Raw genomic sequence first — 52,755 nt, forward strand, 5'->3', positions numbered from 1 at the left:
AGCGGGCGCCCACCGATATCTACACCCCTAGGTGCGTCGGCTGCGTACGATGTGTATCAGAGCCAGGGTCCAGCATGGTGTTAGGGGCCTTCGGTGAGATAGTGCAGGCCCATCCAAGGGGCCGTTGCCAGTTCGCCGACCAGCCCGCCGTCGACCTCGGACGGTACGTCTGCGGACTGCGCTGCTCCACGCTGTATCTCGTGACCGGTGTGTTGCGACATGATCTTGTCCTTCCGGGCAGTGGGCTTGGCGGGCGCCGGCTTAGCGGTGCTGCAGGGCAGGCTGCTGCGTTTCGGCCTGCCGCCGGCGTGCCGTGCCTACCAAATACGGCGCGCCGAGTTCCCCGATGGGAGTGGCGGCGGTCTCCCGGGACCAGAACGCGGAACCTGCGGCCACGAGCATGCAGGCCGTACCGAAGACGGCCACGGGCACCCAGCCCCAGGTTCCGGGGGTCAGCAGCATGCCGGCGATCATCGGGCCAAAGCCCGCGAGCACCAGCCCGAACTGGTTGCCCAGGGCCATGCCGGAGTACCGGACGGGTGCCGCGAACTGCTCGGCGAAGAACGCCGGCCAGACGCCGTTGAAGCCCGAGTACAGCACCGTCATGTTCAGGAACGCGGCACCGAAGACCAGCACGATGTTGCCGGAGGCGAGCGCCAGGAAGTACAGGAAGATCGTGACGGAGCAACCGATCGCGGCGGTCAGCAGGAGGGGGCGCCGGCCGATCCGGTCGGACAGTCTGGCCGCGAGCGGCATGGCGAACATGGACAGGCCGATGGCCACGGCGTTGACCGTCAGTATGGCACCGCGGTCGAACCCGGCGTCGGCCGTGGCGTAGGCCAGTCCGAAGACGGTGAAGATGGTCTGCATCACGGACATGATGGACATTCCGGCCACCCGCAGCACATCCGGGGCCTGGAAGCGGAGCACTTCCTTGATGGGCATCGGGGCCACCTGGCGGCGTTCCTGGGCCTCCTCGAACACCGGGGTTTCATCCAGGTGCGTGCGCACCCAGTAGGCGATGGCCAGCACCACGATGGACAGCCAGAACGGAATGCGCCAGCCCCAGGCCAGCATGGCGTCCCGGGGCAGTGCCGTGACGGGGATGAAGACCAGGGTGGCCAGCACCATGCCCGAGGCGTAGCCCGTCATGACGAAACTGGTGAAGAATCCGCGCCTGCCCTCGGGTGAATGCTCCAGCGTCAGGGTGGAAGCACCGGCCGATTCCGCGCCGGCGGAGAAGCCCTGCGCCAGCCGGGCCGCCACCAGCAGGATGGGTGCCCAGACGCCGAGCTGGCTGTACGTGGGCAGGAACCCGATGCCCAGGGACGCCAGGCCCATGATGCCGAGCGTCAGCAGCAGGATCTTCTTGCGTCCCAGCTTGTCCCCGAAGTGGCCCATCACCAGCCCGCCAACGGGCCTCGCCACATACGCGACGCCGAAGGTGGCGAACGCGCCGATCAGGCCGATGGCGGGATCCGCGGACGGGAAGAACAGGTGCGGGAACACGAGGGCGGCGGCGGTGCCGTAGATGAAGAAGTCGTAGTACTCGAGCGTGCTGCCGAGGAAGGACGCCAGTGCGGCCTTACGCGGAGTCTTGCGTTGGGCCGGGGCGTTGCGGGGATGCTGCAGCGGAACCTGCGGTGATGGGGAGGTGGTCACGGGAATCTCCTTAAGACTGCGTTGTCTCAATGGGGGCCGGCGTGGCATCCGGGAGGTGGAAGTCCACCGCAAGGATCTGCCGGCTGTTGGGGAACGAGTACGCCTTCAGCGGCTCGTGCAGGGGGTGCGTGTTGTACACGGCGATGTCCCCGACGCTCGCAAAGTCGGCCACGATGGCGTAGTCGAAGGAGCGTTCCGTCCTGAGGACGTCCGGTCCGTGGCTGAGGCTGAGCATGCCGGGAATCTTTCCAACCATGTTGTTGAGGCCGTCAATCCATGCCTGCCTGTCGGCCGGCGGGAAGTCGGGCTTGAACTGGAAAAGCACGGTGTGGCGGATCATTTCAGGCACCGGCCTCCACAAGCTCGGCCGCCGGGGCTGGAACGTACTCCGGGGACAGGCCGGCCAGCGTGCGTCCGGCGAGGTAGCCCATGGTCATGATCGGGCCGAGGGTGGCGCCGGCGCCGGGATACCCCGCAGCGTAGGCGTTCTCCGTGGTGTTGCCTGCCGCGAACAGGCCCGGGATGGGGCGGTTGTCGACGTCGAGCACGCGGGCTGAACCGTCGGTGGCCACGCCGCCGTTGGTGCCGAAGGCCCCGTTTACCACCTCCAGTGCGTAGAACGGCCCGGACTCGAGCGGGCCCAGCGAGGGGTTCGGCCACGGGCAGTCGGCGTCGCCCCAGTATTTGTCGTAGGCGCTTTCGCCGCGGCCGAAGTCAGGGTCCTCACCCTTGGCCGCGAATTCGTTGAAGCGGGCCACAGTGGCTTCCAGGTTCTCCGCCGGGACATTGATCTTCGCCGCGAGTTCCTCCAGCGTGGGCGCCTCGATCAGGTAGTCCGGCGTCGGCTGGCCGGCGCGGTGGGCCAGGATGCCGTACCTCTCCAGGTAGCCGTGGTCCACGATGACGTGCGCCGGGGTGTTCAGCGTGCGGTTGGCGGGGGAGTCCCAGGACTGCAGGCTGCGGGCGAGGTCGTTGTAGTTCTGGGACTCGTTGGCGAAGCGGCGGCCATGGCGGTTCACCATGATCGATCCCGGGCCCTGCCGCTCGAACCGCAGCAGGGTGCCCACCGGCTGGCCGTCGCGGGTGTCGCCGGTGACGGACATCGGCGCCCACCACGCTTCCCGCGTGCCGCGGGTCTGGCCGCCGATCCGTTGGGACATCCGGAGGCCGTCGCCGGTGTTCGACGGCGTTGAGCACATCGTGTACAGCCGGGATGCGAGCATCGAGTCGGCCAGGGCCCTGTCCCACTCGAAGCCGCCGGTCGCCAGCACCACGCCGTCACGGGCATGAAAAGCTTCGCCGCTTTCCAGTTCGACCCCGGTCACCCGGCCGCCGCCGGTCAGCAGGCGGTGGCCGCGTGCCCCGGTGACAAGTGCGGCACCGTCGCGGACCAGACTGGCGAGCAGCATGGAAACGAGCGCCTGGCCCTTGGCGACGAGACCCTGGTCCTGGCGGCCGGCAAGTTCATCCCACGGGAACTTGGTGAAGGCGCCCCACTCCTCGTACTCCTGCATGGTGAACGGGGCACGGCCGTCACTGCGCACGTGCTCCTTGAGTTCGCCCAGCGCCGCGGTGCTATTAAACAGCTCGGGCTCCACGGTCCGGCCGCCTGTCACGGCCCCGGGCAGGTCCTGCCGGTAATCGGGGAAGTTGTTGAGGAAGATGAAGCGGACACCGCACTCCTCCTCGACGAAGCGCAGCATCTGGTCGCCGTAGTCCAGCGCCGCGTCCAGGAGTTCCTCGCGGCCCCTTCCGCGGGCAACGGCACGCACGTACCGGGCGGCTGCGGCCTTGGAATCGGCGATCCCGGCCTTCTGTGCGTGGTGGTTGTCGGCCACCCAGAGCATGCCGCCGGAAACGGCCGAGGTTCCGCCGAGCAGTTCACTTTTTTCAAGCACGACGACGGACTTGCCGGCCCGGGCGGCGGTGGCCGCCGCAGTCAGTGCCCCCGCGCCGGAACCGACGATAACGACGTCGTAAGTGTCCGCAGGGGTGCCGTTGATGAATTTCATGGGGTGTTGCCTTTCAGAAGGAAGATGAAGGGTGCTGCGGCCGGTGCCGCAATGGGCGCCAGGGCTGCGTCAGACAGCCGTGTAGCCGCCGTCGATGACCAGCTCGGCGCCGGTGGTGAAGCGCGATTCGTCCGAGGCCAGGTAGAGCACGCCGTAGGCGATCTCGTCCGGTTCACCTTGGCGGGGGAGCGGGTTGGAGCCCACCAGCTGGCGGTAGTAGGCCTCGGGGCCGATGTCCGACTGCTCGGCGGAACGGCGGCTCATCCTGGTGTTCATGGACCCGGGATGGATGGAATTGACCCGGATGCCGTAGCCGCCGTAGGCCGCCGCGTCCGACTTGCTCAGGAGCCGCACGGCGCCCTTGGTGGCATGGTAGAGCGGCACGTTCCGGCCGCCGGTAAGGCCGTGGATGGAGGAGAAGTTGACGATGCTGCCGCCGCTCTTCTCGATCATGCCGGGGACCACGTGCTTGGTCATCAGCCAGACGCCTTTGACGTTGACGTTGAAAATCGTGTCGAAGTCCGCCGTCGAGGCGGTATGGGACGCTCCTGCCGGGCCGATGATGCCTGCGGCGTTGACCAGGATGTCCGGGGTGCCCAGTTCGTCGCGGACCCTGCGGACCGCAGCGGCCACGCTGTCTTCATTCGTGACATCGACGTCGTACTCACTGATGTTTTCGTGGGAAGTGGCGGCGGGAATGCCGGCAACGTCCAGGCTGGCAACGTTCGCGCCGTGTGCAGCAAGGAGGGCGGCAGTGGCGCTGCCCAGGTCGCCGCGGCCTCCGGTGACAATGGCGGTTTTGCCGGCCACGCGGTTCTGGATGGGATTCATGTGTGGTGCTCCTCGTGATCCTGCAGCCTCGTCGCTGCTTCCCAGCCAGCGTGGCAGGGGACCTGTGAGTGGAACCACACGATTACCGATGAACGGTAAAACCGGCTTCAGTGCCTGGCTAATGACTCTGGCGAAGAGTTCCCTTCAATTCGCCGCGCCAGCCCAGGGCCCTCGAAATTCCGCGGGCCGCTGCCATCAGCACGGGCACCCGGGCGGGGGCGTTCTCCTCGTTACGCGGCACTACGACACTGAGTGCGGCGCGGACGGTGTTGTCGGCACCGAACACAGGCACGGCGATGCCGCTGGACTCCGGCACGATGACCCCGGGCATGGCGGCGAAGCCGCGCTGCCGGATCTCCGCCAAGTGGCGCCTGAGGGCAGCCGGTTCGGTCAGCGTCGTCTCGGTGAACTTGGTGAGGGGCCGGGCCAGGAACACGTCCTGGTAGGCAGCGGGGGAGTGAGCCAGCAGCACCAGGCCCGAGGAGGTGGCGTGGACCGGCAGCCTCCCGGCGATCTTGGTGATGTCCACGATGGTCCTGTCCGAGCCGAGCCGCTCGATGTACAGGACCTCGTCCGAATCGAGGATCCCCAGGGTTGTGGAGTGCTGCACCACTGCCTGGACGTCCTCCATGAACGGCAGGGCCGCTTCGCGCAGGCCCAGCATTTTGGAACCGCGGGAAGCCAGTTCCCACAGCCGGGTTCCGATGTGGATGTCGCCGCCGGGCTCGCGTTCCAGCAGCCGCTCGAGGAGCAGGTCGTTGACCAGCCGGTAAGTGGTTGTCACCGGCAGGCCGGTGCGGCGCCCCAGTTCGGCGACGCTCATGGCGGAGTGCCGGTCGTCGAAGGCGCTCACGATCTTCACGAAGCGGCCGATGATCGACTCGCCGGACGCGGAGTTGGCCACTGTTCCTCCTGTCGATTCCCGCTCAATGGTAATCCCGCTCCCGGGCGGCCGTGTTCCCGGCTCTACTGGGGGTTTGTCAGTCAACGCCTGCCGCCGCCACGAAAGCGGCCTGCAGGCAGAACGGAGCAGGAACCGTGGCCAACTCGCCATCGGGGGAATCGGTTATCAGCCGCGTCGTGCGGCTCATGGGCGCCTTCGACCGGAACCTGCCGGCCATGACGCTTTCCGGCCTCGCCCGCCGCGCCGGCCTCCCGCTAACCACCGTGCACCGGCTGGTGGACGACCTGGTGGTCCACGGGCTGATTGAGCGCTTGCCGGACGGGAACCTGTGCTCCGGGATGCGGATGTGGGAACTCGCGGCCCGGGGCTCGCGCGCGTTGAACCTTCGTGAGGTGGCGCTGCCGTTCATGGAGGATGTCCAGGCAGCGGTCCACCAGCACACCACCCTTGCCGTGCTGGACCACGGGACCGTGCTGTACGTGGAGCGGCTCTCCTCGCCGCACTCCAGCCTGGACGCGGCCCACATCGCGCAGCGGATGCCCATCCACGCAGCCTCGTCCGGCCTGGTACTGATCGCCTTCTCGCCGCCCGCAGTCCAGGCCGAGGTGCTTTCACAGCCGCTCACGGCCGTGACCCCGGAGACCATCACCGACCCGGCCCTCATCCGGAAGCACCTCGCGGAGATCAGGCAGCGGGGCTACGTGGCCCTGCCGGGCATCGGCGTCTCTGAGTGGACAGGCATTGCCGTGCCCGTTTACGGGCCCGGCAGGACGGTAGTCGCGGCGCTCAATGCCATTGTGCCGCGGCAGGACGCTGCGGTTCCGGTGATCGTCCCCGCCCTGCTGACCGCTGCGCACGGGATTTCCCGCGCGCTGAAATCCGCCCAGTTGCGCTGAGCCCGGATGCATTGAGCCCGGCCGAATCCGCTGGCCGGGAACTCCGGGCAGGCTTTCACAACCGATGAACGGAAGACCCGTGGGAGCGGAAGCGGGGATCCCGCACTGTTGAGTGAGAGGCGGATCACATCGGATCACGCCGAACCCAACGGAAAGAAGGACGATGATGTCTGCCCCACTGACAGCAACTCTTCCCCCGTATTCGCACGAACTGGACTGGCCCGAGGGCATGGCGCCGTTCAAGGTGGTCGACGACGGGACGCAGGGGGATCCGTACGGCCACTATGCGTGGATGCGGGAAAACGCCCCGGTTCTCCGTGCCCACTCGCCTGTTTCGGATGTCTGGTTCATCTCCCGGTACGACGACGTCCGCCGGGCCATGCGGGCACCCAAAGTTTTCTCCTCCCAGGTTGTGGACCCAGTGCCGCTGACCTTCCTGACCCTGTTCGACGCCCCCAACCACACGAGGCTGCGCCAGGTGGTGGCGCAGGCCTTCATCCCGAAGGCCATCGCCCGCTTCGAGGACCGGGTGCGCGAGAACGCGGAGAAGTACCTGGCCCCGATGCTCGCCGCCGGCGGCGGCGACGCCGTGGATGACTACGCCATCCCGCTGAGCATGTCCACGATCAGCGCCCTGCTCGACGTGCCGGCTGAGGACTTCGACAAGATGAAGTTCTGGTCCGACGAAACCTTCAGCTACTTCGGCCGGCTGGCCCGCAACGCCCAGGGCACCGGCACAGACGAGCAGAGCACCCTCGAGTTCTTCGCCTACCTGAAGGACACCATGGAGCGCCTGCACCGCGAGGACAGCGACTCCGTCGGGGGGCACATCGCCAGGATGTGGAAGGAGGGGCTGCTCAGCGAGCAGGAAGCCAAGGAACTGTGCGCCTTCGTGTTCGTCGCCGGCCATGACACCACCACCATCCTGCTGGCGAACGCATTCCGGATCTTCAGCGAGCATCCCGGCCTGCTCGGCAGGATCCGCCGAAATCCGGACGACGCGAACCGCTTTGTCGAGGAACTCGCCCGCTACCGCGGCACCGTGCAGCGGGCCAGCCGGATCACCACGGAGGAGGTGGAGGTTGCGGGTGTGACGATTCCCGCCGGCGCCATCGTCCGCCTGCTGACTGCCGCAGCGAACCGGGACAGCAGCAAGTACCCCGACGGCGAGCGCTTCGACATCGACCGCAACACCGACGGGCACCTCGGCTTCGGGCACGGGGTCCACAGCTGTCTCGGCGCACCCCTGGCCAAACTCGAGGTCCTGGTGACGGTGAAGCTCCTCGCCGAAAAGCTCGGATCGGTCACCCTGGATAAGGACAGGCCCATCGAGTACGTGCGCGGCAACAACCTCACTAACTCGGGGCCCGAGCACCTGCACGTGATGCTGCAGCAAGTCAATGCAGAGCACACCAACGCAGCGCAGCGCAATGCAGGGCAGTCCAATGCGTAGCGGGACGGGAACCGGGAATGCAGCTCCGGTCGTGATCGTCGGTGCGGGACACTCCGGCGTGGCCGTCGCAGCGGGGCTCCGGGCGAAGGGGTGGGAAGGCTGCATTCTGCTCATAGACGCGGAAAACGGGCTTCCCTACGAGCGGCCGCCGCTCTCCAAGGAACTCCTGAAGGACGGCGCGACCGATGAATCAGCCGTGCTCCGCAAGGAAAGGTTCTACGCGGACAAGGGCATCGACCGGCTGGCCGGCGTCACCGCGGCGTCCATCGACAGGAACGGCCGGACGGTGCTGCTGTCCGACGGGACTCGGCAGGCCTACCACCGGCTGGTGATCGCCACCGGTTCCCGCGCCCGGCCGCTCACCGTGCCGGGCGCCGGCCTCCAGGGAGTTCGATCACTGCGGACCCGGGACGATGCCCTGGAACTCAAACGGCTGCTGGTCCCGGGTGCGCGCGTCGCCATCATTGGCGCCGGATACATCGGGCTGGAAGTGGCCGCAGCGTCGGCCGCGAGGGGCTGTGAGGTCACGGTGCTCGAATTCCAGGACCGTGTGATGAGCCGGGTAACGTCGGCCCCCGTCTCGTGCTACTTCGAGAAGCTTCACATGCGGCACGGGGTGCGGTTCGTCTTCGGCGCCGCGGTCACGTCAATTGACGGCGAACAGTCATTCCAAGGCGAACAACGCGCCCAAAGCGTGACCGTCGCGGACGGCACCGTCTTTCCTGCCGACGTCGTTCTCGCCGGCATCGGTGTCCTGCCCAACCAGGAGCTGGCCGCGGACGCCGGCCTGGACTGCCGGGACGGCATCCTCGTGGACGGCGACGGCCGGACGTCCGATCCCGCCATCTACGCCAGCGGGGACGTCACACGGTTCACCAGCCCCATCGACGGCGCCAGCCAGCGGCTTGAGTGCATCCAGAACGCGCTGGCGCAGGCGGACCGGGTGGCCGCCCATATCACCGGCCAGCCGGCCGCGGAACCGGAAGTTCCCTGGTTCTGGACCGTTCAGCACGGTGTCCGGCTGCAGACCGCCGGGGTCCGCCATCGCGAGGACCAGGTCATCGTCCGGGGAGAACCTGCGGGCGGCAAATTCTCGGTGGTCTACCTCCGCGGTGGGCGCCTCGCCGCCGTCGACACCATCGCCAACCTGGCCGACTTCCGTACCGCCAAGCGGCTGGTCGCCCAGGGAGCGCTGATCGACCCGGCACTGGCCGCCGACCCCGGCATTCCCCTCGCCGACGCCATCGCCGGCATTCCCCACCATGCAGCCGCTGACCTTGCAGCAGCCCGATCCTAAGGAAACCGATATGAGCAACAACCAGCTGACCGTCGTCGACCGCGAAGGCGCCACCCACGACGTTGAGTGGGAGCCGGACCAGACCATGATGGAGGCCCTCCGGGACAACGACCTGCCCGTCCTGGCGTCCTGCGGCGGCACGGCCTCCTGCGCCACCTGCCACGTGTTCCTCGACGAGAAGGTCTTCGGCACCCTCGGTGAACGCAGCGAGGACGAACTTGAGCTGCTCGTCGAGGCCGAGGGCTACCGGGAATGCGGCTCGCGGCTCTCCTGCCAGGTGGGCTTCAACCCTGATCTGGACGGAGTCACGGTGACGCTGGCGCCGGAGGAGTAGGGTCGGCGCTGCGCTAAGCCGGCGGGTCCGTCACCGTCACCCGCACCGCGCAGGCGTCGGCCGCGGCTTTCTTCACGACGGCGGCGCGGGGGTCGGGGACATCGAGGTAGGCCAGGCGGGGCAGGCCTGCCCAGGGCTTGAGGGCGGGCAGCGCCAGGACGTCGTCGGCCAGAGCACGGTCACCTCCCGGCACGATGTACTCGAAGGTCTGGCCGGCAAAAACCAGCCGCGCCTGCTCCGCCACCGCCTCCGCCATCGCGTCCGCCTGGTTGGCGCGGCGCCGGGCAAACCGCTGCTGGGACTGGCCGCCGGCCGCGGAGCGGGACTGCACGTATTTGGAACCGGTCTTGGCGGCAAGGATGGTCCCCTCGCTGGCAACGGCCACCCCGTAGCCTCCCCGGCGGACCAGGAGCAGGCCCACCGTGCGCGGCTGACATGCCAGCGATGCCAGACGCTCCACCAGGCCGGACCCGCGCCCGGGCCGGCCGTCGTCAGGCCACGGCGCCTGGAGCAGCGCCGTGGCGCCATCCGCGGCGGTAAGCCGGACGCCGTCGTCGTGGTCCTCGGTCCCCAAGTCCCCGTGACTGGCAGCGAACCGGCCAACCCAGCCGGCCAGCCGGGGGCCGGAGACGAACGTGGTCCTGGTGGACGCCGCACGCCCGTGCGCTTGCTGTGCCCGTTCCGGGCAGTTGCCTGCCATTGCCGGATCCCCCGCTTTCATGGCCGGATTTTTCCCGCTGATTCTGGAAGTAGCCTATCTATGTGGATGATCTCTTTGGTTCGGCGGCGCAGGACGGCGACGACGACAACGACGACGTCAGCACCGGCGGCTCGACCGGTTCTGTTCAACCCAGGCCGGGCCAGTCACGCGCCACCCAGCCGCGCAGCCCGCTGGCGGTCCGGATGCGCCCCCGGACGCTGGACGAGGTGGTGGGCCAGCAGCACCTGCTGGGCCAGGGGTCGCCGTTGCGTCAGCTGGCAGCCGGCGCAGGAGCAGATGCCGCCGGCCCCGCCGGGCCGAGCTCGCTGATTCTCTGGGGCCCGCCGGGCACCGGGAAAACCACGCTGGCGCACGTGATCGCGCGCGGACCCGGCCGCAAGTTCGTGGAACTCTCCGCCATCACCGCAGGCGTCAAGGATGTCCGCCGGGTCATGGACGACGCCCTGACCGCCCGCGACCTGTACAAGACCACCACCGTCCTGTTCCTCGACGAGATCCACCGCTTCAACAAGGCGCAGCAGGACGCGCTGCTGCCCGGCGTGGAAAACCGCTGGGTGGTACTGGTGGCGGCAACCACAGAGAATCCCTCGTTCTCGGTCGTGTCGCCGCTGCTGTCCCGCTCCCTGCTCCTGACCCTCAAGCCGCTCACCGACGCGGACATCGAGGGCCTGCTGGTCCGGGCCGTCGAGGACCCCCGCGGGCTGAACGGCAACGTCCGGCTCAGCGACGAGGCCCTGGAACACCTCGTCCGGCTTTCCGGCGGGGACGCCCGCCGGGCGCTGACGGCGCTGGAAGCCGCGGCGGGCGTCGCGTTCGGTGACGCGGACGACGTCGAACGTCCAGTCAGCGGGGAAGGTGACACAGTGCAAGCGGTCACCCCGGAACCGGTCACTGTTGAACTGCGGCACACCGAACGGGCGCTCGATGCGGCGGCCGTCCGCTACGACCGCGCCGGGGACCAGCACTACGATGTGGCCAGCGCGTTCATCAAGTCCATCCGCGGGTCCGACGTGGACGCGGCCCTGCACTACCTGGCCCGGATGCTGGAGGCGGGGGAGGACCCCCGCTTCGTGGCCCGGCGGATCGTGATATCGGCCGCGGAGGATGTGGGGATGGCGGATCCGACGGCGCTGCAGACGGCGGTGGCCGCAGCGCAGGCGGTGCAGCTGATCGGAATGCCCGAGGGGCGCATCATCCTGGCCGAGGCGGTGGTCCACCTGGCCACGGCGCCGAAGTCCAACGCGGCCTACATGGGCATCAACAAGGCCATCGCGGACGTGCGGGCGGGACTTGGCGTCGGGATCCCGGCGCACCTGCGCGATTCGCACTATCCCGGGTCCAAGCAGCTTGGCCACGGCGTGGGCTACAAATACGCCCACGATGCCCCGCACTCGGTGGCCACCCAGCAGTACCCGCCGGACGACCTTGTGGGCCGGGACTACTACGAGCCCACCGCGAACGGCGCGGAGCGGGACATTGCCGTCCGGCTCGAACGGCTCCGGAAGATCGTCCGGGGCAAGTGACCCGCATGGTAAGCTTGATCTTCGTCTGGCAAGGCACGGACGCACACTCCACCGAATTTCCGTTCGACGGAGCTGTGCCGTGTGCCCAGTAGCAAAAGGCAGCGGTTGGCCGATGCTCTCCCTTCTGGAGGCCAGTAACACTGACACACCGCAGATATTGGAAGGACACAAGTGGCTAACAACACTCGTGCTCGCCGTCAGGCCCGCCTCTCGCGGTCCCTCGGCATCGCTCTGACCCCCAAGGCAGCCAAGTACATGGAGCGCCGTCCGTACGGCCCCGGTGAGCATGGCCGCGCCCGCAAGAAGCAGGACTCCGACTACGCCGTACGTCTGCGCGAAAAGCAGCGTCTGCGCGCCCAGTACGGCATCCGCGAAGCCCAGATGACCCGTGCCTTCGAAGAAGCACGCCGCACCAAGGGCCTGACCGGTGAGAACCTCATCGAACTGCTCGAAATGCGCCTCGACGCCCTCGTGCTGCGTGCCGGCTTCGCCCGCACCATCGCGCAGGCCCGCCAGCTGGTTGTGCACCGCCACATCCTGGTTGACGGCATCCGCGTTGACCGCCCGTCCTTCCGCGTTGGCGAGGGCCAGCTGGTCCACGTTCACAGCCGCAGCGAAACGATGGCTCCGTTCCAGGTTGCAGCAGCCGGCGCCCACCGCGACGTCCTGCCCGCCGTTCCGGCTTACCTGGACGTCAAGCTGGACGCCCTCCAGGCCCGCCTGGTCCGCCGCCCGAAGCGCTCCGAGGTCCCCGTGACCTGCGAAGAGCAGCTCGTCGTCGAATTCTACGCACGCTAAATTCCGGCAGCGTATACAAAGAAGCCCGTGGCAAGCGCCGCGGGCTTCTTTGTATGTAGGGTACTGGGCTTTTGTATGTAAGGTACTGGGGGGACATTTGCGGCTGGGGCACCTGCGCAGCGCATGTCCGGTACCGTTCCACGGAGTTTCAAGGAGATGAACGTCTATGTCTGGTGGCGATATTGCCGGCCTGATCGCGGCCGGGGTATTTGCGCTCCTGGTCCTGTTGCTTGCTGTCCCCATCCTCAAGCTCGGGCGGGTGTTCGATGAGGTCAGGACCTCCATCCGCTCGATCAGCGACGGTGCCACCCCGCTCATGGACGAGGTCACCGCCACGGTTTCCACCACGAACCAGCAGCTGAAAAAAGTGGACGGCATCGCCTCCAACGTTTCCGATGCCTCGGCCAACATCTCGGCGCTGTCCTCCCTCATGGCCGCGACCGTCGGTTCGCCGCTGATCAAGGTCGCCGCGTTCAGCTATGGTGTCCGTTCCGCGTTCGCCACCCGCAAGAAGCCCGCCACCGGCCGCCGCAGCCGCTAAACCCGCCCGGAGAACTGAAATGAAACGACTTGTCTGGATGGGAATCGGCGTGGCCATCGGGGTCATCGCCTTCCGCAAAGTCACCGAGGCGCAGTCAGCGCTCGGTCCTGAGGGCCTGAACCGGGCCGTTGGCCGGCTGGCCGACGGGGTCTACGACTTTGCCGACGCCGTGCGCGCCGGCATGCGCGAACGGGAAACGGACCTGCGCACTGCGCTGGGTGTTGAATCCCAGGACCTCGCCCGCCGCTAAACGCGCGAGAATTAAAACCTGCAGTGCCGTCCAACACCGGGGCTGCCTCTGAATCAAACTGTCACGCGCCCGCATGCGTGAACCAAGAAGGGTATGTAATCAGCTCATGAAGTCGCAGGAGATCACAAAGCGCTGGGTGGACTTTTTCGTCAGCAAAGGCCACACCGCGGTTCCCTCCGCATCGCTGGTCTCCAGCGACCCGTCCCTGCTGTTCACGGTTGCCGGCATGGTTCCGTTCATCCCGTACCTGACCGCGCGTGAGGAACCGCCCTACACCCGCGCCACCAGCGTCCAGAAGTGCATCCGCACCGGTGACATCGAGGAAGTGGGCAAGACAGCCCGCCACGGCACCTTCTTCCAGATGTGCGGCAACTTCTCCTTCGGCGACTACTTCAAGGAAGACGCCATCAAGTTCGCGTGGGAGCTGCTCACCACCAGCGTCGCCGACGGCGGGTACGGACTTCCGCCGGAGCTGCTGTGGGTGACGGTCTACGAAGAGGACGACGAAGCCGAGGAACTGTGGCTTAAGAACACCGGAGTCCCCGCCGAGCGCATCCAGCGCATGGGCAAGTCCGACAACTACTGGTCCACCGGCCAGCCCGGCCCGGCAGGCCCCTGCTCCGAGATCTACTACGACCGCGGCCCCGCCTACGGCGCCGAGGGCGGCCCCATCGCCGACGAGAACCGCTACGTGGAGATCTGGAACCTCGTGTTCATGCAGTACCAGATCGACAACGTCCGGTCGAAGGTCGAGTTCGACATCATGGGTGAGCTGCCCAAGAAGAACATCGACACCGGCCTTGGCATGGAGCGTCTGGCCATGATCCTGCAGGACGTCGAGAACATGTACGAGACCGACCAGGTCCGCCCGGTCATCGACATGGCCGCCAAGCTCTCGGGCAAGGAATACACCTCCGCCGAAACCGAGGACGACCCGCACCACGCCGACGACGTCCGCATGCGCGTCGTCGCCGACCACATCCGCTCGGCCCTGATGCTCATCGCCGACGGCGTCACGCCCTCCAACGAAGGCCGCGGCTACGTGCTGCGCCGCCTCATCCGCCGCGCGGTCCGCTCCATGCGCCTGCTCGGCGTTGAGCAGGCCTGCCTGCCGGACCTGCTGCCCGCTTCGCGGGACGCCATGAAGGGCGTGTACCCCGTGGTGGACACTGACTTCGACCGCATCAGCCGGATCGCCTACGCCGAAGAAAAGGCGTTCCTGCGCACCATCGCGTCCGGCACCGCCCGGCTCGAGGACGCCGTCAAGGAATCCAAGGCAGCCGGACGCCCGCTTTCCGGCTCCGATGCGTTCACTCTGCACGACACCTACGGCTTCCCGATTGACCTGACCCTGGAAATGGCCGAGGAAGCCGGCCTGAAGGTGGACGAGCCCGAGTTCCGCAAGCTCATGCTCGAACAGCGCCAGCGCGCCCAGGCGGACGCCAAGGGCAAGAAGGGCGGCCACGCCGACCTCTCCGCGTTCCAGGAACTGCTCGCCGAAGGCGAAACCGTCTTCACCGGCTACACCGACCTCGAGGGCGAGTCCCGGGTCCGCGGCATCCTCAGCGGCGGCAGCAAGGTGGCCCAGGCGGCCACCGGCGACGAAATCGAACTCGTGCTCGCCGAAACCCCGTTCTACGCCGAGGCCGGCGGCCAGGCAGCCGACACCGGGCTCATCACCGGTGACGGCTTCGTCGTCGAGGTCCTGGACGTCCAGCGTCCGCTCAAGGGCCTGAGCGTGCACAAGGCAATCGTCCGCGAAGGCGAAATCGCCTCCGACGCGCTGGTCCGCGCCGCGGTGGACCGCGAACGGCGCCACGCCGCCGAGCAGGCCCACACCGGGACGCACATCGTGCACGCAGCGCTGCACCAGATCCTGGGCCCGCAGGCCACCCAGCGCGGCTCATTCAACAAGGCCGGGTACCTGCGCTTCGACTTTGCCTGGGGCGAGGGCCTCAGCGCTGCCACGAAGTCCGAGATCGAGGAAGTCTCCAACCTCGCCATCCGGAACAACTTCCACGTGGACACGAAGGTCATGAGCCTCACCGAGGCCAAGGCCCTCGGCGCCATGGCGCTGTTCGGTGAGAACTACGGCAGTGAAGTCCGGGTTGTGGAGATCGACGGCGCATGGTCCCGCGAGCTCTGCGGTGGCACCCATGTGTCCAACACCTCCCTGATCGGCAGCCTCTCCCTGCTGGGCGAACAGTCCGTCGGCTCCGGAAACCGCCGTGTTGAGGCGTTCGTCGGCATGGACGCGTTCCGCCACCTGGCCGCCGAGCGCGCCCTGGTGACCGAACTCACCGAAATGCTCAAGGTGCCCTCCGGCCAGCTGGCGGACCGCATCTCCGCGACCCTCACCAAGCTCAAGGCCACGGAAAAGGAACTTGAGCGGCTCCGGAAGGAACAGCTCGCGGCCGCCGCTGCCCAGCTCGCCGGAACGGCCGTGGACGCTGCCGGTGTCCGGGTCATCGCCCACGATGCCGGCCAGGTCAGCGGCGCCGACGACATCCGCGGCCTCGCCCTGGACCTGCGCAACCGGCTTGGGTCCGAGGCCGCCACGGTTGCCGTGGCCGGCGTCAGCAACGACCGCCCGGTCATCCTGGTGGCCACCAACGAGGCCGCCCGTGAAGCCGGCGTGAAGGCCGGAGCCCTGGTCCGGCTCGCCGCCGGAATCCTCGGCGGCGGTGGTGGCGGCAAGGACGACGTCGCCCAGGGCGGCGGCACGGACGCCTCCAAGGTCGGCGCCGCACTGGCCGCCGTCGTCGATGCCGTCACGAGGCGCTAGCAGGCTGTGACTTCCTCCGCTGAGCCGCACGTCCACCCCCGGGGCATCAAACTGGGGGTGGACGTGGGGACCGTCCGCGTCGGCGTCGCCATCTGTGACCGCGATGAGATCCTCGCCACACCGCTGAAGACGCTCGACCGCAATCCCAGGAAAAATTCGGATGTCCGCGTGATCGCCGCCCTCGCAGCGGACCGCGGAGCCGTGCAGATATTCGTGGGCCTGCCGCGGACCATGAAAGGCGAGGAACACGCCTCCGCCCGCATGGCTACCGAGTACGCACAGCTGCTGGCCGACGAGCTGGACCGGGCAGGTTCGGACGTCCCCGTACACCTGATTGACGAGCGGCTCAGCACCGTCACCGCCCACCGCAGCCTCCACGAAGCTGGCATGAGCAGCAAAAATCACCGTAAAGTGGTGGATCAGGTTGCGGCTGCCGGAATATTGCAGCACGCCATCGATATGCAAAAAGCCAGGGGAACGGATGTGGGGAGCCGCGTGCGCGCGCTTCCCCGTGCGGGGCTGTCCGGACACGCTGCAGCGGATACTGCTGAACGGCCTGGCCCGGAAACGGAAACACGATCTTCAGAGGATGGAAAGCTACAGTGAGCCCGGTCAATAGTGACGACTCCTCCGGCGAACCCTTCGCGGACACCGGACGGCCCCTGACACGCAAGGAGATCCGCGCCCGCGAGAAGGCCAGTACCGGAGATGCCGTGCCCGAGCAGGCCTACGAATCCGGTGAAGAGGTGCACGCGTCCGCGGGTGCCGCACGGCAGCCGGGGTCTTCCGCCGCGGTTTCCGGCCCGGTCCCGGTTTCTGCTCCGGCACCGGTTTCCGGAGCGAACGCTGCCCGGACGGCGGCAATACCGGCTGCTCCGGTGGCGCAGCCTGTTCCTGCCCCCGAACCTCTGGCTCCGGATGAGGTTCCCGATGTTCCGCCGGTCCCGCCGACCATCCACGACCCCGTCGAGGACGCGGACGCTGCAGCGCACGCAGATGCCGCTGCGAAGGCGGACGCCGGGCCTGAGGTCCACGGTCCCCAGTCCGAAGATGCGCCGCACTTCGCCGAATTCGCCCAGGGCCACCATGCCGAGTTTGAGCCCGGCCACCACTACGAGGACGTCCACCACTACGACGCGCAGCACGAAGCGTACGAGGACCACGCGCCCTATGAGCACCAGGCCGTGGGGCACCAGCTCCTGGCCGGAGCCGAAACCGGGGCGACCGTGACCCGGCCCTCCAAGAAGGTCCGGCGGCGTCGCCGTCTTGTGGCGCTGCTGCTGACCCTCGCGCTCTTTGTCACAGCCACCGTCGTCGGTGCGCAGTTCCTGAAGCCGCTGCTGGGGAACGACAAGCCGGCCGATTATCCCGGCCCTGGAAGCGGGCAGGTGAAGGTGTCCGTTGTTCCGGGCGAAGGCCCGGTATCCGTCGCGGCCAAACTGGAAGAGGCCAAGGTGGTGGCCAACGCCGACACCTTCATCGCCGCCCTCAGCGCATCCGGCGGCACCCTCTCGCCGGGGGAGTACGACTTCAAGCAGGAAATGAAGAACTCCGACGCCGTCTCCGTGCTCCTCAACGAGGGACAGGCGAAGGTCATGTACTTCGCCCTGAACGCGGGCCTTCGGATCGATGAATCGCTGCAGGCAATCTCCGAGGGATCGGGCCTGTCCCTGGCCCAGCTCAAGTCACTCAGCGACGCGCCCGAGCAGTTCGGGGTGTCGTCCAAGGCGAAGAACCTGGAAGGCTTCCTGGCTCCGGGGGAGTACCGCTTCCCGCTGGGATCCACCGCCAAGGAGATCCTGACCAAGCTTGTGAAGGCCACCCAGGACGAGCTGAAGGCGCAGGGCGTGACGGATTCGGCCAGGCAGTACGATGTCGTCACCGTTGCCAGCATCGTGCAGGCAGAGGGTGGCCAGGCGGAGTACAAGGACGTGGCGGGCGCCATCTACAACCGCCTGAAGCCCACCAACACCGAAACCAACGGCCTGATCCAGTCGGACGCCACGGTCACTTACGGCCTGGGCAAGAAGACCTTCCACATCGACGAGGCCGAAAAAGCCGACAAGTCCAACCCGTACAACACCTACGCCATCAAGGGCCTGCCCGCCGGGCCCATCGGTTCGCCGGGCAAGACCGCCATCGATGCGGCGGCCAAGCCGAACAAGAACGATTACCTGTACTGGGTAACCATCAACCTCGACACCAAGGAAACGAAGTTCTCCAAGACGCTGGCCGAGCACAACGGCTACGTCGAGCAGTACAACGCGTGGTGCGAGGCCAACCCGGGCCGTTGCGTATGAGCCTGCGGGCAGCCGTCCTGGGTCACCCCATCGGCCATTCGAAATCACCGGCGCTCCACCTGGCCGCCTATGCGCGGCTCGGTGTGGAGATCGGCTATACCGCCATCGACGTGACAGAAGAGTCGCTGCCGGCGTTCATGGATTCGGTTCGTGCAGAAAGCGGCTGGCGTGGACTGTCCGTCACCATGCCGCTGAAGAAGGCCATGGCTGCGGAGGTGGACGAGGTCCGTGGCGTGGCCAGGGTCCTGGGCGTCATCAACACTGTGGCGTTCGAAGGCGAGGGGGAGTCCACCCGGCGGATTGGTTACAACACCGACGTCGCCGGGATCGTCAACGCCCTCCGCAACGCCGGCGCCGCGGACGGTCCTTCCGGCGTCATCCTTGGCGGCGGCGGAACGGCGGCCGCGGCAGTGGCAGCCCTGCAGGAGCTGGGTGCAGTGTCCGTTGACGTGTATGTCCGGAACACCGCGCGGGCGGCGGAAGCCAGGGCGGCAGCAGACGGGCTGGGCATGGACATCTCCGTCCACACCCTCGATGGTGCGGTCGAAGCGATGGCCAGTGCCGGCGTCGTAATATCCACGCTGCCGCCGCGGGCGGCAGACGGCATGGCGGCGGAACTCGAAGCCCTCGGACGGCGCACCGACGGTGTCCTCCTCGACGTGGCCTACGATCCGTGGCCCAGCCAAATCGCCGCCGCCTGGCACGCCGGCGGCGGAACAGTGGTCCCCGGCCTTGAAATGCTGCTGTACCAGGCAGTGGAGCAGGTCCGCTACTTCACGGGCCTGCCGGATGCCGGAAGTGCTGAAGTCATAGATGTGATGTGCGACGCAGTCGGGGCACCCCGGCGGGTGTCCTGACCGCCAGACATGGCAGGATGGTTTTTATGTTGCGTTGGTTGACCGCCGGTGAGTCCCATGGCCCGGCACTGGTCGGAATTATCGAAGGCGTCCCCGCCGGTGTTGAACTCACCAGCGGGCAGATCGCCGATGCCCTTGCCCGCCGGCGGCTCGGCTACGGCCGCGGGGCACGGATGAAGTTTGAGCAGGACGTCGTCACGATCCTTGGCGGTGTCCGCCACGGCATCACCCAGGGCGGCCCCGTCGCCATCCAGGTGGGCAACACCGAATGGCCCAAGTGGGAACAGATCATGTCGGCCGATCCGGTGGACCCCGGGGAACTCGAGGGACAGGCCCGCAACGCCCCGCTGACCCGGCCCCGCCCGGGGCACGCCGATTTTACGGGCATGCAGAAATACGGCTTCGACGAAGCCCGTCCCGTGCTGGAACGCGCCAGCGCCCGCGAAACCGCCACGCGCGTGGCGATGGGCACGGTTGCCGCCCAGTTCCTGAAGCACCTCGGCATTGAGCTGGTCAGCCACACGGTGTCCATCGCCAGCGTCACCGTTCCCGAAGGCCGGCCGCTGCCCGTGCCGGACAACGTGATCGCCCTCGACGCCGATCCGCTCCGCTGCTTCGACCGCGAAACCTCCGATGCCATGGTTGCCGAGGTGGACGCCGCACACAAGGAAGGCGAAACCCTCGGCGGCGTGGTGGAGGTACTGGCCTACGGCCTGCCCCCGGGACTCGGCAGCTACGTCCACTGGGACCGCCGCCTCGATTCCCGCCTGGCCGCCGCCCTGATGGGTATCCAGGCCATCAAGGGTGTCGAAGTGGGCGACGGTTTCCTCACCGCCGCACGCCGCGGCTCCGCCGCCCACGACGAAATCGTCAAGGACGCGGACGGCCGGATCATCCGCACCAGCAACCGCGCCGGCGGCATCGAAGGCGGCATGAGCATCGGGGACGTCCTGCGTGTCCGGGCCGCCATGAAGCCCATCGCCACCGTCCCGCGGGCCCTGAAGACCATCGATATCAGCACCGGCGAGGCAGCCAAGGCCCACCACCAGCGCTCCGACGTCTGTGCCGTTCCGGCTGCCGGCGTTGTAGCCGAGGCCATGGTCGCGCTGGTCCTGGCCGAGGCCGTGACCGAAAAGTTCGGCGGCGACTCCGTGGCAGAGACCGCCCGCAACATCCGCGGCTACCTCGAGAGCATTCCGGCGTCGCTGGATACGATCGGACTGTAGTGCCCCGGAGCAATACACCCTGCAGCGCGGGTGAGCGGCCCATTGTGCTAATTGGGCCCATGGCGGTCGGCAAATCGGCGATCGGGCAGCAGCTGGCGCAACAGCTGGATGCCCCGTTCGTGGACACTGACGCCGTCATCGTCGAAGGCCACGGTTCGATCGCGGACATCTTCGCCAACCGCGGCGAACGTTCCTTCCGCGAGATCGAAGCCCGGACGGTGGCACGCATCATCGAGGCCGCGGCCGGCACCGCCACCGTGGTTTCGCTGGGCGGCGGCTCGGTCCTGGACTCCGGCACGCAGCAGCTGCTGGAACAGTGCACTGTGGTTTACCTGGAGTGCGACGCCGACACCGTCGCCGCCAGGATCGCCAAGAATTCCGGGCGGCCGCTGCTGGCCGGTGACGGCATCCGTCGCTGGAAGGCGCTGTTCGCCACCCGGAAACCGGTCTATGAGCGCCTTGCGGACATTGTGCTGGACGTCCGGCAGGGCACCGTGCCACAGCTGGGGCTGAAGCTCGAAGCCGCGTTGTGCGACTTTGCCGCCGGCAACGCCCCAGACCCCACCACACGCGAGATCAACACAACCGCGACGACGGCAGCCACCGAATGCGCTGCCGCGAAACAGGAAGTTGAAAAGTGAGCGAATCAACCGTCATTAAGGTCACCGGACAGTCTGCCGGGGACAACTACGACGTCGTAGTTGGCCGCGGCTTGCTCGGCACCTTGCCGGGACTGCTGGGGGAGCGCGTCCGGCGCGTCCTGGTCATCCACCCGCGCGCCCTCCGCCTCACCGGCGACACCGTCCGGGATGAACTTGCCGCTGCCGGCTTCACCGCCGTCACCGCGGAAATCCCTGACGCCGAGGAAGGCAAGCACATCCAGGTTGCCGCATTCTGCTGGCAGGTGCTGGGCCAGAACGACTTCACCCGTTCCGACGCCGTGGTCTCTGTTGGCGGCGGCGCCGTCACCGACCTTGCCGGCTTTGTGGCCGCCACCTGGCTGCGCGGCGTCAAAGTCATCCACATGCCCACGAGCCTGCTCGGCATGGTGGATGCGGCCGTCGGCGGCAAGACCGGCATCAATACGGCCGAAGGCAAAAACCTCGTGGGCTCCTTCCACCCGCCCGCAGCAGTGCTCACCGACCTGGACACACTGAAGACCCTGCCCCGGAACGAGATCATCTCCGGCATGGCCGAGGTCATCAAGTGCGGTTTTATCGCGGATCCCGCCATCCTGGACCTCATTGAGAAGGATCCTGACGCGGTAACGGATCCGGGTTCCGATGCGTTGCGCGAGCTGATCGAGCGTGCCATCGCGGTCAAGGCCCGCGTCGTCTCCGAGGACCTCAAGGAATCCGGCCTCCGGGAAATCCTGAACTACGGCCACACCCTGGGCCACGCCATTGAGCTCGTGGAACGCTACTCGTGGCGGCACGGCGCCGCCGTATCGGTGGGCATGATGTTCGCCGCTGAACTGTCCCGCAGCGTCGGCCGGCTCAGCGACGCCGACGCCGACCGGCACCGCAGCATCCTCGAATCCCTTGGGCTGCCCGTCACATACCGGCGCGACCGCTGGCAGGGGCTCCTGGACGGCATGCGCCGCGACAAGAAGTCCCGCGGCGATCTCCTGCGCTTCGTGGTCCTCGACGGCATCGCCAAGCCGGGAATCCTGGATGTGCCCGATACCTCCCTGCTCTTTGCCGCCTACCAGGAGATTGCCTCCTGATGCGCGGGGACCAGAGCGGAACCATCGAATGGCCCGACGGCGGTTTCCCGGGGATCCGGATCAACCCGGACACACTGCTTTCTGAGATTGTCAGCGAAGAAACCTGCGCCGCCGCATTGGAAGCGTCGACCGATCCGGCCGACCAGGTCTTGGTGCTCCTCGTCGAGGGACGCGCAGCCGACGCCGCCGAGCTGGTGGCGGAAGCCCGCTACAAGGACCCCGAGTCGTTCACGCTGCGGGCCTACGAAGCGGACGTCCTGCGCGTTTCCCACCGCTACGACCGCGCCGTCGAACTCTTCCGGCAGCTGCTCACCGAGGCGCAGGGAACGGCCAACGAGGCCCTGGCCTACCAGTACCTCGGCCGGATGCAGTTCGTGGCAGGGAACATTGCTGCCGCGGTGGAATCCTTCACCCGGGCGCTGGACCTGCGGGTGGCGCAGTCCGCCGATGCAGCCCTCATCTACTCCTCGACCGTGGCCCTGCAGCGGGCGCGGGACGTGTTCGAACTGGCCTCCTAAGAGGTTCTCCCGCCTTATCAGCTAGAATGGTTTCTGGATTTTTGATAAACACACGCTGGCACCCCGTTCTGGCTGCCCGCTTGGCATAACCAGCTGGCAGCCAGAACCAGTCAGACACAACCAGAGGAAACCAGTGGCAACCACAAACGACATCAAGAATGGAACCGTACTGAAGCTGGACGGCCAGCTTTGGAACGTCCTTGAGTTCCAGCATGTGAAGCCGGGCAAGGGCGGTGCCTTCGTGCGTACGAAGATCCGCAACGTGCTCTCGGGCAAGGTCGTCGACAAGACCTTCAACGCCGGCCTGAAGATCGAAACCGCCACGGTTGACCGCCGCGACTACCAGTACCTGTACCAGGACGGCGCCGACTTCGTCTTCATGGATACCCAGGACTACGACCAGGTCCACGTTTCGGGCGAGGTTGTGGGCGACGCCACCAACTTCATGCTGGAAAACCAGCAGGTCAACATCGCCATGCACGAAGGCACGCCGCTGTACATCGAGCTGCCGCCGAGCGTTGTCCTCGAAATCACCTACACTGAGCCGGGCCTCCAGGGCGACCGCTCCTCCGCCGGCACCAAGCCCGCCACCCTGGAGACCGGCTACGAGATCCAGGTGCCGCTGTTCGTCGAGAACAACACCAGGGTCAAGGTCGACACCCGCGACGGCAGCTACCTCGGCCGGGTCAACGACTAGTGAGCGCCCGCGGTAAAGCCCGCAACAGGGCTCTTGAAGTCCTCTTCGAAGCCGAGCAGCGTTCTGTCTCAGCTTTCGACGTGCTGCGTGCGCGCCGCGAGAGGACTGACCAGATTGTCAATCCCTACACCCTCGAGATCGTCGAAGGCGTGGTGTCGATGCAGGCCACCATCGACGAATTCCTCGAAACCTACTCCCAGGGCTGGACGCTTGAGCGCATGCCGTCCGTGGACCGCATCATCCTCCGGATCGGCACCTGGGAACTGCTCTACAACGACGACGTTCCCGACGGTGTTGCCGTCAGCGAAGCCGTCGCCCTGGCCAAGACGCTCTCCACGGATGAGTCGCCGTCGTTCATCAACGGCCTTCTGGGACGCCTGCAGCAGCTGAAGCCGTCCCTGCTCGCCTGAGCTGAGTCACGACGGAAAGCCCCCGCAGGCCCGGCCTGCGGGGGCTTTCTGCATGCCGGGCTACTGTTGCAGGGCACTCCGCACTGCCGTCAGGTGGCGCAGCTGCTGCACTTCGTCCCGCTGGTGCGCCGGCACATCCCTGCCGCTGAGGATCCGCTGCCGGGTGAAGGCCAGCCGCGTGGCCGCCCTGACGAACTCCTTCATCTCCCCGCCGCGGTTGTAGGAGGCGGCCCAGCGCACTGCCTGGCGCCGGCCGCCCGGGGTGGCCAGCAGCTCCACCTCGGCCGGAGCGAACCAGCCTGCGGCGGCGTACTCCTGGAGCCGTTGCCTGGTCAGCCGCCTTTCGGCGACCCGCAGCACCACGATGCTGACCACGGCGAGCACGAAGATGGGGACCTGCACCAGCACGTACTGGGCCAGGAAGTCCTGGCCCATGCTGTTCCACCGGTTGTGCAGGATCATGGCCGGGACCAGGCCGACAAAGAACGCAAGCACCGCCGCGCCCGAGTGCCCGCGGCGGGCGGCCAGCCCCATGATCAGGCCCGTGGTGCCGGTGAATATGGCATGCGCGAACGGCGACATGACCCCGCGGAGGAAGAAAATCTGCACCAGGTCGCTGCCGGTGCCGGACTCCGCGATCGCCCGGCCGAAGTAAAGGATGTTCTCGGTGAACGCAAAGCCGCCGGCGATGGTGAAGGCAAACACGACGCCGTCAACGGGACCGTCGAAATTGCGGCGGGCGAACAGGAGAAGCAGCAGCAGGCCCAGCGACTTCGCGAACTCCTCCACCACGGGCGCCTGCACGGTGGTCATGAAGTCGCGGAAGGATGCCTCGTCCGTGGCCGGGGCCGCGAGGGCGAAGACCGGCTGGATGAGCAGTGTCACGGCAATGGACACGGCCGCACCCCAGGTGAAGGCAAACAGCAGCAGGCGCTTGGGTTCGGGTTCCCAGCGGTCAATGACGGCGACGGCGGACAGCACCGCCGCCAGCGGAACCAGGGACGCCACAAAGCCGATGACGAACCCGGTCACGCCGGTGCTGGCCAGGAGGAATGGCACCACAATGAACAGGCTGACGAAGGCAAGGATCCCCCCGCCGACCACCAGCCCCAGGGTCCCGGCTCCGGGGCGGGCAGCTACGGTTGAGGCAGCCTCCGGGATGACCTGGTGCACGGCGCCGCCGCTGTGGCCCGGTGCGGGGCGGTAGTTCTGCGGCTGGACGTGGCCCATCCAGCTTGGATTGGCGGGCTGTTGGCCGAACTCAGGGCCGGGGAACTGCCTCTGCTGCGGATTCATTGACATAGACATGAGCCTATGTGCCGCGGGTTGGGCAACAAAGTACCGGGCTGGCCTGTGTGCACCGGAGAGGGGATCAGCACAGCCCTTCACGGTGTGACGGACGACGCCCTCTGCCGGGGCCGGGCCCAGGCGCCCGTGTGGTAATTTTGGAAGGCAAATGTTCCTTTTTTAATTCCGTCCCGTGAGGCGGGGAAAGGGGAGACGAGCGATGACTCCTGTCACGCAGGCACCGGTTCCGGCCAGGGTTGTACTCAACCAGGCGGATATCGACCGTGCCCTCACTCGTATCGCCCATGAGATCCTCGAGGCCAACAAGGGCTCCCAGGACCTGGTGCTGCTGGGCATTCCCCGCCGCGGCTACCCGCTTGCAGTCCGGCTCGCCCAGAAAATCGCCGCCGCCGATCCCGCCGTGGACGCTGCCGCCATCGTTGGCCAGCTGGACGTCACCATGTTCCGGGACGACCTCTCCCACCAGCCCACCAGGCCCCCGCACCGCACCCAGCTGCCGCTGACCGGCATAGACAACAAGGTCGTGGTGCTGATCGACGACGTCCTCTACTCCGGCCGCACCATCCGCGCCGCCCTGGACGCCCTCGTCGACCTGGGCCGGCCGCGCATCGTGCGCCTGGCAGTCCTCATCGACCGGGGCCACCGCGAACTCCCCATCCGCGCAGACCATGTGGGCAAGAACCTGCCCACCTCCTCCGCCGAAAAGGTCCGGGTCCGGCTCGAGGAGACCGACGCCGTCGACGGCCAGGCGGTTAACGAAGTTGTCATCGAGGGCGGCGCATGAAACACCTTCTTTCCACCGAAGACCTCAGCCTGGCCAACGCCGTCCGCATCCTCGACACCGCCGAAGAGATGTCGACCGTGGGGGAGCGCGAAGTCAAGAAGCTTCCTGCCCTGCGTGGACGCACCGTGGTGAACCTCTTTTTCGAGGATTCCACCCGCACCCGCATCTCCTTCGAGGCGGCCGCCAAGCGGCTCTCCGCGGACGTCATCAATTTCGCCGCCAAGGGCTCATCGGTTTCCAAAGGCGAGTCACTCAAGGACACCGCACAGACGCTGTCCGCCATGGGCGCCGACGCCGTCGTGATCCGCCACTGGGCCTCCGGCGCGCCGCACCGCCTTGCAGCAACCGACTGGATCGACGCCGCAGTGGTCAACGCGGGCGACGGCACCCACGAACACCCCACCCAGGCGCTCCTGGACGCGTTCACCATGCGCCGGCACTGGACCAAACTTTCCGGCCTGCCCTCCACCGGGGCGGACCTGCGCGGCATGCGCGTCGCCATCGCCGGCGACGTCCTGCACTCCCGCGTGGCGCGGTCCAACGTATGGCTCCTACGCACCCTCGGCGCCGACGTCACCCTGGTGGCGCCGCCCACCCTGCTGCCCATCGGCGTCGAAAAATGGCCCTGCAGCATCAGCTACGACATGGACGAGACCCTCGAAAAGGGCGTCGACGCGGTCATGATGCTCCGCGTCCAGGGCGAGCGGATGAACGCCTCGTTCTTCCCGTCCACCCGCGAGTACTCCCGCCGCTGGGGTTTTGACGACACGCGGCTCCGCGCCCTGGACAGCCTGGGCTTGAAGGACACCATCATCATGCACCCCGGACCGATGAACCGGGGCCTTGAAATTTCCGCGGCCGCCGCCGACTCGCCCCGCTCCACCGTGCTCGCGCAGGTGAAGAACGGCGTCTCGATCCGCATGGCCGCCCTGTACCTGCTGCTCTCCGGAGACACCCGTGAACCAGCCGCCACCCTGAAGGAGAGCAACTGATGGCTGAAGCAACCACTTACCTGATCCGGGGCGCCGGGATCCTGGGCGGCGACGCCGAGGACCTGCTGATCCGCGACGGCGTCATCGCAGCCCGCGGCAGCGGCCTCTCCGGGAGCGACGCAGCAAACGGCGCCACGGTCATCGACGCCGACGGTCTCATCGCACTGCCGGGCATGGTGGACGTCCATACCCACCTGCGCGAACCCGGCCGCGAAGACGCCGAAACGGTGGAAACCGGCACCCGCGCCGCTGCCCTGGGTGGATTCACCGCCGTGCACGCCATGGCCAACAGCACCCCGGTGGCGGACACCGCCGGCGTGGTGGAGCAGGTCTACAGCCTTGGCCGTGACGCCGGCTGGGTGGACGTCCGCCCCGTGGGCGCCGTCACCGTGGGCCTCGCCGGCGAACAGCTCGCCGAGCTCGGCGCCATGGCGGACTCCCGCGCCCAGGTCCGCATGTTCTCCGACGACGGCATCTGCGTCCACGATCCCGTGCTGATGCGCCGCGCCCTCGAGTATGTCAAGGCGTTCGACGGCGTTGTGGCCCAGCACGCGCAGGAACCGCGCCTCACCGCAGGCGCCCAGATGAACGAGGGCGAGGTCTCCGCGGTCCTCGGCCTGACCGGCTGGCCGGCAGTTGCCGAGGAAAGCATCATTGCCCGCGACGTGCTCCTGGCCCAGCACGTCGGTTCCCGGCTCCACGTCTGCCACGTCTCCACCGCCGGCTCCGTCGAGATCATCCGCTGGGCCAAGGCGCGCGGCATCAACGTCACGGCCGAGGTGACCCCGCACCACCTGCTGCTCACCGATGAACTGGTCCGCAGCTACGACCCCGTCTACAAGGTCAACCCGCCGCTGCGCACCAACGACGACGTCCAGGCCCTGCGAGCGGCCCTCGCCGACGGCACCATCGACGTCGTCGGCACCGACCACGCACCGCACCCGAGCGAGCACAAGGAATGCGAGTGGGCGCAGGCGGCCATGGGCATGACCGGACTGGAAACCGCCCTGTCCGTGGTCCAGCACGCCATGATCGAGACCGGCCTGATGACCTGGGCCGACTTCGCCCGGGCCACGTCCACCGCGCCCGCAGGCATCGGACGCCTCGCGGACCAGGGCCGGCCGCTCGAAAAGGGCGAACCCGCCAACATCGTCCTCGTGGATCCGGCCGCGCGCTGGACCGTAGACCCCTCCGCCATGGCAACCATGGGGCGCAACTCGCCGTTCCGCGGCATGGAACTCCCGGGCAAAGTCGTGGCCACGTTCTTCAAGGGCCACCCCACGGTCCTGGACGGCAAGCTCAACACCCCCTACCGCTACCCCTCGGAAGCGCCGGTTGCCGGCGTCTCGGGTGCAAACTGATGGAAAAAATCCTTCCCGGACTTGCGATGCTGGCCGTGGCCGCCGTCGTTTTTGTCCTGATCTGGATCGGCTGGCGCAACCGGCTGCGCCGGCAGTCCGACATCGGGCAGCTGCCGGCCGTTCCTGCGGGCCTCGGCGAGCCGCTGGTTTCGGCGGACGGGCAGTACGTCGCCTCGACCACCTCGGGCGACTGGCTGGACAGGATTGCCGTGCACGGCCTCGGCATCCGCACCAACGCTGAACTCTCGGTCCATCCGGAAGGCGTGCTCCTGGACCGTGCCGGTTCCGGCCCGCTCTTCATCCCGGCGGCTTCGCTGGCCGGTGTCCGGCAGGACAGCGGCATGGCCGGGAAATTCGTGGAAAAGGACGGCCTGCTGATCCTCAGCTGGATGCTCGGAACCCACGCCCTGGACACCGGCTTCCGCACGCGCCGCGCCGCGGACAAGCCGGCCATCCTCCAACAACTTCAGGAAATGATCTCCCCAGGCCCCCAGGCAGGTGCCCAATAGTGGAAAGTAATAAAGTGACGGAAACCGAAGTGACAGTAAACGCAGGAACTGCGCAGGCCGCAGCCTCCGCCCCCGCCGTCCTGGTGCTCGAAGACGGCCGCATCTTCCGCGGCCGCAGCTACGGCGCGCAGGGCACCGCCCTGGGGGAAGCGGTCTTCGCCACCGGCATGACCGGCTACCAGGAGACCATTACCGACCCGTCCTACGCCCGCCAGCTCGTGGTGCAGACGGCCCCGCACATCGGCAACACCGGTGTGAACAGCGAGGACGCCGAATCCCGCCGCATCTGGGTGGCCGGCTACATCGTCCGCGACGCGGCGCGCCGTCCCTCCAACTGGCGGTCCGAGCGCAGTCTGGACGACGAGCTCGTCGAGCAGGGCATCGTGGGCATCCAGGGCGTGGACACGCGGGCCATCACCCGGCACCTGCGCGAACACAAAACCATGCGCGCCGGCATCTTCTCCGGCGACGCCGCCAAGGCCACCGACAAGGAACTCCTCGACGCCGTGCTCGCCAGCGAGCCGATGGAAGGCGCCCGCCTTGCCGAGGAAGTCAGCATCGACGAAGCCTATGTGGTGGAGCCGAAGGACCACGGCTGGGAGGGGGACCCGCGGTTCAGCATCGCCGCGATCGACCTCGGCATCAAGGCCATGACCCCGGTGCGTTTCGCCGAACGCGGCGTCCGCGTCCACGTGCTGCCCGCCACGGCAACCATCGACGACGTCAAGGCCGTCAGCCCCGACGGTTTCTTCATGTCCAATGGCCCCGGCGACCCCGCCACCGCCGACAACCAGGTCAAGCTGCTCCGCACCGTCCTGGACGAGAAGCTGCCCTACTTCGGCATCTGCTTCGGCAACCAGATCCTGGGCCGGGCCCTCGGCTTCGGCACCTACAAGCTCCGCTACGGCCACCGCGGCATCAACCAGCCCGTCATGGACCGCCGCACCGGCAAGGTGGAGATCACGTCGCAGAACCACGGCTTCGCCGTCGACGCCCCGCTGGACGGCCCCACCAACGCGCCGGAAGAGCGCTACGGACGCGTGGAGGTCAGCCACGTCAGCCTGAACGACGAGGTTGTCGAAGGCCTGGCCTGCCTGGACATTCCCGCCTTCTCCGTGCAGTACCACCCCGAGGCTGCCGCGGGCCCGCACGACGCCGCGTACCTGTTCGACCGCTTCATCGAGCTCATGGAGGGCAGCCGCGACGGGCGTACCGCCAACCTGTCCAAGGAACCGGTGGACGCCCGGCACCCCGCCGATGCACAGCAGAACACGACTGACAACAAGACTGAGGACAAGAAGTAATGCCCAAGAGAACTGACCTTAAGAGCGTCCTGGTCATCGGTTCCGGCCCGATCGTCATCGGCCAGGCCGCTGAATTCGACTACTCCGGCACCCAGGCGCTTCGCGTCCTCAAGGAGGAAGGCCTGCGCGTCATCCTCGTCAACTCCAACCCGGCCACCATCATGACCGACCCGGAGTTCGCCGACGCCACCTACATCGAGCCCATCACCCCCGAGGTGGTGGAGAAGATCATCGCCAAGGAGCGTCCCGACGCCGTGCTGCCCACCCTGGGCGGCCAGACGGCGCTGAACACCGCGATCGCGCTGGACAAGAACGGTGTGCTGGAGAAGTACAACGTGGAACTGATCGGTGCGAACATCGCCGCGATCGAGCTCGGCGAGGACCGCGAGAAGTTCAAGGGCGTCGTGGAGCGCTGCGGCGCCGAATCCGCCCGCAGCCACATCATCCACTCCATGGACGAGGCACTCAAGGCCGCCGGCGACCTCGGCTACCCGATGGTGGTCCGCCCCTCCTTCACCATGGGCGGCCTCGGTTCCGGCCTGGCGTACAACGAAGAGGACCTGCGCCGGATCGTCGGCCAGGGCCTGCAGTACAGCCCCACCAGCGAGGTGCTGCTCGAAGAGAGCATCCTCGGCTGGAAGGAATACGAGCTCGAAATGATGCGGGACAAGAACGACAACGTGGTTGTCGTCTGCTCCATCGAAAACTTCGACCCCGTGGGCGTGCACACCGGCGACTCCATCACCGTGGCACCGGCACTGACGCTCACCGACCGCGAATACCAGAAGCTGCGCGACGTCGCCATCGCCGTGATCCGTGAAGTGGGCGTGGACACCGGCGGCTGCAACATCCAGTTCGCCATCGATCCCAAGACCGGCCGCGTCGTCGTCATCGAAATGAACCCGCGCGTGTCCCGCTCCTCGGCCCTGGCGTCCAAGGCCACCGGCTTCGCCATCGCCAAGATCGCCACCAAGCTTTCGCTCGGCTACACCCTGGACGAGATCCCGAACGACATCACGCAGAAGACCCCCGCCTCCTTCGAGCCGACGCTCGACTACGTGGTGGTCAAGGTCCCGCGGTTCGCGTTCGAGAAGTTCCCCGCCGCGGACAACACCCTCACCACCACCATGAAGTCGGTGGGCGAGGCCATGGCCATGGGCCGCAACTTCACCGAAGCCCTCCAGAAGGCCCTGCGGTCCCTCGAGCAGAAGGGTTCGCAGCTGGACTTCACCTCCGTGCCCGAATGGGAAGTGCCGGAGCTGATCGAGAAGGCCAAGCGCCCGACGACGGACCGCCTGCACCAGGTGCAGCGCGCCCTGCTCGGCGGCGCCAGCGTGGAGGAGCTCCACGAGGCCACGAAGATCGACCCCTGGTTCCTGGACCAGCTCCAGCTGCTCAACGAGATTTCCCAGGAGATCCGCCGCTCCGGCGCGCTGACGGAGGACATGCTCCGCAACGCCAAGCGCCACGGCTTCTCCGATGAGCAGATCGGCGCCCTGACGCACAACTCCGAGGCCGTCGTCCGCGGCGTCCGCCAGGCGCTGGGCATCCGCCCGGTCTACAAGACCGTGGACACCTGCGCCGCGGAGTTCGCCGCCTACACGCCGTACCACTACTCGGCCTATGACGAGGAGGACGAGGTTGCGCTGCACTCCAAGCCCTCCATCCTCATCCTCGGCTCCGGGCCCAACCGCATCGGCCAGGGCATCGAGTTCGACTACTCCTGCGTCCACGCATCCATGGCGCTGCGCAAGGCCGGGTACGAGACCGTCATGGTCAACTGCAACCCGGAAACCGTCTCCACCGACTACGACATCTCCACCCGCCTGTACTTCGAGCCGCTGACCCTTGAGGACGTCCTCGAAGTCATCGCGGCCGAGGAACGCACCGGCGGCGTGATGGGTGTCTTCGTCCAGCTCGGCGGCCAGACCCCGCTGAAGCTGGCCCAGCAGCTGGCCGACGCCGGCGTGCCCATCCTCGGCACCTCGCCCGAGGCGATCGACCTCGCCGAGCACCGCGGCGCCTTCGCCCGCGTGCTGGACGAAGCCGGCCTGGTCTCCCCGAAGAACGGCACCGCCGTCTCCTTCGAGGACGCCAAGAAGATCGCGGACGAAATTGGCTACCCCGTCCTGGTCCGCCCGTCCTACGTCCTGGGCGGCCGCGGCATGGAGATCGTCTACGACGAGCCGAACCTGTCCCGCTACATCGCCAACGCCACCGAAATCACCGCCGAGCACCCGGTGCTGATTGACCGCTTCCTCGAGGACGCCGTGGAGATCGACGTCGACGCCCTGTTCGACGGCACGGACATGTACCTGGGCGGCATCATGGAGCACATCGAGGAGGCCGGCGTCCACTCCGGCGACTCCGCCTGTGTCCTGCCGCCCATCACCCTGGGCAACAACGTCCTGGACCGCGTCCGCACCGCCACCAGGGCCATCGCCGAAGGCGTGGGCGTCCGCGGCCTGATCAACATCCAGTTCGCGCTGGCCTCCGACGTGCTGTACGTCCTGGAAGCCAACCCGCGTGCCTCCCGGACCGTGCCCTTCGTGTCCAAGGCCACGGGCGTGCAGATGGCCAAGGCCGCGGCGCTGATCGGCACCGGCGTCACCATCGGCCAGCTCCGCAGCGCGTACAAGATGCTGCCGGAAACCGGCGACGGTTCCACCCTGCCGCTGGACGCCCCGGTCGCCGTCAAGGAAGCGGTCCTGCCGTTCAGCCGGTTCCGCACCCTGGAAGGCAAGGTCGTGGATTCGCTGCTCGGGCCGGAAATGCGCTCCACCGGCGAGGTCATGGGCATCGACAAGCACTTCGACACCGCGTTCGCCAAGAGCCAGTCGGGTGCCAACAACGCCCTGCCCACCGAAGGCAAGGTCTTCGTGTCCGTGGCCAACCGCGACAAGCGCTCGGTGATCATGGGCGTCAAGCGCCTCTCCGACCTCGGCTTCGAGATCGTGTCCACCGGCGGCACCGCCGACGTGCTGCGTCGCAACGGCATCCAGGCCACTCCGGTGCGTAAGGTGGCCGAAGGCAGCAGCGCCGAAGGTGAAGGCACCATCGCCGACCTCGTGGTCGCCGGCGAAATCGACATGGTGTTCAACACCCCGTCAGGCGGGGAGGCCCGCAGCGACGGCTACGAGCTCCGCGCCGCCGCCACCTCGATCGGCATCCCCTGCATCACCACCGTGGCCGAGTTCAACGCGGCGGTGCAGGCCATCGAGGCGCTGCGCACCTACGCCTGGTCCGTGACCAGCCTGCAGGAGCACGCAGCTGCGCTCATCGCGTCGCAGGAGGCCGCCCTGCAGAAGGCAGCAGCACAGACCCCGGCAGAGCAGAATGCCTGAGGCCGCTTCAGGCGCGAACACTGCCGCAGGCGCCGGCCGGGAGTCCTTTGGCTCCCGGCTGGGCCGGGCCATGGCGGACCGCGGTCCGCTGTGCGCCGGCATTGATCCGCACCCCGCCCTCCTCGCCGGCTGGGGCCTGAACGACGACGCCGCCGGGCTGAGGCGCTTTTCGCTCACCGCCCTGGAGGCTGTGGCTCCGCTCGCTGCCGCGGTCAAGCCGCAGGTGGCGCTGTACGAACGGCACGGGTCGGCCGGCATGGCGGTCCTCGAAGAGGTTCTGGCCACTGCCCGGGACGAGGGTGTGCTCACCATCGCCGACGCCAAGCGCGGCGACATCGGTTCCACCATGGCCGCCTACGCCGACGCCTGGCTCAGCGACGGCTCTGCCCTTGCGGCGGATTCGGTGACGCTGAGCCCGTACCTGGGGTTCGAGTCGCTGCGGCCTGCCCTGGACCTTGCGGCCGAGCACGGCCGCGGCGTGTTCGTCCTGGCGCTGACCTCCAACCCGGAGGGTGCCTCGGTGCAGCACGTGGGCGGACACGACTCGGTGGCGCGCCGGATCGTCCAGGCCGCCGCGGAGGAGAACGGGCGGTATTCCGGCCCCCTTGGCTCGGTGGGCCTCGTTGTGGGCGCCACCGTGGGCACGGCCCTGTCGGACCTGCAGCTGGACCTGGGGGCTGTCCGCGGTCCGATCCTTGCGCCCGGCCTGGGCGCCCAGGGGGCCACCCCGGCAGACCTGCGGAAGACTTTCGGCGCCGCCTACCCGCAGGTCCTGGGCACCTCCAGCCGGGACATCCTCAAGGCAGGTCCCGGCGTTCGGGAGCTCAGGGAGGCCGCGGAGCGCACCCTCGCCGGGCTCCGCGACGAATAGTCCATTGATTTCTCCGGCCGGCAGGGAGTAGGTTCAGGACAAATCCGCGGCTGCTTCAACGCCGCCGGCCGCGGATCCGTTGGCTGACCCCAGGGGAAATGACCGTGAGCTTGCGACCCTTGTCACAGCAGGAACGTTCCGACGCACTCAGGAAGGCCGCTGCGGCAAGGGCTGCCAGGGCCTCGGCCAAGGAACGGCTCAAATCCGGCGAACTGACCGTGGCCCAGATCCTGGACTCCGGCGGCACCGAGGAGGCCATCGCGCGCATGCGCGTTTCGGAGCTCCTCGAGGCCCTGCCGGGGATCGGGAAGGTCCGGGCCGCGGCCATCATGGACAACCTGGGCATCGCCGCGTCCCGCAGGGTCCGGGGGCTCGGCATCCACCAGCGCCGGGCGCTGGTAGATTTTATGAACGAGAAATAGCTTTATCCGAACAGAGTCATCTGTAGACCGTCCAAAGGAATACGTGAATCACAAACCCGGACTGACAGTCCTCGCTGGTCCTACGGCTGTTGGCAAAGGCACCGTGTCCACCTATATCCGCGACAACTACCCTGAGGTCTGGCTGTCCGTCTCGGCAACCACCCGCGCACCGCGGCCCGGCGAGATTGACGGCGTGCACTACTACTTCAAGTCCAAGGAAGAGTTTGAGTCCCTCGTGGCTGCCGGCGAATTCCTTGAGTGGGCCGTGGTGCACGGACAGAACACCTACGGAACCCTGAAGAGCACCGTCAACCAGGCCATCGCCGAGGGCCGCTCCGTGCTGCTGGAGATCGACCTGCAGGGTGCGCGCCAGGTGAAGCAGGCCGTTCCTGACGCCCGGTTCGTGTTCCTGGCTCCGCCCAGCTGGGAAGAACTGGTCCGCCGGCTGGTGGGCCGCGGCACGGAATCCGCCGAGGAACAGCAGCGGCGGCTGGAAACCGGTAAAGTAGAGCTTGCTGCTGAACCGGAGTTCGACTACACCGTCATCAACGACGACGTTCGCCGGGCAGCTGACGAGCTTGTTTCACTCATGGGGCTGACTCCGCACCCGCGCCAGCCGCAGACGCCATCAGCCCGCTAGAAATTTGGAGAATTCGTGTCCACGAACCTTGAAGGCATCATCAACCCGCCGATCGATTCGCTGCTCGAGGCAGCCGACTCCAAGTACGGCCTGGTGATCTTCGGTGCCAAGCGTGCACGCCAGATCAACGCGTACTACGCCCAGCTGCACGAGGGCCTGTTCGAGTACGTCGGCCCGCTGGTCGACACCAAGCTGAACGAGAAGTCGCTGTCCATCGCCCTGCGCGAGATCAACGAGGGCAAGCTGGTTTCCACGCCGATCGAAGCTGCAGAGTAACCTCCGCAGAGTAAACAGACTGCCTGCTGACGGAGTTCACGTGCGCATAGTCCTCGGAGTCGGGGGAGGGATCGCCGCCTACAAGGTGGCATCGCTCCTCCGGCTTTTTACTGAAGCCGGCCATGACGTCACCGTCATCCCCACGGAAGCTGCCACGCGCTTCGTTGGCGTGGCCACCTGGGAGGCGCTGTCCGGAAACCCGGTGACCAACAGCGTGTTCGACGACGTCGAGCTGGTCAACCATGTCCGGCTGGGCCACGAGGCGGACCTGATCGTGGTGGCCCCGGCCACCGCGGACCTCCTCGCCCGCGCCGCCACCGGGCAGGCCAACGACCTGCTCACCAACACGCTCCTGATGGCCAGCGGGCCCGTCCTGTTCGCGCCTGCCATGCACACCGAGATGTGGCAGCACGCAGCCACCCAGGCGAACGTCGAAACTCTCCGCAGCCGCGGCGTGACCGTGCTGGAACCTGCGAGCGGACGGCTGACCGGCAGCGACTCCGGCCCCGGCCGCCTGCCCGAACCCGAAGCCATCTTCGCGGCGGCCACCGCGCTGGCCCAAGGCCTCCAGTCGGACGCTGGCCTCCGGTCCGATGCCGGGTTCCCGCTTTCCGGCCGTACGGTGACCATCAGCGCCGGCGGCACCCGCGAGCCCCTGGATCCCGTCCGGTTCCTGGGCAACCGCTCCTCCGGGAAGCAGGGCGTGGCACTGGCCGCCGCCGCCCGCGACGCCGGAGCCACCGTTCGGCTAGTGGCCGCACACATGGAAGTGCCGGCACCCGCGGGCGTTGAACTCGTCGCCGTCGAAACGGCGCTGGAGCTCCGGGAAGCCATGCTGGCAGCGGCAGCCGATTCCGACGTCGTCATCATGGCGGCGGCCGTGGCCGACTTCCGGCCGGCCGCGGTGTCCGGCACCAAAATCAAGAAACGGGACGACACCGCCGACCCCGTCATCACCCTGGTCCGGAACCCGGACATCCTGCACGAGCTGGTCGCCGTCCGCGACGCCGGAGGCAGCAACCAGCTCGTGGTGGGCTTCGCCGCCGAGACGGGGGACGAGCAGGGCGACGTCCTCTCGTACGCCGAAGCCAAACTGCGGCGCAAGGGCTGCGACCTGCTGGTGGTGAACCACGTGGGGTCCGACAAGGTGTTCGGCCAGGACCACAACTCCGTGGTCATTCTCGCCAAGGCCGGGTCGGAGCCCCAGTCGGCGTCCGGGTCCAAGCAGGACGTCGCCGCCATTGTCATTGACCGCGTCGGCACCGAACTGAGCCGGGTCTTCCCGCGAACCTGACGGGCGTAAGCAACGTCTCCTTAGCATGGGGACATACGCTGCCGCGCCTCCGTTTGCCAACCAGTAAGGTAGTTGAGTGACTTTACCGCTGCACATCCCAGAATCCCACGGGTCCGCCCCCTCCGCGCTTCGGCTCTTCACCTCGGAGTCGGTGACTGAAGGGCACCCGGACAAGATCTGTGACCAGATCAGTGATGCGATCCTGGACGCCCTGCTGGACAAGGACCCGGAGTCCCGCGTCGCCGTCGAGACCATGGCCACCACCGGCCTGGTCCACGTGGCCGGCGAAGTGACCACCGATGCGTACGTCGAAATCCCGCAGATCGTCCGCGAGACGATTCTGGGCATCGGTTACGACTCCTCCGCCAACGGCTTCGACGGCGCACGCTGCGGTGTTTCCGTTTCCATCGGGCAGCAGTCCAATGACATCGCCGGCGGCGTGTTCAACTCGCTGGAAGCCCGTGAAGGCCGCCAGGAAGACGACTACGACCTGCAGGGCGCCGGCGACCAGGGCCTGATGTTCGGCTACGCCAGCGATGAGACCCCGTCCTACATGCCCACCCCGATCTGGATCGCGCACCGCCTTTCCGAGCGCCTCACCGAGGTGCGCAAGAACGGCGAACTCGCGTACCTCCGTCCGGACGGCAAGACCCAGGCCACCATCGGGTACGACGGCGACCGGCCCGTTTCCGTGGAAACCGTGGTCATCTCCAGCCAGCACGCCGAAGGCTTCAGCCTCGACCAGCTCCGCGCCGACCTCGCCACGCACGTCATTGACCCCGTACTCGCACTGGCGGACCTGGACATTTCGCGCACCAACAACATCCTGAACCCGGCCGGCGCGTTCGTCATTGGCGGCCCGGTGGGCGATGCCGGACTCACCGGCCGCAAGATCATCGTGGACACCTATGGCGGCATGGCCCGCCACGGCGGCGGCGCCTTCTCGGGCAAGGACCCGTCCAAGGTAGACCGCTCCGCTGCCTATGCCATGCGCTGGGTTGCCAAGAACGTGGTGGCTGCCGGGCTCGCCAAGCGCGCCGAGATCCAGATCGCGTACGCCATCGGCCAGGCCCGCCCCGTGGGAACCTACGTCGAGACGTTCGGGACCGAAACCGTCGACCCGGCCAAGATCAGCGCCGCGATTGCGGAGATCTTCGACCTGCGTCCGCGCGCCATCATCGACGCCCTGGACCTGAAGCGCCCGATCTACGCCAAGACGGCCGCGCACGGCCACTTCGGCCGTGACGATCCGGACTTCACCTGGGAGCGCCTGGACCGCGTGGACGACCTGAAGGCGTACTTCAACGCCTGACCTGTCGCCTCCGCCGCCGTCAGCACTCCGGGAATGTCAGACCCTTGTGATGTGCTGATGCGTAACCCAGGACGGAGGTAAGGCGCGTGTCACACCCCACGCCAGAGCCCCTGCAGCTGTCACTGCTGCAGGGCTTCCCGGCCGCCAGGCCCGCGGGCGGCCCGGAGCTTGCTCCCGTCCGGCCGGTGGCGCGCGTGCTCATTGAGTCGCCGCTGCCGCATCTGGACCGGCCGTTCGACTACAGCGTTCCGGCCGAACTGGACGCGGACGCCCGGCCCGGCGTGCGCGTCCGGGTCAAATTCAGCGGCCAGGAGCTCGGCGGCTACATCCTGGACCGGGCTGAGGAGTCCGACGCCGGCCAGCCCCTCGTCCCGCTGCACAAAGTGGTGTCCCCGGTTGCCGTCCTGACTCCCGCGCTGCAGGAACTCGCCCGGCGCGTGGCCGCCCGCTACTCCGGCACCGTCAGCGATGTCCTGCGCGTGGCCATTCCGCCACGCGTGGTCAAAGTGGAGAAGGAACTGGCCGGGGCCGGGCCGGTGGGTTCCGGAGCGGCTGCCGAAGTTCCGTCGGGAGGCGGTGAGCCCGGCTTTTCCGGCGCAGGCTGGACCCATTACCGTAACGGAGCCGCGTTCCTCCGCCACCTCGCGTCAGGCGGATCGCCCCGGGCTGCCGTCAGCGCCATGCAGGGGTTCGGCCCGGATGGCTGGCCGCACCTCGTTGCGCAAGCCGTGGCGGCTGTCCGGCAGTCAGGCCGGGGCGCCGTCGTCGTGGTTCCCGACTACCGCGACCTGGACCGGGTGCAGGCCGCCCTGGAGGATGTCCTGCCGGCCGATGATGTCGCAAGGCTGACCGCCGACGACGGCCAGACCCCCAGGTACCGCAATTACCTTCGCGTGCTCACGGGTTCCGCGGGCGTGGCTGTGGGCACCCGCTCCGCCGCCTACGCCCCCGTGCAAAACCTCGGGCTGGTGGTCTGCTGGGACGACGGCGATGACCTCCATGTGGAGCAGCGCGCCCCGTACGCCCACACGCGTGAAGTTCTGCTGCTCCGTGCGGAGCAGGAGGGGGCCGCCTGCCTGCTGGCCGGGCATGCGCGCAGCACGGAGGTGCAGCGGCTCGTGGAGGCCGGCTGGGCCATGCCCGTGGAAGCTGAGCGCACCACGCTCCGGGGCACGGTGGCCCGGGTCCGCAACACGGCCGACAGCTTCGAACAGGAACGCGACCCCCTGGCCCGGCTGGCAAGGCTGCCCGGAGCAGCCTGGCGCACGGCAAAGGAAGCCCTCGAACGCGGACCGGTACTGGTGCAGGTGGCCCGCGCCGGGTACGCGCCGTCGCTTGCCTGCGAGACCTGCCGGGAACCTGCCCGCTGCCCGTCCTGCCAGGGGCCGCTCGCCGTTGCGGGCAGCGCAGCCGTGCCCCAGTGCCGTTGGTGTTCGACGCCGGCACCGGCCTGGCGCTGTGTCCATTGCCAGGGCACCCGGCTGCGCCGCGGCGCAGCCGGTGTCCTCCGCACCGCCGAGGAACTGGGCAGGGCCTTCCCGGGCAAGGCCGTGGTCACGTCCTCGGGCCAGAACGTCAAGGCGACGGTCCCTGATGCCGGCGCCCTCGTTGTGGCCACCGTGGGTGCCGAGCCCGTGGCCCAGGGCGGATACGCAGCGGCGCTGCTGCTTGACGGCGACTCGCTGCTTCGGCGGGAGAATTTGCGCGCCGGGGAGGACGCGGTGCGGCGCTGGTTCAACGCGGCGGCTCTCGTCCGGCCGGCCGCGGAAGGCGGCATGGTGGTCATCACCGCCGACGATACTGCTGCCGTCGGCGCGCTGCTGCGGTGGGACCCGGCCGGCTATGCCCAGCGGGAGCTGGCGCTGCGCGCCGAGCTGCAGCTGCCCCCGGCGGTGAGGGTGGCCGCCGTTACCGGCGGCAGCACCGCCGTCGGCCATTTTACGGACTCGGCCACGCGGCTCCTTGCCGCCGAGGGTGTGGAGCTGCGGATCGCAGGACCGGCGCCGCTGCTCCACACGGCCGGTGTCCCGTCCGCCGGGACCGAAAGCGATGTGCGCACGCTGATGTTTATTCCGTACGCGCAGGCGGCAGCGGTGACCAGGGTGCTGCGGGCCGCGAAGGCAGCAGCCGCGGCCAAGCGCACCGAGGACCCGGTACAGCTCCGGCTCGACGGCCTGGACGTGCTTTAGCGGAGCGGTGTGCGCGCGCTAGTTGCCGCGGCGGGCAAGCACTTCCGCCGCCACGTCCACCAGCTGGCGGGCGGACTCGTCCCAGCTGAACTGCTGCGCGCGGGCCACCGAACGGCGGGAGACGTCCTGCCAGTGCGCCGTGTCGCCCAGCTCCTGGACGGCAGCGGCAAACTCCGCGGGGGATTCCGGGCCAACGTAAGCTGCGGCGTTGCCGCCCACTTCGCGGAAGATGGGAGTGTCGCTGGCAATCACCGGGGTGCCCAGCGCCATGGCTTCCACCAGCGGCAGGCCGTAGCCTTCGGCCTTCGACAGGCTGACCAGTGCGGTGGTGCGCTTGAGCAGTTCGGTGTACTCGTCGTCGGTCACGCCGTTATGGAACACCACCCGCGCCCCGGCAGGGATCAGCGACTCAAGCTCGGCGCGGCGCCGGGGTGTGATGCGGCTGAGCAGGTGGAGTGTGTAGCCGGGCAGTTCACCCATCCCCGCGATCATGGTCTCGACGTTCTTATAGGGCATGAACGAGCCCATGTAGAGCAGCGTCTTCTCCGGCGGGATGCCGGGGTCGCGGGGCTGCTGGGCCGGCTGGGGCGCATTGCTGATGATGCGTACCGGGCGGCTGGTCAGGCGGTACTTGGCCATCAGCGCTTCAGTGGTCCTGCTGATGGTGGCGACGACGTCGGCGCGGTTCAGCAGCAGCCTCTGCGGCCAGAACGCCTTGTGGTACAGCCGCCACAGGATCTGGACCGGGGCCGGCAGGAAGCCGGGGGGTGCCGGGTGCTCATAGTAGATGAGGTCGTGCAGGGTGAGGACCAGCCCGTACTTGCGGCCCCAGGTGCCCATGGTCTGCATGGGGCAGACAACGACGTCGGCGTTCAGCCTGTTGACTTTCCGCGCCACGAAAAGCTCCGCGGGGGAGAGCGGGCTGCTGATCAGGGTGTAGGGGACGTCAGGAAGGAGAGCGAGTTGCCGGGGATCGCTGATGAGCATCGACACGTCGGCGATTTTGGCGACGGCGGCGATGAGGCTGGCGCCGTAGCGGCTGATCCCGTCGTGGTGGTCGGTCCGGGTGAAACGGGCGTCGATCACGATTTTCACGCGGGGTGGTCCTTAAGGAAGCGACGGATGTATTCTGCGGCAGGCCCGGGGGTTTCGTAATGGATCAGGTGTCCCACGTCCGGAATGACCTCCAGCGTGGCGTCCTGAAGGAGGCTGGCCAGGTGTTGCTGGTCCCGCAGCAGGGCAATTTCGTCTTTTTCACCGGCGACCAGGAGCACGGGAAGGGTGAGCCGCGGGGCGACTTCAGCCACATTGCTGCTGACCGAGGCGGTGAAGGATTCCAGCAGGCTTTCCCGGCTGGCGAATGCGCTGAAGTAGGCGTGGTGCTGCCCGTGGATGAACCGCAGCAGGTCCTTGTCCTTGGTTTTCGCCATGGCGATGCTCATGACCCGCACAATCAGCGGGCTGCGGAGCAGTGCCAGGCCAAGGGGGCGGGGGAGCCGTGCGGCGAGACGGTAGTACAGCACAGCCAGCCTGGTCATGACGCCCTTGGGGCCTTCCAGGGCCGGCGCGGCGATGGGGTTGACCAGGACGAGGGGGCGGACCGCGTCCGGGTGGGCCGCGGCGAAATGGGCTGCCACGATTGAGCCGAACGAGTGCCCCAACAGCACGGTGTCCGGTCCGAGTCCGAGGGCTGCCATGAATTCGCTGATGAACCGTCCGTAGCGCTCCACGCTGTGGCCGGCATCGGTGAAGGCGGCAGAATCGCCGAATCCGGGAAGGTCCGGCATGATCAGCCGCATTTCCGGAAGCAGGTCCGCCACCCGCAGCAGCCCGTGGTGGTCACCGCGGAAACCGTGGATGACCAGGACGGTCCGCGTTTCGGGCGTCGTCCTTTCCGGTTCGTAGACCCAGTAGGCGACGTTGCTGCCGGCCAGCTGGACGGTACCCGCCCGGGTGCGGGCAGCGAGTCCGCTGCTGATGAAGGTCGGCGCTGTGGCGGGCTCGGAGGCGGCTGTTTTCATCTGCTGGCGGAGTCCTAGTTGACGTTGTCGGGGTGGGAACCGGTGCGGTGTCCGCGCTCCAGCGCGGCGATGTCTGCCATGTCCAGGGTTGAGAGCTCGAAGCCAAAGACATCGAGGTTTTCCCGGATGCGGGCCGCGGAGCTGGCCTTGGGGATGGTCACGTTGCCCAGCTGCACCTGCCAGCGCAGCACAACCTGCGCAGGGGTGACCTTGTGCTCGGCGGCAAGGGCGCCGATGACGGGATCCTCCAGGACCTGGCCGCGGCCCAGCGGACTCCAGGCCTCGGTGAGGATCCCCAGGCCCTGGTGCTTTTCGCGGAGCTCGGCCTGCTGGAGCCAGGGGTGCAGCTCGATCTGGTTGACGGCGGGCACCACTTCGGCCGTTTCCAGCAGCTGGTCCAGGTGCTGCGGCTGGAAGTTGGACACGCCGATGGCGCGGACCTTGCCCTCCCGGTAGAGCGTCTCCAGGGCGCGGTAGGTCTCCTGGAACAGTCCCCGCCTGGCACAGGGCCAGTGGATCAGGTACATGTCCACGTATTCCAGTCCGAGGTTGATCATGGAGGTGTCGAAGGCCCGCAGCGTCGCGTCGTAGCCGTGGTCGTCGTTCCAGACCTTGGTGGTGATGAACAGGTTCTCGCGGGCGATGCTCGAAGCGGTCACCCCCGAGCCGCCCGTGACCGGTTCCATCGCGAACGCCTCGACCAGGCCGCGGGCCACGCCGGATTCGTTCCCGTACATGGCGGCAGTGTCGAAGTGGCGGTATCCGGCTTCGAGGGCGGTAGCCACCAGGTTGGCGGTGTCCGCGGGCGGCACCTTGTACAGCCCGAAACCCAACTGGTCGATCAGCACGCCGTTGTTAAGGCTGAGCCGGGGTGAGGTAGTCATGCCTATGACTCTACCGACACCGCACCCCAGCCAGCGTGAGCGGCAGGCGCAGATTCACCCCCAGCAGAGGCAGAACGGGTGGCCGGCAGGATCGGCGTAGACCTGAAAGCCTTCGGCCGAGGTGATGTCGTCTGCCGGCTTCAGCAGGCGTGCACCGAGCGAGATGGCCTCCTCGTGCGCCGCAGCAAGGTCCTCGACATACAGGTCGAGGTGGATCTGCTGCGGGGTCCCGTCCGGCCAGTCAGGTGCCACGTGGTTGGGCGCGAGCTGGAAGCCCATGCGCGGTTTCCCGTCCACACTGACAGTGTGCCAGTCATCCTCCGCATCCACCGTTCCACCCAGCAGTCCGGCCCAAAAGGCGCTCTCGGAAGGCAGGTCGGCGGCGTCGAACACAACGATCTCTCTGGTGATTTTCATGCGGTCATCCTTGCATGGCTGCACCGTTTTTCCGAGGGTCCGGCGGCGCAGTTTTCGGGCGCCAGGTAGACAGCGGGCGCGTACCCGAAAAAAGTCCCGTGTAGGTGTTTTTCTATGGCCTCCATCCCACCAGCATTCCCCTGACCCGGCACACCAGCTCACCGGCCCGAATTAAAAAGTCTGGACTAGATGTTTAAAATCACGTATCTTTGTGGGAACGAGAAAACATGACGTACATCACATGAGGCAGCAGACACAGGGGGAACTGACAACCGCAACCGCACGGAGGAGCAGCAATGACCGCCACGATAAATGACCTGATCGACGACCCGTTCGCGGACCTGCCGCGGCGGCGGACCTGTCCGGCAGGTGACTTCGCTGCCCCGGTTCTGACCGTGACCGTCAACGACAGGGCGGTCCTTTCCATTGCCCGGCGGCTGCACGACGGGACGTGCCTGCAGGGGGAGGGCTGCGGCCTCCGGGACTTCCATGCGATGGACGTTTACGAGATGGACGTCCGGGTCATGCTGGCTGCCATGGTGCAGGCGGGAACGGACGCCGACGGCGCTGAAATCAGCCCCTGCCACGCAGCGGCCGGGCGCCGCTGGTTCCGGGGCGCATGGCAGTGCGCTGCTTGCGGCGGGCCCATCCGGTTTGCCGGCGGCGCGGGGTGGGTCCACTCCCGCTGAGGCCCTTCGCGGTGGTTGCGGCTGCCTTACGGCCGCCCGTCCGGGTACGCTCCGCAGCTCCCACTAGGCGTTCTCCAAACTGACCAGCCGCCGTGCTGATGCCTCGTCGAGGATCAGGTCCGTCGCAAGCCCGGCCACCAGCGCGCCCCGCAACCCATTGATCTTGGAGGCGCCCGACACCACGCAGATCCGCCGGCGCACCTGGCGCAGTTGGTCCAGTGAGGGCCCGGTGGAGCGTTCGTTCAGTGTGATGCCGTCAGAGGAACCGTCACCCCGGAAGAAGACCGTGGCCACATCGCCTACGACATCGGATTCCGCCAGCGTGACCAGGTCATCCTCATCGAGGTAACCGCCGGCGTACACGTGGCTGGGGTAGTCCGCGTCGACGGACCCCACACCAAAGATGGCCATGCTCATCCGGGACTGCAAATCAAGGATGCGCTGCACACTCCGCTCATTCCACATCGCGGTCTTCGTGGCCGCATGGTCGAAGAACGCCGGGACGGGAAACTGTTCAACGCGTGCGCCGTAGGCGCTGCCGAAACGCCGCATGATGTCGCTGGCGTAAGTGATGCCGGTGGTCTGCATGTTGCCCGCGCCGTTCAACTGCACCACCACGCTGTCGTGGGTGATCTTGCGCGTCAGGTGACGGCTCACGGCGCTGAGGGTGGATCCCCACGCCACCCCGATGATCGCGTTCGAATCAACGAGCGGACCGATGGTGCGCGCTGCCTGCATGGCCACGCGGTCCAGGGTCTCGGCCTCGTTGAGGGTGTCCAGGACCGGCACCACGTGCACGTCCACCTTGTACCGGGCCCGGATCAAGCGCTCCAGTTCCGGGCCGGTGTCCAGCGGGCTGCGGATCTGGATCTGCACCAGGCCGGTCTCTCGGGCCGTGGAAAGCAGCCGCGAAATGGTGGACCGGGAGGTCCGCAGTTCCCGGGCGATGGCGTCCATGGTGAGGTCCTGCATGTAGTAAAGCTGGGCGGCGCGCAGCGCCTCGGAATGCCGGGGGCGGGGCATGCTCAGTTCCGTTCTGCACGTTTGTGCATAGTGCTTGACGACATTTTCCATTAATCCAAACAATAGTGGTGAACGGCCCCGCACCATTCGGTGCGCAGCCTGCAACGCGCCCCAACGAACCGAACCCAAAGGAGCAGATTTGGGACTGAAGGATCCATCCGGCCATACCAGCAGCGCTCACGCCCACGGCGCGGAGCGCGATTCCGTTGCCCGGCTCCGCCGGCAGCCCCGCGCCCAGGTTCTGATCATCGGAGGCGGCATCAACGGCGTCGGAACATTCCGTGACCTCGCCCTGCAGGGGATCGACGTGGCACTGGTGGAACGCGGGGACTACTGCCAGGGCGCCAGCGGAGCCTCGTCCCACATGATTCACGGCGGCATCCGCTACCTCGAAAACGGTGAATTCCGGCTCGTCCGGGAATCCGTGGTTGAGCGCAACAGGCTCCTGCGGATCGCGCCGCACTACGTGAAGCCGCTGCAGACCACCATCCCGATCTTCAGCACATTCTCCGGGGTCCTCGCAGCGCCGCTGCGGTTCCTGACCCACAAGCAGCAAGGCAAGCCGAAGGAGCGCGGCGCGTTCCTGATCAAACTGGGCCTCAGCCTCTACGATTCCTTTTCCCGCGACGGCGGCAGCGTCCCGCGCCACCAGTTCCGTACACGCCAGAGGGCATTGGCCGAGCTTCCCATGCTCCACCCGGGCATCAAATACACCGCGACCTACTTCGACGCCTCCGTCCACAACCCGGAACGGCTCACCCTTGACGTCCTGCAGGACGGCGAGAAGGCGGGAGCGCAAAACAGCACGGCCCGGGCAAGCAACTACCTCTCGCTGGTCTCCATGGAATCCAACGCTGACGGTTCCAGCACGGCGCTCCTCCAGGACGAACTCACCGGCGAGCAGTTCGGTTTCACCGCGGACGTCATCGTCAACACCACCGGTGCATGGGTCGACCTCACCAACCAGGCAATGGGCGCACCCACCACCTTCATGGGCGGGACCAAGGGTTCCCATATCGTCCTTGACCACCCCGACCTTCTTGCTGCCTGCGGCGGTCGCGAGATTTTCTTTGAACATACGGACGGCCGGATCGTGCTGATCTATCCGATGGGTGACCGCGTCCTGGTCGGCACCACCGACGTCGATGCCGACATGTCGGAAGACGCCGTCTGCACGGACGAGGAAGTTGACTACTTCTTCGACCTCATCGGCCATGTCTTCCCGGACATCGCCGTGGACCGCAGCCAGATTGTCTACTCATTCTCAGGCGTGCGTCCGCTGCCACGGCACGATGCGACCCAGCCGGGGTTCGTATCCAGGGACTACCGCATCGAACGGCGCGGTCCGGAAACAGGCGCCCTGGAAGGCGGCGCGGTCGTCCTCAGCCTGGTGGGCGGGAAATGGACCACTTTCCGGGCCCTCGCCGAACATCTGACCGACGACGTCCTCGCCGAACTGGGCACCGGGCGGAAGATTTCGACGGCGAAACTCCCCATCGGCGGAGGGTCCGGGTTCCCCGACAGCGAGGCCGGCATCCAGAAATGGATCAAGGCGCACATGGGCCCGCACCGCGACGCTGACCGGACGGCCGGCCTCCTAACGCGGTATGGAACGCGCGCCGGGGAGATCATCAGCCATCTCGACGGCGGTCCCGACCGCCTGTTGCGCTCCACCCGGGAGTTGAGTGTGAGGGAACTCCAGTTCATGGCCGCGAATGAACAGGTCGGCCATCTCGTGGATGTCCTCATCCGGCGCACATCCCTTGCCTTCCGCGGCCTGGTCACGGGGGAGTTGCTGAACGAGGCCGCCCAGATCCTGGCCGAGCCGCTGGGCTGGGATGCTGCACGCGTTGCTGCCGAAATCAACCACTCACAGGAGGTGCTCAAGCGATACCACGGTGTCGAGGTCCACAGCCTCGTCGCCTAGCGGGAAGCCGCCCTTCAAACCCGCGAAGGGCTGACAACAGAAAATAGAGGAGTCAAAGATGTCTCTTGGATTGGTGTTTCTTTCCGAAGTTTTCGGAACCGCGATGCTGACCCTGCTGGGTTGCGGTGTTGTGGCCAACGTTGCCCTGAAAGGCACGAAGGGCAACAACGGAGGTTTCCTCATGGTCACGTGGGGATGGGGTATCGCGGTGTTCGCCGGCGTCTATGTCGCGGCACAGTCGGGTGCCCACCTCAACCCGGCCGTCACCACGGGCCTCCTGGTCAATGGCAAGGCCGAATACGCGCCTGGCGTTGCGGTGAATTTCGCTTCCACACTGACCTACTACGGCGGTGAAATGCTGGGTGCGTTCCTGGGCGCGGTGCTTTGCTGGCTCGCGCACAAGCAGCACTTCGACGCCGAACCCGAGCCTGCGAACAAGCTCGGCGTCTTCTCCACCGGCCCGGCCATCCGCTCCACTCCCTGGAACCTGATCACGGAAATTGTCGGCACTTTCGTGCTGGTCTTTGTCATCCTCACCTTCGGGGGAACGCCGTCGGGCCTGGGCCCGTTGGCGGTGGCGCTGCTCGTCGTCGGCATCGGTGTCTCCCTGGGCGGGCCCACCGGCTACGCCATTAACCCTGCACGTGACCTCGGCCCCCGCATCGCGCACGCCATCCTCCCTATCAAGGGCAAGGGCTCCAGCGACTGGGCCTACTCCTGGATCCCGGTGGTCGGCCCGCTCGTCGGCGGCATCCTGGCTGGCCTCGCCGGGCTGCTGCCCATTGTTTTCACGGCGGCCACGTAACTTCCTGAACCTCTTTTCGAAGCCCGATCCATAACCACCCCTGTCCACTCCCAAGCACAACGACAAGGACGTCATCATGAGCCAATACGTAATCGCCATCGACCAGGGCACCACCAGCACCCGCGCCATCATCTTTGACCACAGTGGCAGCATCGTCTCTTCAGGGCAGATGGAACACGAGCAGATCTTCCCGCAGGCCGGCTGGGTGGAGCACGATCCCGTCGAGATCTGGGACAACACCCGCGAGGTCATCGGCTCCGCTCTCTCAAAGGCGAACCTGACCAGGCACGACATTGCCGCCGTCGGAATCACCAACCAGCGCGAGACGGCGGTGGTCTGGGACAAGACCACCGGCAAGCCGATCTACAACGCGATCGTGTGGCAGGACACCCGTACCCAGCCCATCGTGGATGAACTGGCGAAGGACGGGGGAGCGGACCGGTTCAAACAGAAGGTCGGGCTGCCCCTGGCGACATACTTCTCCGGCACCAAGATCAAGTGGATCCTGGACAACGTGGACGGCGCCCGGGAGAAAGCCGAAGCCGGGGACCTGGTCTTTGGCAACACCGACTGCTGGGTGCTATGGAACCTCACCGGAGGCGTGGACGGCGGTGTCCACGTCACCGACGTCACCAACGCCTCGAGGACCATGTTCATGGACCTCGACACGCTGCAGTGGGACGAGGAGATCCTGGGCATCTTCGGCGTTCCCGCGTCCATGATGCCCGCGATCAGGTCCTCCTCCGAGGTCTACGGCACCGTCCACACATCGCAGCTGCTGCGGGAGGTCCCGGTGGCGGGCATCCTCGGGGACCAGCAGGCGGCCACGTTCGGCCAGGCCGCGTTTGAGACCGGCGAGGCGAAGAACACCTACGGCACGGGATGCTTCCTGATCTTCAACACCGGCGAGGAGATCGTCCATTCAAAGAACGGCCTGCTGACCACCGTGGGCTACAAGCTGGGGGACGCGGCACCGCACTACGCGCTTGAAGGTTCCATCGCCGTGACGGGTTCGCTCATCCAGTGGCTGCGTGACAACCTCAACATGATCAGCAGCGCGCCCGAAGTGGAAAGCCTGGCAGCGTCCGTGAAGGACAACGGCGGCGTCTACATCGTGCCGGCGTTCTCGGGCCTCTTCGCGCCCTACTGGCGCTCCGACGCCCGGGGTGCCATCGTGGGGCTGACCAGGTTCGTCAACAAGAACCACATCGCCAGGGCAGCGCTCGAGGCCACAGCTTTCCAGACCCGCGAGGTGCTGGACGCAGTCAACGCTGACTCCGGCGTTCCGCTGTCAGAGTTGAAGGTCGACGGCGGCATGGTCGCCAACGATGCCCTCATGCAGTTCCAGGCGGACATCCTGGGCGTTCCGGTCATCCGGCCCAAGGTGGTGGAGACCACCGCACTGGGCGCCGCTTACGCGGCCGGACTCGCCGTCGGCTTCTGGAAGGACCTCGGCGAGCTGTCCGCGAACTGGTCCGAGGACAAGCGCTGGGAGCCGAACCTGGACACGGACGAGCGGGAGCGGCAGCTGCGCCTCTGGAAGAAGGCCGTCACCAAGTCCATGGACTGGGTCGACGAGGACGTGAGGTAACCGGCCCGCAGCTGCCTACGCTGTCAAGGGGGCCCCGCCCGCTTCGCGGACGCCAGAAGCCGCTCCCGGGCCCCCTTGACAGCTTCGCAGCTCGCGGGGACTCAGCCGCTCGTGGCGACTGGGGCTGAGATGGCGGACCGGGGATCGCCGTGCGCTAAAGTGGGTGTATGCGTGCGATCCTTCTGCTTAGCTAGCCGCTTGGTATCCCGAACAAATACGGATTATCGAGCGGCCGCCCCTCCATGTCGAGGGGCTTTTGTGTGTTCGGGGAAACCTTCCCGGCGGCGGCAGGGATCAGACCGTTATGACAGGACAGAGGTCATGACAGAACAGAAGAGGGCAGCAGTGAGCGTTCAGCCGGAGACCGAAACCGGAACAGCAGCAGGGGGAGCGGAAACGCCCGAGGAGGGCGCGTACAGCTTCGCGGCGATGGAGGCCCGGTGGCCGCAGGTGTGGGAAGACCTGAAGGTCTTCACTCCGGCCGACGACGGCTCCCGGGAACGCCGTTACGTCCTGGACATGTTCCCCTACCCGTCCGGCGACCTGCACATGGGCCACGCCGAGGCGTTCGCCATGGGCGACGTGGTGGCGCGCTACCTGCGCCAGCAGGGTTACGACGTGCTGCACCCGATTGGCTGGGACTCGTTTGGCCTTCCCGCGGAAAATGCCGCCATCAAGCGCAACGCCCACCCGAGCGAGTGGACCTACGCCAACATCGACACGCAGGCCGCGTCGTTCAAGCGCTACGCCATCTCAGCGGACTGGTCCCGCCGCCTCCACACCTCCGACCCGGAGTACTACCGCTGGACGCAGTGGCTGTTCAAGCGCTTCTACGAGCGGGGCCTCGCGTACCGCAAGGACTCGCCTGTTAACTGGTGCCCCAAGGACCTCACCGTGCTGGCCAACGAGCAGGTTGTCAACGGTGCCTGCGAACGTTGCGGCACGGCCGTGACCAAGAAGTCGCTGAACCAGTGGTACTTCAAAATCACCGATTACGCGGACCGGCTGCTGGACGACATGTCCGAGCTGCAGGGGCACTGGCCCGAGCGGGTACTGGCGATGCAGCGCAACTGGATCGGCCGCTCTGAGGGCGCGCATGTCCGGTTCGTGATCGAGGCCTCCGACGGACGTGCCGAGCGCGAAGTCACGGTCTTCACCACGCGTCCGGATACCCTGTACGGCGCCACCTTCTTCGTCGTCGCCGCCGATGCGCACCTGGCCCTGGACCTGGTCACGCCCGAACACCATGACGCCCTCATGGCCTACCGCGAAAAAGTGAAGGCGCTGTCGGACATCGAGCGCCAGTCCACCGAGCGCGAAAAGACCGGTGTGTTCACCGGCCGCTACGCCATCAACCCGCTGAACGGCGAAAAGCTTCCTGTCTGGGCCGCGGACTACGTCCTGGCCGACTACGGCACCGGCGCCATCATGGCCGTCCCCGCCCATGACCAGCGCGACCTCGACTTCGCCAAGGAGTTCAACCTGCCCGTGCGCGCGGTGCTGGACACCGGCGAGGAAGACCCCGCAGTCTCGGGCAAGGCGACCGCCGGCGAAGGAACGCTGATCAACTCCGGCGTCCTGGACGGGCTGCCCAAGACCGACGCCATCCCGGAAGCCATCAGGATCCTCGAAGAACAGGGCACCGGCGAGAAGTTCGTCAACTTCCGCCTGCGCGACTGGCTCCTGAGCCGCCAGCGTTTCTGGGGCACACCGATCCCGATCATCCACTGCGCCGAGTGTGGCGAGGTGCCGGTACCCGACGAGCAGCTGCCGGTGACACTGCCTGAGGACCTGCGCGGCGAGGCGCTGTCGCCAAGGGGCACCTCGCCCCTGGCCGCCGCCGCGGAATGGGTCAACGTCGAGTGCCCGAACTGCGGACGCGCTGCCCAGCGGGACACGGACACCATGGATACGTTCGTGGACTCGTCCTGGTACTTCCTGCGTTTCGTCTCCCCGCACTACACCGGCGGCCCGTTCGATCCTGAAAAGATCAACGACTGGATGCCGGTCGGACAGTATGTCGGCGGCGTCGAGCACGCGATCCTGCACCTGCTCTACGCCCGCTTCTTCACCAAGGTCATCCACGACATGGGCCTGCTGGAGGCGGACGAGCCTTTCAGCGCCCTGCTCAACCAGGGCCAGGTGCTCAACGGCGGCAAGGCCATGAGCAAGTCACTGGGCAACGGCGTCGATCTGGGCGAGCAGCTGGACAAGTACGGCGTCGACGCCGTGCGGCTCACCATGATCTTCGCCTCCCCGCCCGAGGACGACGTCGACTGGGCGGATGTTTCGCCGTCGGGATCCGCGAAGTTCCTGGCCCGCGCCTGGCGCCTTGGCCAGGACGTCACCAGTGAACCCGGAGTGGATTTCAGCGCCGGTGACCGCGCGTTGCGCTCGGTTACGCACCGGACCATTGCCGATGCCGTGGAGCTGCTGAACAACAACAAGTTCAACGTCGTGGTGGCCAAGCTGATGGAGCTGGTCAACGCCACCCGGAAGACCATTGACTCCGGTGCCGGCGGCGCGGATCCGGCCGTGCGTGAAGCAGCCGAGGCCGTGGCCGTCATCCTGAGCCTCTTCGCGCCCTACACGGCCGAAGACCTGTGGAACGTCCTGGGGCACCCGGCGTCGGTAGCCAATGCCGGATGGCCTTCGCACGACGAAGCACTCTTGGTTCAGGAGACCGTCACCGCGGTGGTCCAGGTCCAGGGCAAGGTGCGCGACCGCCTGGAGGTATCGCCCTCCGTCTCCGAGGAGGAGCTGCGTGAGCTGGCGCTTGCCTCCGAGAACGTCCAGCGCGCCCTCGACGGCCGGGGCATCCGGACTGTGATTGTCCGGGCGCCTAAACTGGTGAACATCGTCCCGGCCTAGCAGTGCCCTTGGGGTAAGACAGTGCCCTTAGGGTAAGACAGTGCCCACCGGGTAATTAGGGGCGATTACTGACCGGTTCCGGCCGCCGGCCCGGCCGGCGGGCCGGGGAAAAAAGCGGGGGGTGTGGCGTGTTGGACCCGGAGGCCGCCGCCGGGCAGTGGGTGTAGGAGCACCAGGTGC

General features: G+C 67.2%; 49 protein-coding genes. 36 read left to right on the forward strand and 13 right to left on the reverse strand.

What is annotated here, in order from left to right; all coding sequences use genetic code 11:
• Positions 1 to 80: 80 nt before the first annotated feature.
• From ACFUTU_RS14615 to ACFUTU_RS14640, 6 genes are all read right to left on the reverse strand, one after another.
• Positions 81 to 221 carry a hypothetical protein gene (locus ACFUTU_RS14615; RefSeq protein WP_377965467.1) on the reverse strand — a complete coding sequence of 47 codons (141 nt, stop codon included), beginning with the start codon at positions 219 to 221 and terminating at the stop codon, positions 81 to 83.
• Between the two features lie 40 nt (positions 222 to 261).
• The gene (locus ACFUTU_RS14620) at positions 262 to 1,662 is read right to left on the reverse strand and encodes an MFS transporter (RefSeq protein WP_377965468.1); all 1,401 of its coding nucleotides are present in this window, start codon (positions 1,660 to 1,662) and stop codon (positions 262 to 264) included.
• A 10-nt stretch (positions 1,663 to 1,672) separates the two neighbouring features.
• On the reverse strand, positions 1,673 to 2,002 hold the full coding sequence (locus ACFUTU_RS14625; RefSeq protein ID WP_377965550.1) for a Dabb family protein: 330 nt from the start codon (positions 2,000 to 2,002) through the stop codon (positions 1,673 to 1,675).
• A 1-nt stretch (position 2,003) separates the two neighbouring features.
• The gene (locus ACFUTU_RS14630; RefSeq protein WP_377965470.1) at positions 2,004 to 3,674 is read right to left on the reverse strand and encodes an FAD-dependent oxidoreductase; all 1,671 of its coding nucleotides are present in this window, start codon (positions 3,672 to 3,674) and stop codon (positions 2,004 to 2,006) included.
• 69 nt (positions 3,675 to 3,743) lie between these two features.
• A complete protein-coding gene (locus tag ACFUTU_RS14635; RefSeq protein ID WP_377965472.1) occupies positions 3,744 to 4,505 on the reverse strand; it encodes an SDR family NAD(P)-dependent oxidoreductase in 762 nt (253 codons plus the stop codon).
• Between the two features lie 118 nt (positions 4,506 to 4,623).
• Entirely contained in the window at positions 4,624 to 5,409 is a 786-nt protein-coding gene (locus tag ACFUTU_RS14640) for an IclR family transcriptional regulator (protein WP_377965474.1), read from the reverse strand.
• Between the two features lie 134 nt (positions 5,410 to 5,543).
• Here ACFUTU_RS14640 and ACFUTU_RS14645 point away from each other — a divergent pair, with 134 nt between their 5' ends.
• The 4 genes from ACFUTU_RS14645 (at position 5,544) to ACFUTU_RS14660 (ending at position 9,389) form a co-directional block, all read left to right on the forward strand.
• Positions 5,544 to 6,305 (forward strand): IclR family transcriptional regulator, encoded by a 762-nt coding sequence (locus tag ACFUTU_RS14645; protein WP_377965476.1) that lies wholly within the window; start codon positions 5,544 to 5,546, stop codon positions 6,303 to 6,305.
• A 166-nt stretch (positions 6,306 to 6,471) separates the two neighbouring features.
• Complete coding sequence (locus ACFUTU_RS14650) at positions 6,472 to 7,758, forward strand: cytochrome P450 (RefSeq protein ID WP_377965478.1); 1,287 nt, start codon at positions 6,472 to 6,474, stop codon at positions 7,756 to 7,758.
• Positions 7,751 to 9,055, forward strand: a complete 1,305-nt coding sequence (locus ACFUTU_RS14655; RefSeq protein WP_377965480.1) for an NAD(P)/FAD-dependent oxidoreductase — start codon at positions 7,751 to 7,753, stop codon at positions 9,053 to 9,055. The genes ACFUTU_RS14650 and ACFUTU_RS14655 overlap by 8 nt, the downstream gene beginning before the upstream one ends.
• A 10-nt stretch (positions 9,056 to 9,065) precedes the next feature.
• A complete protein-coding gene (locus ACFUTU_RS14660; protein ID WP_377965482.1) occupies positions 9,066 to 9,389 on the forward strand; it encodes a 2Fe-2S iron-sulfur cluster-binding protein in 324 nt (107 codons plus the stop codon).
• 13 nt (positions 9,390 to 9,402) lie between these two features.
• Here the strand turns inward: ACFUTU_RS14660 and ACFUTU_RS14665 are convergent, their stop codons facing one another.
• On the reverse strand, positions 9,403 to 10,089 hold the full coding sequence (locus ACFUTU_RS14665) for an acVLRF1 family peptidyl-tRNA hydrolase (protein WP_377965484.1): 687 nt from the start codon (positions 10,087 to 10,089) through the stop codon (positions 9,403 to 9,405).
• 62 nt (positions 10,090 to 10,151) lie between these two features.
• Between ACFUTU_RS14665 and ACFUTU_RS14670 the strand changes: the two genes are divergently transcribed.
• The 14 genes from ACFUTU_RS14670 to nusB all read left to right on the forward strand — a co-directional run bounded on the left by ACFUTU_RS14670 (position 10,152) and on the right by nusB (position 23,741).
• Positions 10,152 to 11,633 carry a replication-associated recombination protein A gene (locus ACFUTU_RS14670; RefSeq protein ID WP_377965486.1) on the forward strand — a complete coding sequence of 494 codons (1,482 nt, stop codon included), beginning with the start codon at positions 10,152 to 10,154 and terminating at the stop codon, positions 11,631 to 11,633.
• A 171-nt stretch (positions 11,634 to 11,804) separates the two neighbouring features.
• Positions 11,805 to 12,431, forward strand: a complete 627-nt coding sequence (rpsD, locus tag ACFUTU_RS14675; protein WP_076802735.1) for a 30S ribosomal protein S4 — start codon at positions 11,805 to 11,807, stop codon at positions 12,429 to 12,431.
• A gap of 166 nt (positions 12,432 to 12,597) precedes the next feature.
• The gene (locus ACFUTU_RS14680; RefSeq protein WP_087874656.1) at positions 12,598 to 12,972 is read left to right on the forward strand and encodes a DUF948 domain-containing protein; all 375 of its coding nucleotides are present in this window, start codon (positions 12,598 to 12,600) and stop codon (positions 12,970 to 12,972) included.
• Positions 12,973 to 12,991: 19 nt separating this feature from the next.
• Positions 12,992 to 13,222, forward strand: a complete 231-nt coding sequence (locus ACFUTU_RS14685) for a DUF6167 family protein (protein ID WP_236803481.1) — start codon at positions 12,992 to 12,994, stop codon at positions 13,220 to 13,222.
• Positions 13,223 to 13,328: 106 nt separating this feature from the next.
• Positions 13,329 to 16,007 (forward strand): alanine--tRNA ligase, encoded by a 2,679-nt coding sequence (gene alaS / locus ACFUTU_RS14690; protein WP_377965489.1) that lies wholly within the window; start codon positions 13,329 to 13,331, stop codon positions 16,005 to 16,007.
• Between the two features lie 6 nt (positions 16,008 to 16,013).
• The gene (gene ruvX / locus ACFUTU_RS14695) at positions 16,014 to 16,613 is read left to right on the forward strand and encodes a Holliday junction resolvase RuvX (protein WP_377965491.1); all 600 of its coding nucleotides are present in this window, start codon (positions 16,014 to 16,016) and stop codon (positions 16,611 to 16,613) included.
• Entirely contained in the window at positions 16,610 to 18,307 is a 1,698-nt protein-coding gene (gene mltG, locus ACFUTU_RS14700) for an endolytic transglycosylase MltG (protein ID WP_377965493.1), read from the forward strand. The genes ruvX and mltG overlap by 4 nt, the downstream gene beginning before the upstream one ends.
• The gene (locus ACFUTU_RS14705) at positions 18,304 to 19,164 is read left to right on the forward strand and encodes a shikimate dehydrogenase (RefSeq protein WP_377965495.1); all 861 of its coding nucleotides are present in this window, start codon (positions 18,304 to 18,306) and stop codon (positions 19,162 to 19,164) included. The genes mltG and ACFUTU_RS14705 overlap by 4 nt, the downstream gene beginning before the upstream one ends.
• Positions 19,165 to 19,190: 26 nt before the next feature.
• A complete protein-coding gene (aroC, locus tag ACFUTU_RS14710) occupies positions 19,191 to 20,390 on the forward strand; it encodes a chorismate synthase (protein ID WP_377965497.1) in 1,200 nt (399 codons plus the stop codon).
• 59 nt (positions 20,391 to 20,449) lie between these two features.
• Complete coding sequence (locus ACFUTU_RS14715; RefSeq protein WP_377965499.1) at positions 20,450 to 21,031, forward strand: shikimate kinase; 582 nt, start codon at positions 20,450 to 20,452, stop codon at positions 21,029 to 21,031.
• Positions 21,028 to 22,116 (forward strand): 3-dehydroquinate synthase, encoded by a 1,089-nt coding sequence (gene aroB / locus ACFUTU_RS14720; RefSeq protein ID WP_377965501.1) that lies wholly within the window; start codon positions 21,028 to 21,030, stop codon positions 22,114 to 22,116. The genes ACFUTU_RS14715 and aroB overlap by 4 nt, the downstream gene beginning before the upstream one ends.
• Entirely contained in the window at positions 22,116 to 22,634 is a 519-nt protein-coding gene (locus ACFUTU_RS14725) for a tetratricopeptide repeat protein (protein WP_377965503.1), read from the forward strand. Before aroB ends, ACFUTU_RS14725 begins: the two co-directional genes overlap by 1 nt.
• Positions 22,635 to 22,767: 133 nt before the next feature.
• On the forward strand, positions 22,768 to 23,331 hold the full coding sequence (efp, locus tag ACFUTU_RS14730) for an elongation factor P (protein WP_377965505.1): 564 nt from the start codon (positions 22,768 to 22,770) through the stop codon (positions 23,329 to 23,331).
• The gene (gene nusB, locus ACFUTU_RS14735; protein WP_003800750.1) at positions 23,331 to 23,741 is read left to right on the forward strand and encodes a transcription antitermination factor NusB; all 411 of its coding nucleotides are present in this window, start codon (positions 23,331 to 23,333) and stop codon (positions 23,739 to 23,741) included. Before efp ends, nusB begins: the two co-directional genes overlap by 1 nt.
• Before the next feature lie 60 nt (positions 23,742 to 23,801).
• On the opposite strand, the gene ACFUTU_RS14740 is transcribed toward nusB, so the two are convergent.
• A complete protein-coding gene (locus tag ACFUTU_RS14740) occupies positions 23,802 to 25,043 on the reverse strand; it encodes a PrsW family intramembrane metalloprotease (protein WP_377965508.1) in 1,242 nt (413 codons plus the stop codon).
• Between the two features lie 205 nt (positions 25,044 to 25,248).
• Here ACFUTU_RS14740 and pyrR point away from each other — a divergent pair, with 205 nt between their 5' ends.
• The 13 genes from pyrR to ACFUTU_RS14805 all read left to right on the forward strand — a co-directional run bounded on the left by pyrR (position 25,249) and on the right by ACFUTU_RS14805 (position 40,347).
• On the forward strand, positions 25,249 to 25,833 hold the full coding sequence (gene pyrR / locus ACFUTU_RS14745; protein WP_377965510.1) for a bifunctional pyr operon transcriptional regulator/uracil phosphoribosyltransferase PyrR: 585 nt from the start codon (positions 25,249 to 25,251) through the stop codon (positions 25,831 to 25,833).
• A complete protein-coding gene (locus ACFUTU_RS14750; RefSeq protein WP_377965512.1) occupies positions 25,830 to 26,825 on the forward strand; it encodes an aspartate carbamoyltransferase catalytic subunit in 996 nt (331 codons plus the stop codon). The genes pyrR and ACFUTU_RS14750 overlap by 4 nt, the downstream gene beginning before the upstream one ends.
• Positions 26,825 to 28,186 carry a dihydroorotase gene (locus ACFUTU_RS14755; protein ID WP_377965514.1) on the forward strand — a complete coding sequence of 454 codons (1,362 nt, stop codon included), beginning with the start codon at positions 26,825 to 26,827 and terminating at the stop codon, positions 28,184 to 28,186. The genes ACFUTU_RS14750 and ACFUTU_RS14755 overlap by 1 nt, the downstream gene beginning before the upstream one ends.
• Positions 28,186 to 28,695, forward strand: coding sequence for a hypothetical protein (locus tag ACFUTU_RS14760; protein ID WP_377965516.1), 510 nt, complete (start codon positions 28,186 to 28,188; stop codon positions 28,693 to 28,695). The genes ACFUTU_RS14755 and ACFUTU_RS14760 overlap by 1 nt, the downstream gene beginning before the upstream one ends.
• A 29-nt stretch (positions 28,696 to 28,724) precedes the next feature.
• Positions 28,725 to 29,999, forward strand: coding sequence for a glutamine-hydrolyzing carbamoyl-phosphate synthase small subunit (gene carA, locus ACFUTU_RS14765; protein WP_377965517.1), 1,275 nt, complete (start codon positions 28,725 to 28,727; stop codon positions 29,997 to 29,999).
• The gene (gene carB / locus ACFUTU_RS14770) at positions 29,999 to 33,343 is read left to right on the forward strand and encodes a carbamoyl-phosphate synthase large subunit (RefSeq protein WP_377965519.1); all 3,345 of its coding nucleotides are present in this window, start codon (positions 29,999 to 30,001) and stop codon (positions 33,341 to 33,343) included. The genes carA and carB overlap by 1 nt, the downstream gene beginning before the upstream one ends.
• Complete coding sequence (pyrF, locus tag ACFUTU_RS14775) at positions 33,336 to 34,214, forward strand: orotidine-5'-phosphate decarboxylase (RefSeq protein ID WP_377965521.1); 879 nt, start codon at positions 33,336 to 33,338, stop codon at positions 34,212 to 34,214. The genes carB and pyrF overlap by 8 nt, the downstream gene beginning before the upstream one ends.
• Positions 34,215 to 34,312: 98 nt before the next feature.
• A complete protein-coding gene (gene mihF, locus ACFUTU_RS14780; RefSeq protein WP_377965523.1) occupies positions 34,313 to 34,636 on the forward strand; it encodes an integration host factor, actinobacterial type in 324 nt (107 codons plus the stop codon).
• Between the two features lie 43 nt (positions 34,637 to 34,679).
• Positions 34,680 to 35,276, forward strand: coding sequence for a guanylate kinase (gene gmk, locus ACFUTU_RS14785; RefSeq protein WP_377965525.1), 597 nt, complete (start codon positions 34,680 to 34,682; stop codon positions 35,274 to 35,276).
• 15 nt (positions 35,277 to 35,291) lie between these two features.
• Entirely contained in the window at positions 35,292 to 35,552 is a 261-nt protein-coding gene (gene rpoZ, locus ACFUTU_RS14790; protein WP_003800778.1) for a DNA-directed RNA polymerase subunit omega, read from the forward strand.
• Positions 35,553 to 35,592: 40 nt separating this feature from the next.
• Entirely contained in the window at positions 35,593 to 36,846 is a 1,254-nt protein-coding gene (gene coaBC / locus ACFUTU_RS14795; protein WP_377965527.1) for a bifunctional phosphopantothenoylcysteine decarboxylase/phosphopantothenate--cysteine ligase CoaBC, read from the forward strand.
• A 76-nt stretch (positions 36,847 to 36,922) separates the two neighbouring features.
• Positions 36,923 to 38,158 carry a methionine adenosyltransferase gene (gene metK, locus ACFUTU_RS14800; protein ID WP_377965529.1) on the forward strand — a complete coding sequence of 412 codons (1,236 nt, stop codon included), beginning with the start codon at positions 36,923 to 36,925 and terminating at the stop codon, positions 38,156 to 38,158.
• A gap of 86 nt (positions 38,159 to 38,244) precedes the next feature.
• Positions 38,245 to 40,347, forward strand: a complete 2,103-nt coding sequence (locus ACFUTU_RS14805) for a primosomal protein N' (RefSeq protein WP_377965531.1) — start codon at positions 38,245 to 38,247, stop codon at positions 40,345 to 40,347.
• Between the two features lie 18 nt (positions 40,348 to 40,365).
• Here ACFUTU_RS14805 and ACFUTU_RS14810 read toward each other — a convergent pair whose 3' ends face one another.
• Genes ACFUTU_RS14810 through ACFUTU_RS14825 form a run of 4 tightly spaced genes read right to left on the reverse strand, consistent with a single transcriptional unit; the run spans position 40,366 to position 43,669 of the window.
• Positions 40,366 to 41,442, reverse strand: a complete 1,077-nt coding sequence (locus tag ACFUTU_RS14810; protein WP_377965533.1) for a glycosyltransferase family 4 protein — start codon at positions 41,440 to 41,442, stop codon at positions 40,366 to 40,368.
• On the reverse strand, positions 41,439 to 42,368 hold the full coding sequence (locus ACFUTU_RS14815) for an alpha/beta fold hydrolase (RefSeq protein WP_377965535.1): 930 nt from the start codon (positions 42,366 to 42,368) through the stop codon (positions 41,439 to 41,441). Before ACFUTU_RS14815 ends, ACFUTU_RS14810 begins: the two co-directional genes overlap by 4 nt.
• A gap of 14 nt (positions 42,369 to 42,382) precedes the next feature.
• Positions 42,383 to 43,252 (reverse strand): aldo/keto reductase, encoded by an 870-nt coding sequence (locus ACFUTU_RS14820; protein ID WP_377965537.1) that lies wholly within the window; start codon positions 43,250 to 43,252, stop codon positions 42,383 to 42,385.
• 54 nt (positions 43,253 to 43,306) lie between these two features.
• Positions 43,307 to 43,669, reverse strand: coding sequence for a VOC family protein (locus ACFUTU_RS14825; protein ID WP_377965539.1), 363 nt, complete (start codon positions 43,667 to 43,669; stop codon positions 43,307 to 43,309).
• Positions 43,670 to 43,965: 296 nt separating this feature from the next.
• Between ACFUTU_RS14825 and ACFUTU_RS14830 the strand changes: the two genes are divergently transcribed.
• Positions 43,966 to 44,358 carry a hypothetical protein gene (locus tag ACFUTU_RS14830; protein WP_377965541.1) on the forward strand — a complete coding sequence of 131 codons (393 nt, stop codon included), beginning with the start codon at positions 43,966 to 43,968 and terminating at the stop codon, positions 44,356 to 44,358.
• 63 nt (positions 44,359 to 44,421) lie between these two features.
• Here the strand turns inward: ACFUTU_RS14830 and ACFUTU_RS14835 are convergent, their stop codons facing one another.
• Positions 44,422 to 45,381: a sugar-binding transcriptional regulator gene (locus ACFUTU_RS14835; RefSeq protein ID WP_377965543.1), complete on the reverse strand. Its 960-nt coding sequence runs from the start codon at positions 45,379 to 45,381 to the stop codon at positions 44,422 to 44,424.
• Positions 45,382 to 45,520: 139 nt separating this feature from the next.
• Between ACFUTU_RS14835 and ACFUTU_RS14840 the strand changes: the two genes are divergently transcribed.
• The 4 genes from ACFUTU_RS14840 (at position 45,521) to leuS (ending at position 52,575) form a co-directional block, all read left to right on the forward strand.
• Positions 45,521 to 47,308, forward strand: coding sequence for a glycerol-3-phosphate dehydrogenase/oxidase (locus ACFUTU_RS14840; RefSeq protein WP_377965544.1), 1,788 nt, complete (start codon positions 45,521 to 45,523; stop codon positions 47,306 to 47,308).
• A 58-nt stretch (positions 47,309 to 47,366) separates the two neighbouring features.
• Positions 47,367 to 48,113 (forward strand): MIP/aquaporin family protein, encoded by a 747-nt coding sequence (locus ACFUTU_RS14845; RefSeq protein WP_377965546.1) that lies wholly within the window; start codon positions 47,367 to 47,369, stop codon positions 48,111 to 48,113.
• A gap of 76 nt (positions 48,114 to 48,189) precedes the next feature.
• The gene (gene glpK, locus ACFUTU_RS14850; protein ID WP_377965548.1) at positions 48,190 to 49,704 is read left to right on the forward strand and encodes a glycerol kinase GlpK; all 1,515 of its coding nucleotides are present in this window, start codon (positions 48,190 to 48,192) and stop codon (positions 49,702 to 49,704) included.
• Positions 49,705 to 50,049: 345 nt separating this feature from the next.
• Positions 50,050 to 52,575 (forward strand): leucine--tRNA ligase, encoded by a 2,526-nt coding sequence (gene leuS, locus ACFUTU_RS14855; RefSeq protein ID WP_377965552.1) that lies wholly within the window; start codon positions 50,050 to 50,052, stop codon positions 52,573 to 52,575.
• Positions 52,576 to 52,755: the final 180 nt, after the last annotated feature.

Source organism: Arthrobacter sp. NPDC057388 (assembly GCF_042668165.1).
Lineage (GTDB): Bacteria > Actinomycetota > Actinomycetes > Actinomycetales > Micrococcaceae > Arthrobacter.

Excerpts from the sequence above, each read along its gene's own strand:
- ACFUTU_RS14615 (WP_377965467.1), bottom strand. The coding sequence starts at position 221 with ATGTCGCAACACACCGGTCACGAGATACAGCGTGGAGCAGCGCAGTCC.
- ACFUTU_RS14625 (WP_377965550.1), bottom strand. The coding sequence starts at position 2,002 with ATGATCCGCCACACCGTGCTTTTCCAGTTCAAGCCCGACTTCCCGCCG.
- ACFUTU_RS14630 (WP_377965470.1), bottom strand. The coding sequence starts at position 3,674 with ATGAAATTCATCAACGGCACCCCTGCGGACACTTACGACGTCGTTATC.
- ACFUTU_RS14635 (WP_377965472.1), bottom strand. The coding sequence starts at position 4,505 with ATGAATCCCATCCAGAACCGCGTGGCCGGCAAAACCGCCATTGTCACC.
- ACFUTU_RS14650 (WP_377965478.1), top strand. The coding sequence starts at position 6,472 with ATGTCTGCCCCACTGACAGCAACTCTTCCCCCGTATTCGCACGAACTG.
- ACFUTU_RS14655 (WP_377965480.1), top strand. The coding sequence starts at position 7,751 with ATGCGTAGCGGGACGGGAACCGGGAATGCAGCTCCGGTCGTGATCGTC.
- ACFUTU_RS14660 (WP_377965482.1), top strand. The coding sequence starts at position 9,066 with ATGAGCAACAACCAGCTGACCGTCGTCGACCGCGAAGGCGCCACCCAC.
- ACFUTU_RS14665 (WP_377965484.1), bottom strand. The coding sequence starts at position 10,089 with ATGGCAGGCAACTGCCCGGAACGGGCACAGCAAGCGCACGGGCGTGCG.
- ACFUTU_RS14680 (WP_087874656.1), top strand. The coding sequence starts at position 12,598 with ATGTCTGGTGGCGATATTGCCGGCCTGATCGCGGCCGGGGTATTTGCG.
- ACFUTU_RS14685 (WP_236803481.1), top strand. The coding sequence starts at position 12,992 with ATGAAACGACTTGTCTGGATGGGAATCGGCGTGGCCATCGGGGTCATC.
- alaS (WP_377965489.1), top strand. The coding sequence starts at position 13,329 with ATGAAGTCGCAGGAGATCACAAAGCGCTGGGTGGACTTTTTCGTCAGC.
- ACFUTU_RS14705 (WP_377965495.1), top strand. The coding sequence starts at position 18,304 with ATGAGCCTGCGGGCAGCCGTCCTGGGTCACCCCATCGGCCATTCGAAA.
- aroC (WP_377965497.1), top strand. The coding sequence starts at position 19,191 with ATGTTGCGTTGGTTGACCGCCGGTGAGTCCCATGGCCCGGCACTGGTC.
- ACFUTU_RS14715 (WP_377965499.1), top strand. The coding sequence starts at position 20,450 with ATGGCGGTCGGCAAATCGGCGATCGGGCAGCAGCTGGCGCAACAGCTG.
- ACFUTU_RS14725 (WP_377965503.1), top strand. The coding sequence starts at position 22,116 with ATGCGCGGGGACCAGAGCGGAACCATCGAATGGCCCGACGGCGGTTTC.
- ACFUTU_RS14740 (WP_377965508.1), bottom strand. The coding sequence starts at position 25,043 with ATGTCAATGAATCCGCAGCAGAGGCAGTTCCCCGGCCCTGAGTTCGGC.
- pyrR (WP_377965510.1), top strand. The coding sequence starts at position 25,249 with ATGACTCCTGTCACGCAGGCACCGGTTCCGGCCAGGGTTGTACTCAAC.
- ACFUTU_RS14750 (WP_377965512.1), top strand. The coding sequence starts at position 25,830 with ATGAAACACCTTCTTTCCACCGAAGACCTCAGCCTGGCCAACGCCGTC.
- ACFUTU_RS14755 (WP_377965514.1), top strand. The coding sequence starts at position 26,825 with ATGGCTGAAGCAACCACTTACCTGATCCGGGGCGCCGGGATCCTGGGC.
- ACFUTU_RS14760 (WP_377965516.1), top strand. The coding sequence starts at position 28,186 with ATGGAAAAAATCCTTCCCGGACTTGCGATGCTGGCCGTGGCCGCCGTC.
- carB (WP_377965519.1), top strand. The coding sequence starts at position 29,999 with ATGCCCAAGAGAACTGACCTTAAGAGCGTCCTGGTCATCGGTTCCGGC.
- pyrF (WP_377965521.1), top strand. The coding sequence starts at position 33,336 with ATGCCTGAGGCCGCTTCAGGCGCGAACACTGCCGCAGGCGCCGGCCGG.
- mihF (WP_377965523.1), top strand. The coding sequence starts at position 34,313 with ATGACCGTGAGCTTGCGACCCTTGTCACAGCAGGAACGTTCCGACGCA.
- ACFUTU_RS14815 (WP_377965535.1), bottom strand. The coding sequence starts at position 42,368 with ATGAAAACAGCCGCCTCCGAGCCCGCCACAGCGCCGACCTTCATCAGC.
- ACFUTU_RS14820 (WP_377965537.1), bottom strand. The coding sequence starts at position 43,252 with ATGACTACCTCACCCCGGCTCAGCCTTAACAACGGCGTGCTGATCGAC.
- ACFUTU_RS14825 (WP_377965539.1), bottom strand. The coding sequence starts at position 43,669 with ATGAAAATCACCAGAGAGATCGTTGTGTTCGACGCCGCCGACCTGCCT.
- ACFUTU_RS14830 (WP_377965541.1), top strand. The coding sequence starts at position 43,966 with ATGACCGCCACGATAAATGACCTGATCGACGACCCGTTCGCGGACCTG.
- ACFUTU_RS14835 (WP_377965543.1), bottom strand. The coding sequence starts at position 45,381 with ATGCCCCGCCCCCGGCATTCCGAGGCGCTGCGCGCCGCCCAGCTTTAC.
- ACFUTU_RS14845 (WP_377965546.1), top strand. The coding sequence starts at position 47,367 with ATGTCTCTTGGATTGGTGTTTCTTTCCGAAGTTTTCGGAACCGCGATG.
- glpK (WP_377965548.1), top strand. The coding sequence starts at position 48,190 with ATGAGCCAATACGTAATCGCCATCGACCAGGGCACCACCAGCACCCGC.